We start from the raw sequence: 57,671 nt of genomic DNA, 5'->3' as shown, positions 1-57,671 counted from the left end.
GTCACGATCGACGGTGTCCGCCCGATGCACCCGGACCGGAAGGTCGTCGGGACCGCCCGCACGCTGCGCTTTGTCCCCCACCGGGAGGACCTGTTCGCCTCCCACGGAGGCGGCTACAACGCACAGAAGCGCGCCTTCGACGCGGTGGGCGAAGGTGAGGTCATCGTCATCGAGGCACGCGGGGAGACCCGCTCCGGAACGCTCGGGGACATCCTCGCCATCCGTGCCCACGCCCGCGGGGCAGCCGCCATCGTGACCGACGGCGGAGTGCGCGACTACGAGGCCGTCGCCGCGGTCGGCATCCCGGTCTACACCAGCGGCGCGCATCCCGCCGTCCTCGGCCGACGTCATGTGCCGTGGGACGTCGACGTCACGATCGGCTGTGGCGGCACGACCGTCCAGCCCGGCGACGTCGTCGTGGGTGACGCCGACGGGGTGATCGTCATCCCGCCCACGCTCGTCGAGGAGGTCGTCGACGCGGCCCTCGCCCAGGAGGACGAAGACGCCTGGGTTGCCGCCCGGGTCGCGGAGGGACACCCGGTGGACGGGCTGTTTCCCATGAACGCCCACTGGCGCGCCCGCTACGACGAGGCCCTCCAGCAGGTTCACACACCGACGCCATGAGGCCGTCCAGCGGCCCGAACAGGTCGCACGCAGACCCCGGTCGGTGACGCCCCGCAGTTCCATGCCGCACGAACACCCCGATGAGGCCTGCAGCCTCTTCACCCATATCCGGGAGACCCCATGACCAACATCGCCACGCTCGGCGCGGAACGCCACGTCCCCGCCGACCTGCCCACCCGCATCCAGCACTACATCGACGGCGAGTTCGTCGACTCGGCGGACGGCGACACGTTCGACGTGCTGGACCCTGTCTCGAACCAGGTGTACTTGCAGGCCGCCGCCGGCAAGAAAGCCGACATCGACAGGGCTGTCGCCGCCGCCCGCCGAGCCTTCGCCGAGGGACCGTGGCCCCGGATGCTCCCCCGCGACCGCTCGCGAGTCCTGCACCGCGTCGCCGACATCGTCGAGTCCCGCGACGCCCGGCTCGCGGAGCTCGAGTCGTTCGACTCCGGCCTCCCGATCACCCAGGCGCTCGGGCAGGCACGCCGGGCGGCCGAGAACTTCCGGTTCTTCGCCGACCTGATCGTGGCCCAGGCGGACGACACCTTCAAGGTGCCCGGCCGCCAGATCAACTACGTCAACCGCAAGCCGATCGGCGTCGCGGGGCTGATCACGCCGTGGAACACGCCGTTCATGCTCTCGTCGTGGAAGCTCGGTCCGGCGCTCGCGACCGGCAACACCGTCGTGCTGAAGCCCGCCGAGTTCACGCCGCTGTCCGCGTCGCTGTGGGCGGGGATCTTCGAGGAGGCCGGGGTACCGAAGGGCGTCTTCAACCTCGTGAACGGCCTCGGCGAGGACGCCGGCGACGCGCTGGTGAAGCACCCCGACGTGCCGCTGATCTCCTTCACCGGCGAGAGCCGCACCGGGCAGATCATCTTCGGCAACGCCGCGCCGTTCCTCAAGGGCCTGTCGATGGAGCTCGGCGGCAAGTCGCCGGCGGTCGTCTTCGCCGACGCCGACCTGGACGCCGCGATCGACGCGACCATCTTCGGCGTCTTCTCGCTCAACGGTGAGCGCTGCACCGCCGGCAGCCGGATCATCGTGCAGCGGGACGTGTACGACGAGTTCGTCGAGCGCTACGCCGCGCAGGCCAAGCGGGTCAAGGTCGGCTACCCGCACGACCCGGACACCGAGGTCGGCGCCCTCGTGCACCCCGAGCACTACGACAAGGTGATGAGCTACGTCGAGATCGGCAAGACCGAGGCTCGCCTCGTCGCCGGCGGTGGGCGTCCAGAGGGTTTCGACGCGGGCAACTTCGTGGCCCCGACGGTGTTCGCCGACGTCGCCCCGGACGCCCGCATCTTCCAGGAGGAGATCTTCGGCCCGGTCGTCGCGATCACGCCGTTCGACACCGACGAGGAGGCGCTCGCCCTGGCGAACAACACCAGGTACGGCCTCGCCGCCTACATCTGGACGAACGACCTCAAGCGCGCGCACAACTTCGCCCAGTCCGTCGAGGCCGGCATGGTGTGGCTCAACTCGAACAACGTGCGCGACCTGCGCACCCCGTTCGGTGGCGTCAAGGCCTCGGGGCTCGGTCACGAAGGCGGCTACCGCTCGATCGACTTCTACACCGACCAGCAGGCGGTGCACATCACGCTCGGCAAGGTGCACAACCCGACCTTCGGCAAGCAAGAGCACCCCGAGCCGTCGCTGGACGACCCGGAACTCCGCTGAGCTGAACCCGGACCTCCGAACCCCCTACTCGAGCAAGGACGCCGACATGACCCGCGCCAACGACCGCACCCTCACGTCCTCGGGCTTCTACGTCTCGCAGGAAGCGCCCATCCACAGCGACAACCCCATCGCCACGCCGCAGGCGGCGCCGCCGGACGTCCTGCGCTGTGCCTACATGGAGCTCGTGGTGACCGACCTGGCGGCCTCGCGTCAGTTCTACGTCGACGTGCTCGACCTGGTGGTCACCGAGGAGGACGAGGACAGCGTCTACCTCCGCTCGATGGAGGAGTTCATCCACCACAACCTCGTGCTGCGCAAGGGTCCGGTGGCCGCGGTCGCCGCGTTCTCCTACCGCGTGCGCACGCCCGAGGACCTGGACAAGGCCGTCGCGTTCTACACCGAGCTCGGTTGCCGGGTCGAACGTCGCGCCGAGGGCTGGACCAAGGGCATCGGCGACTCGGTGCGCGTCGAGGACCCGCTCGGGTTCCCGTACGAGTTCTTCCACGACGTGGAGCACGTCGAGCGGCTCGCGTGGCGCTACGACCTGTACACGCCGGGCGCGCTCGTCCGCCTCGACCACTTCAACCAGGTGACCCCCGACGTGCCGCGTGCCGTGGCCTACATGCAGACCCTCGGGTTCCGCGTGACCGAGGACATCCAGGACGACGAGGGCACCGTGTACGCGGCGTGGATGCGGCGCAAGCCCACCGTGCACGACACCGCCATGACCGGCGGCGATGGACCGCGCATGCACCACGTCGCGTTCTCCACGCACGAGAAGCACAACATCCTCGCGATCTGCGACAAGCTCGGCGCACTGCGGCGCTCTGACGCCATCGAGCGGGGCCCTGGCCGTCACGGCGTCTCCAACGCGTTCTACCTCTACCTCCGCGACCCCGACGGTCACCGCGTCGAGATCTACACGCAGGACTACTACACCGGCGACCCCGACAACCCGGTGGTCACCTGGGACGTCCACGACAACCAGCGCCGCGACTGGTGGGGCAACCCGGTCGTGCCCTCCTGGTACACCGAGGCGTCGCTCGTGCTCGACCTCGACGGCAATCCCCAGCCTGTCGTCGCCCGCACCGAGAACTCGGAGATGGCGGTGACGATCGGCGCCGACGGGTTCTCCTACACGCGTCCGAGCGAGGGTGAGGAGTCGATGCCGACCTGGAAGCAGGGCGAGTACAAGCTGGGCAACCAGCTCTGACCCGTTCCACCAGGAGGAGTCGACGCATGCTCGAAGCCGAGGTGATCGCCGCGATCGCCGAAGAATTGGCCGACGCGGATCGTGAGCGCCGCGTCATCCCGCGGATCACGGCGAGGTACCCCGACGCCACCGTCGAGGACTCGTATGCCATCCAGGGGGTCTGGCGCGACAAGAGCCTGGCGGCCGGCCGCCGGCTGGTGGGACGCAAGATCGGTCTCACCTCCCGTGCGATGCAGCAGGCGACGGGCATCACGGAGCCGGACTACGGCGTCATGTTCGACGACACGGTGTGGGAGAGCGGCGCACAGATCCCGTTCGACGCGTACTCGAACGTGCGCATCGAGGTCGAGCTCGCGTTCGTGCTGAGCGAGCCGCTCGAGGGGCCGCACTGCACCCTGTTCGACGTGCTGCGGGCAACGGAGTACGTCACGCCCGCGCTCGAGGTGCTGAACTCGCACATCGAGCTCGAGGGTCGCACCATCGTCGACACCATCAGCGACAACGCCGCCTACGGCGGGATGGTGCTGGGGGGCACGCCCAAACGCCCCGACGACGTCGACCTGCGGTGGATCTCCGCGCTGCTCTACCGCAACGAGACCATCGAGGAGACCGGTGTCGCGGCCGGCGTCCTCGGCCACCCCGGCGTCGGTGTGGCCTGGCTGGCGAACAAGCTCGCACAGCACGGGGCCGGCCTCGGTGCGGGGGAGATCGTCCTCGCCGGGTCGTTCACCCGACCGATGTGGGTCTCCCGCGGCGACAGCGTCGTGTGCGACTACGGGACGATGGGGTCGATCGCATGCCGCTTCGTCTGAGTCCGACGTTCCGTGATCGACTCGGCCGGTCGGACCGGCCGCTCGCGGGCATGTGGGTGAGCTCGGGTTCACCGCTCGTCGCGGAGATCTGCGCCGGTGCCGGCCTCGACTGGGTCCTCATCGACATGGAGCACTCCCCCAACGGGCTCGAGGCGGTGCTGGCGCAGCTGCAGGCGGTGGCGGCCTATCCGGTCACGCCGGTGGTGCGCGTGCCGATCGGCGACGTGGTCACGATCAAGCAGGTGCTGGATCTCGGCGCGCAGAACATCCTCGTGCCGATGATCTCCTCGGCTGCCGAAGCCCAGGCGGTCGTCGACGCCGTGCGCTACCCACCCCGCGGCCGCCGCGGCGTGGGGTCGGCGCTCGCCCGCTCGGCCCGGTGGAACCGCGTGGACGGCTATCTCGCCGACGCTGACGCCTACGTCTCGGTGTTCGTCCAGGTGGAGACCGCGGGCGGCGTCGACAACGCGGCGGCGATCGCGGCGGTCGACGGCATCGACGGCGTGTTCGTCGGGCCCTCCGACCTGGCCGCATCGATGGGCCTGCTCGGTCAGCAGACGCATCCGGACGTCACCGCCGCCGTGCTACGGGCGTTGGAGGCGATCCGCTCCACGAGCACCCCCGCCGGTGTGAACGCCTTCGACCCGACCTTCGCTCAGTCCTACCTGGACGCAGGAGCGTCGTTCGTCCTCGTCGGCGCCGACGTCGCGCTCCTGGCGCGCGGCTCGGAAGCCCTGGCCGCACGCTGGGTGCCCGCGGCAGACGGGATCGAGCGCGCCTCGTACTGAGCCGGGTGTGCTGACCGGACGGACAGGTGGACGAGCGGCTGGTGCGGGGGCCCCGCCGGCCTCCGGTCGCACATCGTGCGCGCGAAGCGGACTCCTGACGACCCGGCCGGGGTCAGCGAGTTCCCCCACCTGATCGTCAACCAGGCGCGCGTGCAGGACTACTTCGCCGAGTTCATGGCCAACTCCCCGGCCCGGCTGAGGCCCGACTTCGGCCTGGAGTTCGTCGGCGTGGAGGTCGCCGACGGCGGCGAGCACCCCGTCACGGTCACCCTGCGCCACAGCAGCGGCCCGCGGGAGGGACAGACGCGCACCGTGCGCGCGAAGTACGTGGTCGGCTGCGACGGCGCGCGCAGCGCCGTGCGCCAGGCGATCGGGGGCACGCTCGCCGGTGACTAGGCGCTGCACGCGTGGGGCGTGATGGACGTCCTCACCGTCACCGACTTCCCCGACATCCGCACCAAGTGCGCCATCCAGTCCCGAGGACGGCGGCAGCATCCTGCTGATCCCGCGCGAGGGCGGTCACCTCGACCGCTTCTACGTCGACCTGGGCGAGGTGTCCCCGGACGACAACGGCGCGGTCCGCAGGACGACGATCGAGCAGATCATCGCCAGGGCGAACCAGATCCTGCACCCTTACACGGTGGACGTGAAGCACGTCGCCTGGCACAGCGTCTACGAGGTCGGCCACCGCCTCGCCGACAGGTTCGACGACCCACCGCTGGGCGACACCCTCTCCCGCGCGCCGCGTGTGTTCATCACCGGCGATGCCTGCCACACGCACAGCGCCAAGGCCGGGCAGGGGATGAACGTGTCCATGCAGGACGGCTTCAACCTGGCCTGGAAGCTCGGCCACGTGCTCGACGGCCGCAGCCCCGCATCGCTGCTGAGCACCTACGCCGCGGAGCGCCGGGTGGTCGCCAAGGACCTCATCGACTTCGACAAGCAGTGGTCGACGCTGATGGCGACGAAGCCCGAAGCGCTCGCCGACCCCTCCGAGCTCGAGGACTTCTACGTGAAGACCTTCGAGTTCCCGGCGGGCTTCATGACCCAGTACGAGCCCTCGGTCATCGTCGCCGACCCGGAGCACCAGGCCCGCGCCACCGGGTTCACGCTCGGCAAGCGCTTCCGGTCGGCGCCGGTCGTCCGGGTCTGCGACGCCAACCCCGCGCAGCTCGGCCACCACGCCCGCGCCGACGGGCGGTGGCGCATCTACGCGTTCGCGGACGCGGCCGCGCCCGGACAGCCATCAGCGCTGACCGACTTCGCGGAGTGGCTCGCGCACTCCCCCGAGTCGCCCGTCGTCATGCACACCCCGGACGGCGCGGACGTCGATGCCTGGTTCCACGTCAAGGTGGTCTACCAGCAGCCCTTCGAGGACGTGGACATGCGCTCGGTGCCCGAGGCGTTCCTCCCGCGCGTCGGCCCGTTCGGCCTCCGCGACTACGAGAAGGTCTACGCCGTCGACCCCCAGCAGGACATCTTCGAGCTCCGGGGCGTCGACCGGGATGGCGCCGTGGTGGTCGTCCGGCCGGACCAGTACGTCGCTGACGTGCTGCCGTTGCCGGCGACGGACCGGCTGGGCGCGTTCTTCGAGTCCGTCTTCCTGGCGCGGAGCACCGCGAGCTGACGTGCGGATCGTTCGTGGTGCGAGGTGACCGGCTCGCCGTCGTCACACCCGCGCCACGGACGAGCTGCTCGAGGACGTGGACGCCGTCGCACTCGGAGCGGGCCCAGCCGGCCAACCGGTCGAGAGGGCGGACCACCGTCGACCGGCCCCGCCCGCGGGCCGGCTCGGCTGCTCAGCCCTGCGGCGGGAAGACCTTGCCTGGGTTCAGGATCCCGGCGGGGTCGAAGGCGGCCTTGATCTGCCGCTGGATCGCCATCTGGGCGTCACCGAGCTCGTCCTTCAGCCACTGGCGCTTGAGCAGGCCTATCCCGTGCTCCCCGGACAGGGTCCCGCCGAGCTCCAACGCGTACTCGAACAGCGCCTCCGCTGCCTTCCAGACCACCTCCGGTACCTCGTCGCCGGGGAAGGCGAAGGCAGGGTGCAAGTTGCCGTCCCCCGCGTGGCAGGCCGTCGGGATGATCACGTCGTAGCGGTCCTCGAGCTCCCGGATCCGCCTGAACATGGCGCTCATCCGGTCCATCGGGACGGCGACGTCCTCCACCAGCAGCGTGCCCAGGCTCTCGATGGCGGGGAACGCCTCGCGGCGCACGGCCATCAGCCGTGCGGATTCCTCAGGGTCCGTCGTGACCTCCGCCACCGCTCCGGCGGCCATTACGAGCGCGTGCACCGCCTCCGCCTCCGCGACCGCTCCCGTGCCGTCGGTCTGCACCAGGAGCAGGGAGTCGCCGCGCGCCAGGAGGTCGAGGCCGTTGTAGCGGCTCACGCACTCCAGCGTCCGACGATCCAGCAGCTCCATCACCGCCGGGGTCAGGCCCGCCGCGACGACCGCAGCGGCGGCCCGTGCAGCCTGCTCGACCGAGGAGAAGTAGGCGCTGATGGTCGCCACCGGGCCGCGGACGAGGGGCCGCAACTTCAGCGTGCACTCCGCGATCACCCCCAGCGTCCCCTCGGACCCGATCATGAGCGCACACAGGTCCAGCCCGGTGACGCCCTTGACGGTGTCGTGACCGACGCTGATCAGCCGCCCGTCGGCCAGGACGACCTTGAGCGAGAGGACGGATTCGCGGGTCACGCCGTACTTGGCGCAGAGCAGGCCGCCGGCGTTGGTGGCGACGTTTCCGCCGACGGTGGAGATCCCCCGGCTGGCCGGATCGGGGGCCCACCACAGCCCTCGCTCCGCCAGCTGCCTGTTGAGCTCGGCGTTGATGACCCCCGGCTCGACGACGGCGAGACGGTTCTCCACGGAGATCCGCAGGACGCGGTCCATGGCCCGGGTGGACAACACGATCTCGCCGACCCCGGCGATCCCACCGCCGACCAGGCCGGTGCCTGCCCCTCGTGTCACGACCGGGACGCCGTGTGCGCTGGCGATCCGGCAGGTCTCCTGGATGTCCTCCACCGATCTGGCGGTCACCACGCAGAGGGGAAGGCCCGGGCTGACCTGACCCGACCGGTCCCGCCGGTACTGCTCCAACACGCCCGGAGATGTCTCCACCCGGCCGGGGAGCTTCCCGAGCAGGGCAGCGACGACAGGGCCGGCGCCGTGGCTCTCGCTGGGCACAGTCACCTGACGGGTCACCGCCGGTCAGGCACGCGCCGTGTCAGCGTGGCGCAGACCGTAGATCGGATTCTGGGCCTGCTCCTCCTCGTTCTCCGGCCCGAGCGCGATCCCGCGGCGGTCGCGGATGAGCGCCGTGGCACACATGGCCACCAGCGTGATCCCGATGAGGTACCACCCGACGGAGTAGACCGTGCCGGTGCGCTGGACGAGAGCGGTGCCGATGAGCGGCGCGAAGGCACCGCCCAGGATAGACCCCAGGGCGTAGGAGATGGACACACCCGAGTAGCGGATGGACGCGGGGAACAACTCCGAGAAGAACGCCGCCTGCGGCCCGTAGCTGAGACCGGTCCCGATGCTGAAGAGCGCCAGGCCGAGCGCGAGGAGCCCGACGCGCCCCGTGTTGACGAGCGCGAACAGCGGAAAGACCGCGAGGAGCTGGCAGGAGAACCCGAGAAGGTAGGTGTTCCGCCGGCCGATCCGGTCGGAGATGAGACCACCCGCCCACGTGGTGCCGAGCCACACGACAGCCGAGAAGGCCACGGCGACGAGGACCGGGGTCCGTTCGAGCCCGACCGGTCCTGTGGGGTCGGTGGCGTAGTTCTGGATGAACCCCCCGGTGGTCATGTACCCGGCCGCGTTGTTCCCCGCGAACGTGAGCGCGGCGAGGATGACCAGCGGGAAGTGGCGGCGGAAGAGCCGCACGGCCGGAACGCGGGTCGTCGCACCCCTCGCGGCGATCTCCTTGAACACCGGACTCTCGTCGACCTTGCGGCGGATCATCACGCCGACGAACAGCAGGACGATGCTCAGCAGGAACGGCACCCGCCAACCCCAGTCGAGGAACGCCTGACCCGGAGCGATCACCCCGCTCATCAGGGCGAGCATGCCGGAGGCGAGCAGCATGCCGATGGGCACACCGATCTGCGGGAACGCGCCGTACATGCCCCGCTTCTTGGCTGGTGCGTTCTCGACCGCCATGAGCACGGCTCCACCCCACTCCCCGCCCGCCGAGATCCCCTGGACGATGCGCAGGAGGAGCAACAGGACGGGGGCGGCAACGCCGATCTGGGCGTAGGTCGGCACCAGCCCGATCAGGGTCGTCGACCCGCCCATGAGGAGGAGCGTGAGCACCAGCATGCGCTTGCGCCCGATCTTGTCCCCGAAGTGCCCGGCGAGGGCCGCGCCGAGCGGCCGGAAGAGGAAGCTCAGGCCCACGGTCGCGAACGACAGCAGAATGGCCGTCGACTCCCCGGCGGGCGCGAAGTAGGTCTGCGCGAACACCAGACCGGCGGCATTCGCGTAGATGAAGAAGTCGTACCACTCGATCGTCGTACCGACGACGGTCGCGGTGGCCACCCGCCTGCGTTCAGCAGCTGTCGTGGGGTTGAGCGTGGTCACTGCGGAGTCGGACACTGATGACCTCTTCGTCGTAGTCGTGACATCGTCGTCATGTCGGGGCAGCGCCCACGGCGCTGGACGGCACTCGCGTCCCGGCACGCTGGGCCCTCTGGCTCGCGCCCAGGTTGCGTCCCCCGGCGTTCACTCCGGCACCTCGCGGTTGCCGTCTTGTTGCTGCACCGGCCGGTGCGCGTCCCCGCGGACAGCGGGGACGTCGTGGTGGTGACCATCGCGGACCACGGCCTAGCGCGACTGCTGATCGAGCTGCTGCCCGGGGGGACGGTCGTCTCCAGCGACGGCTGGAGAGAGGAGGCCGACCTCGGCGCCGATCGTGGTGTCGTCGCCGTGGCCGGTCTTGACCACGGTGGCGCCGTCCAGGGTGAACAGCCGGGTCCGGATGGAGCTGAGGATGGTCGGCTCGTCGCTGTAGGAACGGCCGGTCGCCCCCGGCCCGCCGCAGAAGAGCGTGTCGCCGGTGAAGACGGTGCCCAGGTCGGCCGCGTGCAGGCAGGTGCTGCCCGGCGAGTGGCCCGGGGTGTGCAGTGCGTCCAGGTGGATGCCGCCGACGGTGAGCCGGGTGCGGTCGACCAGGTCGCGGTCCGGTGCGGTGTCGGGGTAGACGACGTCCCACAGCATCCGGTCGTCCGGGTGCAGCCAGATCGGTGCCCCGGTGGCCTCGCGCAGCCGGACGGCTGCGGTGATGTGGTCGTTGTGGCCGTGGGTGAGCACGATCCCGGTCACCGTCCGGCCGGCCACCGCCGCGAAGATCGGCGCGGCATCGTGCGGGGCGTCGACGACGATCACCTCGTCGTCGTCCCCGACCAGCCAGACGTTGTTGTCGACGTCGAAGTCCTGCCCGTCGAGGCTGAACACCCCGGAGACGACGGCCTTGTCGATGCGCGGGACGGTCATCGGGACACCATCACCGAGCGCAGCGCCTCGCCGTCGTGCAGGTTCTCGAAGCCCGACTCGACCGCGGCCAGGCTGACCGAAGTGCGGTCGCCCTGCCAGGAGGACGTCGGCGCCCCACCCCGGCCGACCAGTTCGATCATCGGCGAGGTGATCGACATCGGCGGATCCGGGACGCCGACCGGCGCCACGGAGCGGGCCAGGAACCGGAAGGCGTCGTCACGCGGGTCGGGGACGGTCACCCAACCAGCGGGAGGGACCGGCCGGACTTCGCTGGCTCGCACGGTCATGTTGGGCAGCCCCCTCGTCGACGTCTGCACACCTCGGACCACTGTGGCGGCGATCACCTGTCCAGGTAAAGCTCATAAGTGTTGCCTAACAGACAACCTCTTTTGGGGAATGCAGCCGGCCAAGGCCGCGCGCAGGCACCCGTGAGGGCATCGACGCCACTCGTCGGCGTGCTTCGCGCGTGAGTCGCACCGGACCACCCGGCCAGCGGCGACCGAAGCCACCACTGACCGCACACGAAACGAGGGGAACCTCGCCGCCCTGACGAGAGAATCGCATTCGTCATCGCTGTGACGACGATCCATCAGCCGTCGGCTCAGGGGCTCGGTCGTCGGGGATGACCCGACGACGGGCTTCCGCCCTGGGGACGTGGACCAGGTGGCGATCGCCGCCGCCGTGGGCGCTGCGACGTTCACCGTCACCGCCGGCGCGCCCTTCGCCATCACGACGCGTGCTGTCGCGCACGCTCTCGAGCAGCGGACCGCCGTCGTCCTCGCGAACCCGTACGACCTGGCCACGGCGGAGGCGGGCGACGGCGAGGAGACCGGGTCCGCCCCGTCCACGGCGATGACGCCTACGAAACCGTCAGCCGACCCGGCCGTGGTCGAGCAGGTGGTCCGGCGACTGGCCGCCGCCCGTCGGCCACTGGTCCTGGCCGGTCGCGACGCCTGGCTCTCCGGTGCCGGCAGCACCCCTGGCCGAGCTGGCCGACGAGCTCGGCGCCCTGGTCGCCACGACGGCGCAGGGGGTCAACGTCGTCCCCGATCACCCCTTCAGCCTGGGCATCGCAGGAGGGTTCGCGCACGAGCGGGCCGCGGAGCTGATTCACCAGGCCGATGTCGTCCTGGTCGTCGGCGCCCGGCTGAACCAGTTCACCATGCGGTTCGGGGACTCCTTCGGCGCCGACGCCGACGTCGTGCAGATCGACGTCGCCGACGCCGCCACCCACCCGCGGGTGGACCTGTACCTGCGTGGCGATGCCGCCACGGCGAGCGCCGACATCCTGAGTGGGCTCCGCCTCGCCAGGGGCGACGGCGCCGTTGCCCGCACATGGCGCGCGGGCCTGCCGGACCTCCCCGGGTTCGATCCCCGTGATCGGGACCCGGGCACGGGCCTGGCCGCCGACGGCCGCCTCGACCCACGGTCCGTGGTGCCGCCCTGGACCGACTGCTGCCGGCCAACCGCCTCGTCGTCGAGGACGGCGGCCACTTCCTCGGCTGGGCGCCCACCTACCTGGCGCTCCCCGCACCGAACCACTTCCTGATGACGGGCACGGCGTTCCAGGTCATCGGCCTCGGCCTACCCGCTGCCGTGGGCGCCGCCCGCGCCCGCCCCGACGCGACGGTCGTGCTGTGCACCGGCGACGGCGGGATGCTGATGGCCCTGGCCGATCTCGACACCCGGCGCGCGGGTCCAGTCCCCCGCGGACCTGGACTCCCTGCAGCAGTGGCAGCAGGACGGCTCCCCCGGCGTGCTGCTGGAGGAGATCATCGCCGCCACCGCCCGGGCACGCGCCCAGCGGTCGTGAGGCGCACGCGCGCCGCCTCCTGCCGGGCGAAGACGGCAGCGCCGGGTGCGGGCTGCCCGACCGCTCCGGCGGAGTGGAGCGACCGGTGCGTCCGCACCGACGGCGAGATCTGATCTCGGCACGTCCCCCCACCCGGGTCCGCCCATCACGTGCCTCCGGCCGACCGGTTGCGGTCGACACCGGCCCGTGAAAGATGAGGGCGTGGACATCGACGTGCAGTGGAGCCCGAACGAGCTGGAGATGCTGCGTGCGCGAGCCGAAGCGGAGCACCGCTCCGTGGAGCAGGTGGTGCACAACGCGGTGTCCGAGTACCTCAGCCGACACAACACGCACGACCTCTTCGCACACGCGCACAACCGTGATCTGGGGGATCTCTCAGGTCTGGACAACGGCTGAGTCCTCCACGCCGGACGGGCCGAGCGGACGACGGCGGCCACGTGCAGCCGCCGATGGTGGCCCCACGACAGCCCATGGCCGGCCGGTCCGCACGGCGGCGGGCCGTTCAGCGCTGACTGTTGCCCGATGGTGGAGCGCCCGCGGGGTGGGGGCCGCACCCGGTCGACGCGGCATCAGCCAGAGCGTGCCGGGCGGCCTGGCGCGGCAGGGTGGGTGGTCGGCGCAGGCCCAGCGCCGACCACCCCCGTGCCGGCGAGGGGTCAGACAGCCCGCGCCGGCAGCCGAACGAGGTCCCCGTCGAGGTCCGCGAGGCGGGGAGCCCCGAGCAGCCTCATGGTGCGCTCGAGTTCTGTCGACAGGATCCCGGCTGCCCGGTCGACCCCGGCCTCTCCCGCGGCCATGAGCCCGTAAAGGTACGCCCGGCCGATCAGCACGAAGCTCGCTCCCGAGGCGAGCGCGGCGGCGATGTCGGCCCCCGACATGACCCCGGAGTCGATGCCGAGCACGACGCGATCACCGACGGCCTCGCGGACCTCGGACAGCATCATGAGCGGGGTCACGGCGCGGTCCAGCTGCCTCCCCCCGTGGTTGGACAGCACGATGCCGTCGACGCCGACCTCGGCCAGCTTGCGCGCGTCGGCCACGGACTGCACGCCCTTGACGATGAGCGGTCCGTCCCATTCCCGTCGGATCCAGGCGAGGTCGTCGATCGTCATCTTCGGGTCGAAGAGGCGGGACATGTGGCCCGCGAGGTCCCCGGCGGTCCCGCCCATGGAGGCGAACCCGAGCGGGGGTGTCGTCAGGAAGTTGTAGCTCCACGCCGGGTGTCGCAGGCCGTCGGCGTAGCTGCGCAGTGCCAGGCGCGGAGGGAACGAGAAGCCGTGACGGGCGTCGCGCAGTCGCGAGCCTCCCGTCGGGACGTCGACGGTCAGCATGAGTGCCGAGTAGCCGGCCTCGCGTGCCCGGTGCATCAGGGACGTGCTCAGCTCGCGGTCCCGCGAGACGTACAACTGGAACCAGCGGGTCGCGTCCGGAGCCGCGGCCGCGACGTCCTCGATCGCCGTGGTGCCCATCGTCGAGAGCGTGTAGGCGATCCGGCGGCGTTCGGCGACGCGCACCACGGCGGGCTCGCCCGCGTGGTGCATCATGCGGGTGAACCCCGTCGGGGCGAACACGAACGGCTGGTCCAACGTCGTACCGAACAGCGTGCACGACGTGTCGACGCTCGAGACGTCCTGCAGCACGCGGGGCATGAACTCCACGGCGTCGAAGGCGGCACGCGCCCGCCGGTAGCTGATCTCCTGGTCCGCAGCGCCGTCGGTGTAGTCGAAGACGGCGCGCGGGACCCGGCGGCGGGCCTCGCTGCGCAGGTCCTCGATGGTGAGCGCGCGGGTGAGCCGCCTTCGCGTCGCCTGGAGCGGCGGCACGCGCGGCAGGAGGAAGTGCCGGAGCTCCCATGGGTCGGGGAGCACCCTGCGCACCGCTCCGGCACCGGTCGATCGGGTTCTCGCCGACATGCTCACAGTGCTCCGGTCCGGTCGGCCGCGAGCTCGGCCAGCACGCTGTCCGTGTGAGCCCCCAGCATCGGGCCGGCCTGTCCCCGGACGGTCGGGGTCCGGCTGAAGCGCATGGGGGAACCGATCTGCCGCACCTCGCCCATGCGGGGGTGCGGTGCGTCCCAGAAGAACCTCCGTTGCTGGAGGTGGTCGTCGGTGAAGACCTGGTCGTACTCGAGGATCGGCGCCGCCGGGACCCCGGCGCCGGACACCCGCGAGACGACGTCCTCGACGGTCAGGGTCGACGTCCTCTGCTCGATCTGCTCGATGAGGGCTTCCCGGTTGCGCACCCGCTCGGGGCCTGAGGAGAACCGCGGGTCCTCGGGCAGGTGACCCAGGTCGAGTGCGGTGGCGAGGTTCCGCCACAACTTCTCGGTGATCGCCCCGACCGTGGCCCAACCGTCCGAGCATCGCACTGCCTGGTAGGGGGCCTGGTGAGCGTGGGCCGACCCGAGGCGGCGAGTGACCGTGCCGTCGCCGAAGTACGCGCCGGCTTCCCACACGGCGAACGAGACCCCCGACTCCAGGAGCGAGACGTCGATGTGCTGGCCCAGGCCCGACCGATCGCGCTCGTGGAGGGCGGCGGTCACCGCGAGGGCGAGGTACAGCCCGTTCGTGAGGTCGCAGATGGGCACGCCCACCTTGACCGGTGGCATCCCGGGGTAGCCGGTGACGCTCATGATCCCGCTGCGCGCCTGGGCCATGATGTCCAGGCCCGGCAGGTCGGCGAGCGGGCCGTCCTGCCCCCAGCCGGAGCCGGATGCGTACACGAGCTCGGGGAAGCGCTCATGGACGGTCTCGTAGCCGAAGCCCAGGCGTGAGAGCGCCTTGGGCCGGAGGTTCTGGATCAGCACATCGGCGGATCCGAGGAGCGACCACAGAGCGCTGCGCCCCTCCTCCGACTTGAGGTCGAGAGCGACCGACTCCTTGTTGCGGTTGAGTCGCGCGAAGGAGGCGCTCTCCCCCTCCACGAACGGGCCGGCTGCGCGCACCGGGTCACCGTCGACCGGGTTCTCGATCTTGATCACTCTGGCACCCAGATCGGCCAGCTGCATCGTGGCGAACGGTCCTGCCATGAAGACGCCGATCTCGACGACGGTGATGCCGGTCAGGGGTGCGTGTACGGGGGTGGACATGTCAGTTCCTCCGGTCGGAGACGTCGCTCAGGGCGCCCGTCGGGGCGGTGGCTGCGGGCTGGCGAGGCGGGCTGTCCTGCCGGGAGTCCGCCTGCTCGTGTGCCGGGGGCGGCGCGACGGCGGTGCCGGACGCAGACGCGGTCGCCTCGCCGTCCGGCGCGGGGCTCGCGGACACCGAAGCGCGAGGAGCCGTCACGGGCCCCCGCCGGCGCCGGCGGAGCAGCCCCGTGGCGCTGGGGGCGACGAACAGCACGGCGGCGAGCACGAAGATGCCCAGGGCGATGGGCTTCTGGAAGACGATCGCGAAGCTGCCCTCGCCGAGCGACATGGTCTGGGCGAGCGACTTCTCCAGCAGCGGGCCGAGCACCAGTCCCATGACGAGGGGCGCGAGGGGCACGTCCAGTGTCTTCAGCAGGTACCCGATGATCCCGAAGACCACGACGACCCACACGCTGAACATCGTGTTGGTCATCGAGTAGGCGCCGACGAAACACGTCAGGAGGATCGTCGGGTACATGTAGCCGTACGGGACCCGCAGCAGCTGGGCGAAGACGGGAGCCAGCGGCAGGTTCAGCACCAGCAGCATGACGTTCCCGACGAAGAAAGAAGCGAGCAGACCCCAGGTGAGCACCGGCTGCTGCTCGAACAGCAGCGGACCGGGCTGGATGCCGTAGAGCGTGAAGGCGCCCAGCAGGATGGCCGTCGTCGCGCCGCCCGGGATGCCCAGCGTCAGCGTCGGGATGAAGTTGGCGTTCGCGGCAGCGTTGTTCGCGCTCTCCGGAGCGGCAACTCCCTCGATGGCGCCCCGGCCGAACTCGTCGCGGTTCTTCGACACCTTCTTCTCGGCCGCGTACGCCATGAACGACGCGAGTGTCGTCCCCGCTCCCGGCAGGGTGCCGAAGACGAACCCGAGGAAGCTGCCGCGGAGGATCGGCGCACTCGATCGCCTCAGGTCGTCCCGGGTGAGCATGAGGTCGCGGAACCGCGCCCGGATCGGCCGGGCGGCACCGTTGCGGATCTGGTAGAGGACCTCCCCCACCGCGAACAGACCGATCATCATCTCGACGAGCGGCACCCCACTGAGGAGGTTCACGCTGCCGAACGTGTACCGGGCGGCGCCGGAGGTGCTGGACAGCCCGACGGTGGCCAGCGCGATGCCCAGCGCTGCCATGGTGACCCCGAGCATCTTCTGCGTGCCCGAGAAGGCGACGATCGTCAGCAGCCCCAGCAGCACGACGGCGAGCATCTCGACCGGACCAAACTGCACCGCGATGCGCGCCAGGGGCGGGGCGAGCGTCATCAGGAGTGCCAGGCTGATGATCGCGGCGATGAACGAACCGATCGCCGCGATCGCCAGTGCGGCACCCGCTCGGCCCTTCTGGGCCATCGGATAGCCGTCGAAGGTGGTGGTGATGCTCGCCGCCTCACCCGGCGTGGAGATGAGGACGGAGGTGATCGTGCCGCCGTACTGCGCGCCGTAGTAGATGCCGGCGAGCATGATCAGCGCGGTGACCGGCTCCATGGCGAGGGTGAGCGGCAGCAGCAGCGCGACACCCGTCGTCGAGCCCAGTCCGGGCAGGAGCCCGATGACCGTGCCGAGGAGCACGCCGAGGAAGCAGAAGAGGAGGTTCTCCGGCGTCAGCGCCGTCTCGAACCCCACCAGCAGGTTGTCGAGCACATCAGCCTCCGAAGACGGCGTCGCCGAGCAGGCCGCCCGGCAGCGGGAGGGCCAGCAGGACGTCGAAGATCAGGTAGACCAGGCCCACGCTGGCGGCGGAGACCAGCAACGACGCCCACCACCCGCGCCGTTCCACCGCCGCGGAGATGAAGAGCGAGAGCAGCAGCAGGGACAGCAGCAGGCCGAGGAGTGGCACGAGCGCGACGCTCACGACGATCGCGAGGACCACCGTGCCCAGCTGGCCCATCCGCTGCGCCGTCGTGCGGCCGAAGATGTCGCGTTCTGCGGCCTCGCTCCGGCGCCGCGCCTCGGCCACCTCGAGCGCCTGGCTGTCGCGGGCCAGACGACGAACCCGCATCGCAGCTGCGACGAACTGGGTGCCGCCGAGCAGCGCCAGCACGACGCCGGCCGCCAGCGGCAGGAAGCCGCCGCCGAGCTCCCCGTCGTCGGAGATCACGGTGTACTGACCCGCCGTCGCGATCAGGAAGACGCCGACACCGGTGACCACCGCGAACAGGATGGCCTGGCCGAACGTCTCCTCCTTCGCGATCGGAGGGATGCGCAGCTGCGTCACTTCACCACCTCGTTGATGACGGCGTCCTGCTCGGTCACGTAGTCGGAGAAGGCGTCTCCGCTGACCAGCGTGGGGACCATGAGGTTGGTGGCCAGGAACTCCTGGACCCCGTCCGTCTCGTACGCGCGCTCGAGCACGTCGATCCAGTACTGGGTCTGCTGGTCGGTGATGCCGGGAGGGGCGATCGCCGCCCGGATCTGCGCCATCGACACGTTCAGGCCGTTCTCCTCGGCAGTCGGGAGGTCCTCGAAGCCGGCGTAGGGCAGGCGCTCGGAGCCGAGGTGGCAGAGCGCCTTGAGGTCCCCGGACTCGAGCTGCCCGGCGACCTCGCCGGGGTTGAGGAACCCGACGTCGATCTGGTCGCCGAGGAGGGCGGCGATGATCTCGCCGCCGGAGTCGAAGGCGACCTTGTCGAAGTCGCCGCCCGACTGGTCGGCCATGAGCTGCTGGGCGACGCCGTCGATCGTGAGGTCGCCGGACGTCCCGCCCACGATGCGCTCGGACGTCGTGGCTTCGATCATCTGCGCGCAGTCGTCGTAGGGGGCATCCGCCCGGGCCACGACGAAGTTCACGTCCTCCGCGAAGATGGACAGCGGCGTGAACTGGTTGAGGGAGAAGTCCTCGAACGCGCTGCCGGGAACGGCGATGTAGTTCGAGGCGGCGAGCAGCATCTGCGCATCGCCCTCGCGGGACCGGAAGTACTCCACGCCGACCGCGCCGGAGCCGCCCTCCCGGTTCTCCACGGTGACGACCAGGTCGGGCTCGACCTCCTCGATCGCGGAGGCCATCACGCGACCGAACGCGTCGCTGCCGCCGCCGGCGGCGAACGGCACCACCATCGTGACGTCGCGCTCCGGCTCCCAGCTGGCGTCGGACGCCGAGGACGTGCTGTCGCCGGAGCACCCGGCGAGGGCGACCGCCGCCAGGGCTGCCACGGGCAGCATGGCGGTGCGATGAGTGAGGTTCACCTGTGAACTCCTTGGGACGGCGGACACCGCGAGTGCTACTCTGTTCCAGATAAGGAACAGCAGTCCTGATGTGGAATACCGTAACGGCACTGAGGGGTAGGTCACAAGACATGGCGCGCAACTCGGTCCTCGTCCTGCAGATCATCGAGACGCTGGGGCGCGGGACGTCGATGGGACTGAGCGAACTCAGCCAGGCCCTCCACTCCCCCAAGACGTCGGTGCACCGAGCGGTGGCAGACCTGATCGACGAAGGGTGGCTGCGCTCGACCGGGCAGTCCCCGCCCCGCTACTTCCTGAGCGGGAAGGTGCTCCGTGCGGCGCAGGGGGTCAACGGCATGGCGGAGCTGTCCGTCGTCGCCGAGCCGCTGATCGACGAGCTGCACGAGAGCACCGGCGAGAACGTGCAGCTCTCGACGCTCGAGGACGGGTACATCCTCGTCTCCGCGCGCCGGGAGAGTTCGCACGCCCTACGCGTGCACCTCCCGATCGGCGAGCGTGTGCCCTGGCATGCGACCGCCGCGGGGCGCGCCATCGCCGGCCACCTGCCCCCCGAGCGACTGGAGCACCTGCTGGCCGGGGACCTGCCCGCGATGACGCCGGACACCATCACCGACCGGGAAGCCCTCCGCCGGGACATCGAGCGCGGAGTCGACCAGGGCTACGTGGTCAACCGGAACGGCTGGCGTGCCGGCGTGGTGTCCATCGGCGCCGCCATCCTCGACGCCCGGGGGTTCGGCGTCGCGGGCCTGTCGGTGAACGGCGTCGACTCACGCATGACGCCGGACGTCGTCGCTACCGTGGCGTCGAGCGTCCGCGACGCGGCGCAGCGGATCACCTCGGAGCTGACCGGGAGATAGGCCCGCGCGCAGCCCTACGCACCTCGACTCCTCCTCGTCCGGGATCCCGATCCGGGCTCCGGCATGGGAGCGAGCTACGAGGGCATGCGCGAGGCGGGGCCCCGACGCCGGCGCGCGACCCGTCCTCGCGCTCCAGCCCTACGGGGCGCCAGGGCAGACGACGGGCGTCGAGGTGAGAGGGCCGCTCATCCTCCCTCGAGAACCGGCCCCCGGGCGCGGTCGGCCGGGTCATCCCAGCCGCGGTAGACGGGGGGGCGCTTCTCGGCGAAAGCGCGGCGCGACTCGACCAGATCGGACGCCGCTCCGTGCTGGTGCAAGGCGTCGGCGAAGGCTGCGAGCCGACCGTCGAGGCGTGGGCGCATCGCCCGGAGCATGCGCGTGGTGTTCACCCGGGCAGCAGGCGGAAGCGACAGCAGGTGGTCGGCCATCGCGCGGGCCGTGCCCATGAGGTCGCCGACGGTGGGGACCAAGCGGTTGATGAAGCCGAGCTGGTGCAGGCGTTCGGCATCGAAGCGGAGGCCGAAGGCCATCTCCGCCGTCACCGCCATCGGCAGACCCGCTGAGTGGCCGTGGCTGACCCCTCCCAGCAGCCATCGCTTGGCCTCGGAGACCTCGAAGACCGCGTCCGAGACACTCACCCGCAGGTCGGAGTTGGCGACGAGCATGAATCCGCCTCCCATCGCGAACCCGTTCACGGCGGCGATGAAGGGCTTCTCTATCTCGAGCATCCCGTAGAGGTCCCCGGCGTGGACGGCGTCGACGGCATCCCCGGCCGGCACCCCACGAACGGCGGTCTCCTTCAGGTCCTCGCCTGCACAGAACCCGCGGCCCGTGCCGGTGAGGATCGCGACCTCGGCGCTGTTGGTCGCGAAGTCCTGCAACGCGGCGCGTAGCTGCTGGTCCATCTCGACGCCGAGCGCGTTGAGGCGCTCCGGCCGGTTGAGGCGGATGACGAAGACCTCGCCGCTCTGCTCGGTCTCGATGAAGGCCATCCTGACGTCCTTTGCTCGATAGCCGACGGAAGGATCCCCACCGTACCGTATGTAGACCATCGTTCTGTATAAGGAACATCAGGTGGTGTGGATCTCCCACGAGCGCCCGGCATCCGAGCAGACCTCGATCGACCGCGGGCGCGGCAGGAGGTGCGCGCCGAGTAGGCGCAAACCGCATGGTGGCAGCGCCGGCTGGACGAGCCGAAGCGGATCGAGGACCAGGAGCACTTCGTGAGCATCGCCGGGGTGGTCCCGGGCAGGTCCGTTCGTGATACCCGCCGCTGTTCCTGGGCCGGGACGCCGCTCGTCGGGGGCCATGGCCTCGTCCCAGTCGGTGGTGCGCCGGGCTGAGAGCCGCTCACTCCTCGAGGCGCTGGGCGATGTCGGCAGCAGCGGCGAGGACGTGCTTGCCGAAGGTCTGTCCTGGCGACCTGGTCATGCGCAGCAGCGGGGCGACGACGCACACCGCCGCGACCGGCTCGCCACCCAGCACGACGGGGGCGCTGACCGATGCAAGTCCTGGCGTCCGGCTCCCATGGGACTCCGCCCATCCTTCCGGCCGGACGTCGCCCGTGAGCGCCAAGGCCGCGGAGCCCCCGTCGGCGAGCGGCAGCCGGGCCCCGGGGGCCATGACCACGCGCAGTTCGGCGTCAGTGACGACGCTCGCAATGCACAGGCGGTCCTCGCCGCGGAGCACCCACAGCTGACTGCTCTCCCGGGTGTCCTGGGTCAGCCGCTCGAGGACCGGTTGGGCGATGTCGCCGACCCGCGAGGAGAGGAACCGGTGACCGAGGCGGTAGACACCCGAGGGGTCGCGCTGCAGCAGGCCGTGGGCGGTCAGGGCCGCAGCGAGGCGGTGCGCCGTCGACACGGTCAGGTCCAGTTCGCGTGCGATCTCGCTGGCGGAGGCCGGTTGGCGCTCACACAGGTCGACGATTGCCATGCTCTTGTCGAGCACCCCGACGCCGGTGCTGCGGACAGAGCTCATGGGACGAACTTATCGGCCCGTCGGCAGCGGGCCGCACGTGGACCGACGCGACGGACCCCGGCCGCTGCGCCCGTGGGGGGCGAGGCGACCGGGGTCCGAGTTGAAGCGTTCGTCACAGGCTGGTCGGCAGGATCAGGATGAGCCAGGCCAGCACGGGTGCAACCAGGACGATGTAGCCGCAGTACGTCAGCATCTGCTTCTGGAACCGCTGCCGGTCGTCCACCTGGGCCGTGGCCAGCACGATGACGCCGTTGGTGGAGAAGGGGCTGACATCGACGACGGTGGCACAGAAGGCCAGGGCCATGATGAACGCCGCGATGGAGAAGTGGCCGGCCTCCAGCAGCGGCATCGCCAACGGCAGGGCGATCAGGATGATGCCGAAGGACGACCCGACGGCGGAGATGATGCCGACCGCCAGGAGCAACACGAACGCGGTGAGGAGGGGCCAGGGCAGCTCGGTGGCCTTCTCGCCGAGGTAGTCGATCGTGCCGTTGGCGTTGAGAACACCCATGTAGGTCACGACGCCGCAGACGAGGACCACCGCAGACCAGGCGATGGACTTCATGGTGGCCTCGACGCGGCCCGGGAAGGCGAGCAGCAGGACGGCACCGATGCAGGTGGCGGCAACGCCGACGTCGATGCCGAACAGGGCGGCTGCGAGCAGGGCGGCGATCGCGGCGAAGGTTATCCACTGCTCGAAGGTGACCCTGATGGAGGGCGCGAGGTGCAGGGCGTTCGGGTCGACCGCACCGGGGCCGACACCGATCGGGCGGTCGGGCCCGTCGGCGCTCCCACCGCCGACGGCGCTGCCGCCACCGACGGCGCCGCCGCCCGCGGCCGTGCCCGTGGTGCTGCCGGCTCCCACCGCCACGAGGTCCTCCTCGACCACGACCTGCTCGCGGAAGAGGTCGCGGCCGAGAGCCACGAAGGCGATCGCAGCGAAGAGCAGGTTGAGCAGGAAGGGCACGACGAAGAGGGCGACCGGCGAGACGGAGAAGCTCGCCTCGTCGAGCAGCTGCTGGATGCCCACCGAGTAGACGGTGATGGGCGAGAACGCCGCGCCCAGCGCACCGTGACTGAGCATCATGCCCATGAGCAGCGGGTTGATCCTGTAGCGCTTGGCGATCGGCATCGCGATGGGAGCGAGCATCGCCACGGCCAGGACCGAGCCGAGCGCCATGAGGACGGCGGCGAGAAGGAACATCATCCAGACGATCGCCCAGCGCTTGCCCCGGACCAGCTTCAGCGATCGCTGCATGACCACGTCGAGGGTGCCGTTGGCCCGGGCCAGCCCGAACAGCAGCGTGATGCCGAACGCCACGAAGAACATGTCGCCCGGGAAGAAGGACTGCACGTCTTCCACCGAGATCCCGGAAACGAGGCCCCCGACGGCAAAGGCCGCCAGGAACGCGAGTACGCCCATGTTGATGGGCCGCACGGTCGCGATGGCGAAGACCGCCACCAGCGCCGCGACGGAGATCAGATAAACCACGCCAGGTCCTCCTCCGAGATGTGGCCGACGCTTGGGGATCACTCGCTGGAGGAGCGCGTCGTCGGATCCATGATTCCCACTATTTGGCAACTATTGACCATACTGTGGGATGTGAGGAGGACCATAGCGGGCGTCAGCGGCTTCGACAAGGGTTGTTCCAGGCGCATGCCGTCGACGGGCGACCGACGGCATCCGCGCGCCGTTGCACGAGCGTGGTCCGGAGGGCCGGGTTCGGACCGTGCCACGGATGCGGGCGACTCGGGGTCCCACCAGGCCCGCGCAGCGCTCGGTGAGGATCTCGCTGTTCCCCGGGGGGACAGTCGACCGGGTCCGGCACTCCCCGGTGTCACAGGCCTGCGGGCCGACCCTTGACCGGGAACGACTGTGTCCGTCGCCGGTCTGCCGCCCCAGGGGTCGCTGGTCGCTCGAGGACCGGGGCAGCGCGGGGTGCGTGGCCGGTGAGCTCGGGATCTCCGCGCCACGTGCCGCCCCCTTGTCGGTGGCGTGCTACACCGACCCGAGGCGCAGCCTGGTACCGCCGACGAGGCGCGAAGCCGGCACGATCGCCGATGGCGATGACATCGTGAGATGCCTGCGCAGGTGGGCATCCACGACGATCCCGTCGTCGACCACCAGCGGCCACGGCCCGCTCGGCAGGAACTGGTCCCGACACCGATCAGCCCGATGTCGGGCGGTCGGTGGCTTCGGGGAGGTGACCGCGAGCCCGCGCGGCCACGGAGAATCCCGCCCCGATGCCCCTGACACCCAGCGCCGCAAACGGACCCGCAGCCGCCGGTTCGCAGGGACTCGTTGCGACCCGGACCCCGGCGTCTGACTCGGGATCGGCGGACCGCGCGGTCAGGGTCGGCTGCGCCCTCGCGCACGCCCAGTCGCGTCCTCCGGGACGCGCATGCCGTCGAGGACCGTCTCCTGTGTGGCCGCACGCGGGTACATGCCGGCGGGCGTCGCCCACCGGATCGACTCCCCGAACGCATCCGCCCGTCGTGAGTCGGCGAGCACCTGGTTCAGCCCGGACGCGCAGCTCGGTCCGCCGTGCCGAGCACCGCCTCCACCTGGTGGGCTTCGACGGCGTCGAGCTGCACAGCTCGACGCCGGTCGACGCGATGCTGCCGATCCCTGGCGCTCGGTCCGCAGCACGGGTGCTGCTCGCAGTGGAGGCCGCTGGGCTCCCACGACCTGAACGGGCGGTGGATCGACAGCCGATCACAGCGCACGGCGGCCTCAGTTGTCGCCGACACGCCACCGCGTGCGGCGCAACGCGTCATGGTCCGGCGACGGCGAGCCGGTCACACGCGGGCCTCGGGTCACCTCTTGGATGCCGCGGCGATGATCTCCTCTTGGTAGGGCGCGACGACCGTCGGGCTGATCCGGCAGTCGACGACGAAGACGCCGTCGCGCTCGGCGCGGACCCAGTCGGACAGGGAGTCCAGGTCCTCCAGCGTCCGCACGACGGCCGCCTCGGCGCCCAGGGCCCGGCCGAGGCCGGCGAAGTCGACCTCCGGGATGAGCATCGGCGCCACCTGCAGGCCCCGCCGCCCGTACAGGCTCACCTCGGCGTTGTACGCGGCGTCGTTCCAGACGACGACCACGCCGCGCCGGACCTCCCGGACGACGCTCTCCAGGTCGGCCAGGGCCATCAGGCCACCGCCGTCCCCGGTGGACAGGACGATGGTCGACTCCGGGCAGGAGCGGGCTGCACCGACGGCGCTCGGCAGCCCCAGACCGATCGTCTGGTACTCCGTACCGACCATCTGCATCCGGTGCGGCGCCGTCACCGGCCAGTAGGAGTTCGCCCAGCCGATGAAGTGCCCGCCGTCGGAGACCACGACCCGGTCCTCGGGCAGGATGTCGGCGAGCCGTGTGGCCACGCTGCGAGGGTCCAGCCGGCCGTCCGGCGCCGTCCCGTCGCCCGGGTGGCGGCGATGCAACCCGCGCCGTGTCAGCTCTGCCACCGCCTCGCGCCAGCCAGGGTCGCTGGCCCCCCCGGTGGGCAGGGCGTCCAGCACCGCCTGCGCGGCTTCTGCGACATCGCCCCGCACGTAGCGCGTCACCGCCGGGTGCGTCGGGTCCTTCTTCTCGTCGATCTGGATCACACGCGCAGCCGAACCGAAGAGGTCGCCGAAGCGCGTCGTGAACTGGTTGAGGCCCGCTCCGACGACGAGGACCACATCCGCCTGCCCCACCAGCGCCATGGCCTCCTCGTGGCCGAAGCCCCCCGTGACGCCCACGTCGTGGCGAGCGTCCGGGAAGACGCCGCGCGCCGTGGCCGTGGAGCCCGTGACGGCGCCCACGGCCTCGGCGAGCTCACCGAGGACGCGGCCGGCACCGGTGAGGACGGCACCCCGCCCGGCGAGGATGAAGGGCCGCCGGGCGGATGCCAGCTCCGCCGCGGCGAGCCGGACTGCGTCGGCGTCGATCGCGGGACGACGATCTGGGAGCTCGAGAGCCGGCCGCTCCCCCGGGTCCCCCACCTCCTGCGCTGCCACGTCGTAGGGGATGGCGACGATCACCGCGGTGCGCTCCGCCAGCGCATGCCGCACCGCCGCCGTGGTCACGGCGACGGCGTCGTGGCGGCCCACGGTGAAGGTGTCGACGCCGACGGCCGCAGCGATCATCCCCTGGTCGACGTCCCACGGACGCGGCCCCGTGGTCGGCTGGTCCCCCACCACCAGCACGAGAGGGACCCGCGCCCGGGCCGCCTCGGCCAGCGCCGTGATGGTGTTGGTGAACCCCGCGCCGTAGGTGGTCGTGGCGGCGGCGACGCGACCGCTCGTGCGGAAGTACGCATCAGCTGCGGCGACGGTTCCGGCCTCGTGGCGAACGGCGGTGAATGCCACGCCCTCGGCGACGAGCGCGTCGATGAGGTACGCGTTCCCGTTCCCCATCAGGCCGAAGACGTCGGTGACGTGCGGGGCCAGGGCGTGGGCCACGTGCGCGGACACCGTGGACATAGGAGCTCCTCTTCAGTCGCGTTGTCGATGTGGTGAGAGCGACACGGGGGTCACCAGCCGGGACGGCGGGTGACCAGCAACCGATCAGGCCTTGGCGTGCCGCCGTGCGAGCTCCACGTACGACTCCGCGTTGGCCCGGACGTGTGCGAACTCCTCATCAGTCAGGTCCCGGCGCACCTTGCCCGGCACGCCGGCGACCAGGCTCCCGGGAGGGACGTCCGCGTTCTCCGTGACGAGCGCGCCGGCTGCGATCAGGGAGCCAGCCCCGATCCGAGCGCCGTTCAGCACGGTCGCGTTCATACCGACCAGCACGTCGTCCCCGACGGTGCAGCCGTGCAGCACGGCACCGTGGCCGACCGACACGCCGTCACCGACCGTGACGGGGAAGCCGGGGTCCGTGTGGACGACCGCGTTGTCCTGGATGTTGCTGCGCGCCCCGATGCGGATGGCGTCGCCGTCACCACGGAGGACGGCGCCGTACCAGACGCTGGACTCGGCGCCCAGAGCGACGTCTCCGATCGCGAAGGAGCCGGCTGCCATCCAGGCATCGGGGGCTGCGGTGGGGACGTCGTCGCCCAAGGGGACGTGCATGAGGTTCTCCTCAGCTCAGAGGGGGTGGGTGGACGGCGAGGACCGCGCGGTCCACACCGGATGCGCTCGTCGCCCCGGTGGGACGTGCGACGGGGCGTGGTCAGGCGGTGCGCGCAGGCGTCCGGGGAAGCTGCTGTCCACCGGGTGCCTCGTAGACCTGCCACGAGGGTCCGGACCGGGGAAGCGAGCTCTCCAGCGGGTGGTCGACGACCGGAGCGACCAGGTCGCGGGCGATGCCGATCATCGCGTCCAGGTCGACGCCGGTCTCCACACCGAGCAGGGCGAGCATGTGGAGGAGGTCCTCGGTGGCTACGTTGCCGCTGGCGCCCGGCGCGAAGGGGCAGCCGCCGAGTCCGCCGACCGAGGAGTCGAAGTTCGTGATGCCGGCGGCGAGACCGGCCAGCACGTTGGCCAGAGCCAGGCCGCGCGTGTCGTGGAGGTGGAGGGCGAGGGTCACGTCGGGGAACTCCCGGGTCAACCGGGAGCACACCTCGTACACCCAGCCCGGGTCGGCCACGCCGACCGTGTCGCAGATGACGGCGCGGCGGACGCCCATCTCACGCAGGCTGCCCACGACCCAGGCGATCCGGTCGTAGCCGACCCGCCCCTCGAAGGGACACCCCAACGCCGTACCCAGGCCGGCAGCGAGCTCGATGCCGTGCTCGCCGGCCAGGTCGACCACCTCACGCAGCGAGGCCAGCGTCTCCGCCGTCGTCCGGTTGGCGTTGGCCAGGCTGTGCGCGTCGGTCGTGGACAGCATCAGGTCCCAGCAGTCGGCCCCGTGCCGGAGGGCGCGCTGCGCGCCACGGAGGTTGGGGATGAGGACCGTGTACCCGACACCCGGAGCGCGGGTGATCGACTCCATGACCTCGTCGGCGTCCGTCAGCTGCGGCACCGCGTCCGGGCGGACGAACGACGTGACCTGCATGCGGCGGATCCCGGTGCGGGCGAGGGCGTCGATGATGGCGACCTTGTCCGGGGTCGCGATGGTCTTCTTCTCCAGCTGGAAGCCGTCGCGCGGTCCGACCTCGTTGATCTCGACACGCGGCGGGAGGGCGAAGGGCAGCGACCCGGTCTGGCTGAGGTAGGCGGCCTTGTGGTCGGTCGTGAGTGCCATGTCAGATGACTCCTTCGGTGGCCAGGCGGTCGAGGTCGGTGGCGTCGAGTCCGAGTTCCCCGTAGACCTCGGCGTTGTGGTCCCCCATGGACGGACCCGTGGTCCGGACCTCGCCCGGGGTGGCGGAGAGCTTGGGGACGATCCCCGGCAGGCGCAGCGACCCCAGTTTCGGGTGCTGCACCTCGACCAGCATGTCCCGCGCCTGGACGTGCGGATCCGCGAAGACGTCGGCCATGTTGTTCACCCGGGAGACGGGCACGCCCTTGTCGTCGCAGACCCGCAGGATCTCCTCGGCGGTGTGCGTGGCGAACCACTCGGTGACGACCGCGTCGACCTCGGCACGGTTCTCCACGCGGAGCCGGTTGGTGCGGTACCGCGGGTCCGTGCTCATGTCCGTGCGCCCCATGACCTCGGCGAACCGGTCGAAGGTCCGGTCGGTGCTGGTGGACAGCACCAGCCACACCCCGTCGGCGGACTCGAACAGCCCCAGCGGAGCGGTGGCCGGCACCTCGTTGCCAGTCCGCTCGCGGATCTGCCCGAGGCGGTCGTACTCGGTGACCATGCCCTCGAGGAAACGGAGCATCGACTCGTACAGGGCGACGTCGACCTCCTGGCCCGAGCCGCCCTTCGCGTCGCGGTGGTACAGCGCCGCCACGGTGCCGAACGCGGCGAACGTCCCCGCCATGTAATCGACCAGGTTCATCGGCGGCAGCACCGGCGGGCGGTCCGGGAAGCCCGTGCTGTAGAGGTACCCACTGAAGGCCGTCGCGGGCGTCCCGAAACCAGCCATGCCCGCGTAGGGGCCGGTCTGGCCGTACCCACTGATCCGGGCCACGACGAGGTCGGGGTTGGCCTCTCGCAGTCGGTCCGCGGTCAGCCCCCACCGGTCCAGGGTCCCGGGGCGGAAGTTCTCCACCAGCACGTCGGTGGTCGCCAGCAGTCGGAGGAAGATCTGCTGCCCCTCGGGGTGGCGCAGATCGAGGGTGATGGCTCGCTTGTTGCGGGCCAGCGCGGCCCACAGCAGCCCTTCCTCACCGTCGGAGGGCGCCATGCCACGGGCGGGGTCGCCGGATCCCGGGAGTTCGACCTTGACGACGTCGGCGCCCATGTCGCCCAGCAGCGCTGCGGCGAAGGGCGCGGCGAACACGTTGCCGATGTCCAGGACGCGCACGCCGGCGAGCGGACCGAACGCCGTAGCCGGGGGCGCGGGATGAGTGGGGTCGGTCATGAGCCGGCCTTTCGGGGGACGGGCTGACGGACGGATGGAGCGAGAGAGTCGTTCATTATTTGGGAACTGACTCCCAAATGATGAGCACGCTCAGAACCCTAACTGCTGTCGGGCGCCCCAACAAGTGCCCCGTCGAAGTCGTCGTGACGAGGTCGACCCCGGCAACCGCCACGCCTCGCTCGGCAGGCGCCGCCGTCGCACACGGCCGTTCGCTGCCTGCACCCTCCGGCGGTCGTCGCACTGGTGGCAGAGTGTCATCGAGCGGGTGGGCTCGACTCGCACCACGGCGAGGGCGTGCTGTGGTCGGCCCGGCGGGCAGGGCTGACGTTGCGGTGCCGGTAGTCGGTGAAGCGCGCCCGCTCCGCAGCGAAGGTCACCAGCGCCTGCGCCCGATCGGTGAGCCGGACGCCCCTGGGCCACACCATGCGGACACCCACGCCTGGAACGGCTGGATCGATGTCGAGCGCCGCAAGGGGCAGACCCTCGTAGGAGCAATCGACGGCCGGGCGCTGCACGATGACGGAGTAGCCGAGGCCGCGGGCGACGAGGGACCGGGTGAGTTCGAAGTCGGTGGTGCGCTGCACGACGCGCGGCGCCACTCCGGCCTGCTCGAACACCCGGAGCGTGTGCATGGCAGCCGGGGGCAGGTCGAGCAGGATCAGCGGCTCGTCCGCCAACTCCGCGAGGCACACCGACGCCGCGTCGGCCAGCCGGTGGTCGGCAGGGAGCACGATGTAGGGCCGGACCGTGTACAGCAGCACCGACTCCAAGCCGTCCGGCAGGCCCATGTCATAGACGATCGCGAGGTCGAGACCCCCCGCCAGCAGCAACTCCGTGATCTCCGCCTGACTGCGGGCGACGACGTCCAGTTCCACCTTCGGGTGGTGCTCCGCCGTCCAACGCACCAGGAGCGGCAGGATCGTGGGCGAGATGGTCACGTAGCACCCGAGCGTCAGCGGGCCGGACAACTCGGTGCCGGCACTCGCCGTTGCCAGTCGCAGCTCCTCCGCGTCCCGCAGGAGGATGGCTGCCCGCTTCCTCAGGAAGACACCCGTGGGCGTCAGGCTGACGCCGTGGGCCTTGCGTCGCACGAGGAGCTGCGTGCGCAGGGCGCGCTCGAGCTCGGTGAGTGCCGAGGCGACCGCAGTCGGCGTGACCCGCAGCTTCGCGGCCGCGCCCGAGATGGATCCCGCCTCCGCCACGGCCACGAAGTAGTCCAGCTGGCGCAGCGTGTAGTCAGCCATCCCTATCCCACCCTTGGTTCGGTTACAGGCAAGAGTTATGAACTTTACCTGGGCTGGTGATCGCCGCCACAGTGGTCCCGCCGCGCAGGAACCGACGAAGGGGCTCCCGAGGATGACCGTGCAGGCCAGCGAAGTCCGGCCCGTCCCCACCGCTGACTGGGTGACCATCCCGGACCTGTACGACGACCCGTACCCGCTCTTCCAGCGACTACGGGCGGAGGCCCCGGTGCACTGGGTACCAGCGGTCAACCGCTACCTGGTGGTGGGCTACGAGGCCTGCCACGAGATCGAACTGGACGCGGAGCGCTTCACCGCGGACGAGTCCGGCTCGCTGATGAAGCGGGCGATGGGCCACAGCATGCTCCGCAAGGACGACCCGGAGCACGCGGCCGAACGCCAGTCCTACGGCGGCGTCCTGCGTCCTCGAGCGATCAAGGACCACTGGAACGCCGTCTTCGAGAAGAACGCCCGGATCTACCTGGACCAGTTCAAGGCGGCGGGGCCCGGCGCAGACGTGGTCTCCCAGTTCGCGGCTCCGTACGCGGCGGAGAACCTGCGGCTGATCCTCGGGTACTACAACGCCACCCAGGAGGACCTGCAGCGCTGGTCCCAGACCCTCATCGACGGCACGGGGAACTACGCCGACGACCCCGACGTCTGGGCGGCGGCGGAACGCTCCTCCGCCGAGGTCGACGCCGCGACCGACGAGATGCTCGCCCACCTCCGGGACAAGCCGGACCACACGCTGCTGTCCGGCTTGTCCCACATGCCCATGTCACTCGAGGCCCTGCGCGCCAACCTCAAGATGACCATCGGCGGTGGGCTGAACGAGCCACGCGACGCCGTGGCCACCACCCTGTGGGCGCTGCTGTCGCACCGGGACCAGCTCGACCAGGTGCTCGCCGACTCACGGTGGGCTGACGCGTTCGAGGAGTCGATCCGGTGGGTGGCGCCCATCGGCATGTACCCGCGCGAGGCCACGCAGGACACGGTCCTCGACGGCATGGCCATCCCGAAGGGGGCGCGGCTGGGCGTGCACGTGGGCGCAGCCAACCGCGACCCGGCGCTGTTCACCGATCCCGAGAGCTACGACATCAACCGGCCGAAGGTGCCGCACCTCGCGTTCGGCGGCGGCAGCCACTTCTGCGCCGGCGCGTGGGTCGCCCGCGCCTCGGTCGTGGGTGTCGCGCTGCCCAAGCTCATCGCGGAACTCCCGGACCTGCGCCTCGACCCGGCCAACCCGGCGTCCATCCAGGGCTGGGTCTTCCGCGGCGTGACCCACCTCCCGGTCCTGTGGACCTGAACCCCCTGAGGAGACAGACATGCCCAAGGTGACCTTCCACCACGACGGCGGGAACGCCGACGTCCTCGACGTCGAGCCGGGCACCAGCCTCATGCGTGCTGCTGTCCGCAACGGCGTCCGCGGCATCGTCGGCGAGTGCGGCGGCCAGGCCATGTGCGCCACCTGCCACGTGTACGTCCGCGACCGCTACCTGGACGCGCTGCCGGACATCAGCGAGGACGAGGAGGAGATGCTGGACTGCACCACCGCCCCGCGGGACGCGGACCGCAGCCGGCTCGGGTGTCAGGTCGTCGTCGGGGCGGATCTCGACGCGATCGAGGTCGACGTCCCGCCCAGCCAGGTCTGAGGCGCCCCCGTGGAGAGCGTCGTCATCATCGGAGCGGGACATGCCGGGGTCCAGGTCGCCGAGTCGCTGCGGACCGGCGGCTTCGAGGGGGCGGTGACCCTCGTGGGGGATGAGGACGCTCTCCCGTACCAGCGCCCGCCGCTGTCCAAGGACTACCTGGCCCCCGGCCGCACCGCGGAGCCGCTGCCGCTACGCGGCGAGAAGTTCTACGCGGAGAACCGGATCGAGCTGCGTACCGGCCTGACGGCAACCGTCCTGGACCGTGCCCGCCGGACCGTCTTCCTCGATGACGGCGAGAGCCTGACCTACACCACGCTGGTGCTGGCCACCGGCGCGACCAACCGGACCCTCCCCGTCCCCGGCAGCGATCTTGCCGGCGTGCACGACCTCCGGACGCTGGCCGACGCCGAGAGGCTGCGCGCCGACATGGGGAAGGCCCGTTCCGTCGCGGTGGTGGGTGCGGGGTTCATCGGGTTGGAGTTCGCCGCGGCAGCGCGGGCACACGGGCTCGCGGTCACCGTCCTGGAGGCCACCGACCGCCCGATGGGCCGCGCCCTGACCCCTCCGATGTCGGCGCACTTCGCCGACGCGCACCGGGAGATGGGCAGCGATCTCCGACTCGGGGAGGGACTGGCCGAGATCCACGGCCAGGACGGCCGCGTCACCGGCGTGAGCAGCGGTCCCGGAGCGGAGTACCCCGCCGACATCGTGCTGATCGGGGTCGGGGTCCGTCCCCGCGACGAGCTCGCCGTGGCCGCCGGTCTGGCGGTCAACAACGGGATCGTCGTGGACGGGCACCTGCGCACGTCCGATCCCGACGTCTACGCCATCGGCGACTGTGCCAGCTTCCCCGCCACGGAGGCGGGCGCCAGGCTGCGTCTGGAGTCGGTGCAGAACGCCACCGACCAGGGGCGGCACGTGGCACGCCAGATCCTGGGCTCGCCGTCGGCCGCGTACTGCGAGCTGCCGTGGTTCTGGAGCAACCAGGGGCCCCTTCGCCTGCAGATCGCCGGCTTGGCGCAGCCAGGGGACACCACCGTGGTCTCCGGGGACCGACCGGGTGGTCGCTTCTCCGTCCTGGCCTTCCGCGACGGCGCGCTGGTCGCCGTCGAGTCGCTGAACAAGCCCGCTGACCACATCGCCGCCCGGCGCGTGCTGTCCGCGGCTGTGACCCCGACGCCCGATCAGGTGGCCGACCCGTCGTTCACCCTCAAGGACTTCGCCAAGCAGCTGGTCCCGACACCGTGACCCAGTCAGGAGAGACCATGTCCGCAGCAACCGAGTCGCCGGCCGACGCCCCGACCGCCGACTGGGTCGACCCCGCCGTGATGATGCGGGACCCGTACGGCACCTACGCCCGGCTGCGTGAGCTGGGCCCCGTGGTGTGGGTACCGGTGATGGGCAGGTACCTCGTCACCTCGTTCGAGGGGTGCCGCGACGTCGAGGCGGACCAGGAGATCTACTCGGCGTCGGTCACCGGGGGGAGCGCGACCCTGGCCCGAGCGCTGGGCGGGCGACCCATGCTCCGCAAGGACGACCCGGAGCACGCGGTCGAGCGTCAGGCCGTCAACCCGACGATGCGTCCGAAGAACGTCCGCCAGACCTGGGCACCGGTCTTCGAGCGCAACGCCCGAAAGTACCTGGAGGTCCTGCGCGATGTCGGCCCGGACGAGGCCGACCTCAACCGGGACTACGCCGCACCGCTCGCCTCGCAGAACCTCGTCGACCTACTCGGGCTCCGGGGCACCAGCGTCGCCGACATGCAGCGGTGGTCGCACGCCTTCATCGCCGGGACGGGCAACCTGCACGACGACGAGGACATCTGGCGACGCTGCGACGTCGCACGGGAGGAGGTCGACGCGCTGCTCGAGGAGCTCGTCCCCTACTACCGCCAGCACCCGGACGGCTCCATGACCTCGGCGTTCGTCAACAGCGGCCTGCCGCACGAGGCCGTCGCGGCGAACGTGAAGCTGACGATCTCCGGCGGCATGAACGAGCCCCAGCACATGGTCACCGCTATCGTGTGGGCGCTGAGCCGCCACCAGGACCAGCGTGAGCGGGTCCTCGCCGACCCGGCATTGTGGCCGACCGTCTTCGACGAGGCGGTGCGGTGGGTCTCGCCCATCGGGATGTACCCCCGGGAGACCACGCGGGCCACCGTGCTGGCCGGTACCCAGTTGCCCGAGGGGGCGCCCATCGGCGTGGTCGTCGCCGCGGCGAACCGGGATCCGCAGGCCTTCCCGCGCCCCGACGCCTTCGACATCGCGCGTCCCAAGCAACCGCACCTGGGCTTCGGCAGCGGCGTCCACCTGTGCGCCGGCCACTGGGCGGCCCGCATCTCCATCGGCGAGATCGCCGTCCCCCTCGCTTACCAGGGCTTCCCCGGTCTCCGGGCTGATCCGCGGCGCGAGGAGCAGTGGGACGGCTGGGTGTTCCGGGGGCTCACCTCCTTGCCGGTCACCTGGGGCCCGGCGTGACACGGCGGTCCTGAGACACCATCGGACGAGAGGGCCGGCGCGGTACGTCACCGGGACACACTCCGCCGGCCCGTCGCACGCCTGCCGCGGCCGCCGTCTCGGCCGTGCGGCTCCTCCGCGCCACCGGGCGTTCTTCGGCACTGCTGTGGGCGGAGCTCCGGTTCGCCACTCCACCCATCTGCCGTCAGGGAGACCCCCGTGTACCTGTCGAAGACCGAGGCCGCCGTCCTGCCCACCGCCCTGGCCGGAGGGGCCGTCCGGCCGCCTCCCGCGGCTGGACGGCGGCGGGTCTGGCCTCTGCTGGGGCCGGCGTTCGTCGCCGCGGTCGCGTACGTCGACCCCGGCAACTTCGCCACCAACTTCTCCGGCGGCGCCTCCTTCGGTTACACGCTGCTGTGGGTGATCGTCGCGGCCAACCTCATGGCGATGCTCATCCAGAGCCTGACCGCCAAGCTCGGCCTGGCCACCGGCCGGGACCTGGCCACGCTGTGCCGCGAGAACCTGCCCCGGCCGGTCACCCGCGGGCTGTGGCTGCAGGCCGAGGCCGTCGCCATCGCCACCGACCTGGCCGAGATCGTCGGCGGGGCGGTGGCGCTGAACCTGTTGTTCGGTGTCCCGCTGCCGGTCGGCGGGGTGATGACCGCCGTCGTTGCCTTCCTCCTGCTGGGCGCGCAGTCCCGCGGGCACCGGCCCTTCGAGCGGGTCATCGCCGGGCTGCTGCTGGTCATCGGGCTGGGTTTCGGCTACACGCTGTTCAACTCCGGCGTGGACGTCGGCGGGCTGGCCAGCGGCATGGTCCCCTCCTTCTCCGGCTCGGAGAGCCTGCTCCTGGCCACCGGCATCCTCGGCGCGACCGTCATGCCGCACGTGATCTACGTGCACTCGGCGCTCACGCAAGGCCGTTACGGTGACGTGGTCACCGCCGGGCGCACCGCCGCCGGCCGCGGCCGGCTGCTGCGGGCCCAGCGGCTCGACGTCCTGGTGGCCATGGCCCTGGCCGGACTGGTCAACGCCGCGATGCTGGTGATCGCCGCCCAGCTGTTCACCGCCGACGACGGCATCGAGTCCCTGGAGAGCGTCCACGCCGGGCTCGGCGACCAACTGGGCACCGGGGCGGCGCTGGCCTTCGCCGTCGCCCTGCTCGCGTCGGGGTTCGCCTCGTCGTCGGTCGGTACCCACGCCGGTCAGGTGGTGATGGCCGGCTTCCTGCGCCGGCACATCCCGGTGCTGGCCCGTCGGCTGATCACCCTGGCGCCGGCGCTCGCGGTGCTCGTGCTGGGCGGCGACCCCACGACGGCCCTGGTCTGGTCGCAGGTGGTGCTGTCCTTCGGCATCCCCTTCGCCCTGGTGCCGCTGCTGTGGTTGACCTCCCGCCGGCAGGTCATGGGCGCCTGGGTCAACCGACCGCTCACCACGGCCATCGGCGCGGCGGTCGCGGCCCTGATCATCGTCCTCAACTGCTACCTGGTCGTGACGTCGCTGAGCTCCTGACCAGCGCGGACAGGCAACTGCCGGAGTGCCGCTGAGGCGTGCGCCGAGGCCCCCGAGACCCACATGAAGCAATCCCATGACCATGACTGAAGAGGAGTAGTTCGTGGCCTACGAGGTGAAGGGCGTCATCGCCCGCAGCAAAGGTGCTCCGGTCACCGTCGAGACGATCATCGTTCCCGACCCCGGCCCGGGGGAGGCGGTCGTGGACGTGCAGGCGTGCGGGGTCTGCCACACCGACCTGCACTACCGGGACGGCGGGATCAACGACGAGTTCCCGTTCCTGCTCGGCCACGAGGCCGCCGGGACCGTCTCCGCGGTCGGTGAGGGGGTCACCAACGTCGAGGTCGGCGACTACGTCATCCTGAACTGGCGGGCGGTGTGCGGTCAGTGCCGCGCCTGCGCCAAGGGCAAGCCCTGGTACTGCTTCGCCACGCACAACGCCGCGCAGAAGATGACGCTGGCTGACGGCACGGAGCTGTCCCCGGCGCTGGGCATCGGTGCGTTCACCGAGAAGACGCTGGTGCACTCGGGCCAGTGCACCAAGGTCGACCCGGCCGCTCCGGCCACGGCGGCGGGCCTGCTGGGCTGCGGCGTGATGGCCGGAGTGGGCGCCGCCATCAACACCGGTGGCGTCGGCCGTGGCGACAGCGTCGCCGTCTTCGGCTGCGGAGGCGTGGGTGACGCGGCGATCGCCGGGTCGAAGCTGGCCGGCGCCTCGACGATCATCGCCGTCGACATCGACGACACCAAACTCGAGTGGGCCAAGGGCATGGGCGCCACCCACACGGTGAACTCCAAGGAGACCGACGCCGTCGCCACGATTAAGGAGCTGACCGGCGGGTTCGGCGTGGACGTGGCCATCGACGCGGTGGGCCACCCGGCCGTCTACGAGCAGGCGTTCAACGCCCGGGACCTGGCCGGCACCGTCGTCCTCGTCGGCGTGCCCAACCCGACGATGCAGATCACGCTGCCGATGATCGAGGTCTTCGGCCGAGGCGGGGCCCTCAAGTCCTCCTGGTACGGCGACTGCCTGCCCAGCCGCGACTTCCCCATGCTGATCGCCCTGTACCTGCAGGGCCGGTTCGACCTGGACGCCTTCGTGTCCGAGACGATCGGCATCGGCGACGTCGAGGCCGCGTTCGAGAAGATGCACCACGGCGAGGTGCTGCGCTCGGTGGTCGTCTTCCCCTGATCGGGCACCACTCCTGGGCGTCGCAGCCAGCGCCGACGTCCTGCAGCTCGTGAAGTCCGGGCACGTCACTGATCACGCGCCCGGCGGGCACGTGATCAGTGACGTGCCCGCCGGGCCGCTCGGTGCCGCCGACCTCGAGAACGAGATCCACCGCGAGGCCGGGACGACGTCCCCGACGACGTCCGCACTCACCTGCGCGAGGCCGTGCAGAACCCGCACGAACCGGACACCTCGCGGCCCTCGCCCGGGCGAGGGCCGAGTGCTCCCCGCGCCAGGCCGCCGTCCCGGTCACCGCAGCTCAGTGCGTCAGCTGCCACTTCAGCAGGGCCACCGCAGCGCCGACGACCGCCAGGACGAACCCCGCCAGGAACACCCGGGTCGAACTCCGCTCCCCCGACACCCACGCCACCACCGAGCCGAGCAGCGCCAGCCGGAGGTCGACCAGCGCAAGCGCCAGCACGAGCACCACGTCGGCGTCCAGCAGATCCGTCCACGCCAGCAGCAGCAGCGCAGCGGGCGCGCCGGCCGCCGTCGCGATGGGCAGGGCATCCCGGATCTCGTGCCGGACAGCGGCCCTGTCCAGCGATCGGTCCTCGCGGACCCGTAGTCCGACCGCCTCCCCCACCGTGTGCGCGACATAGGTCGAGACACCCACACCCAAGACGTAGAGCACGCCTGTGGGTCCCCGGAGCTCGTCGGGGTGCAGTGCGATCAACGCCGCCATCACCAGGACGTTGCCGTACACGTAGGCGGACACGCGGCTCGCGACGTCCTCGCGGGGCAGTTCCCCAGGGCCGCGACGCCGACGGGCGAGCCGGGGCAACCGGAGCCCGCTCACCGAGCCGGCTCGATGACTGATCGACGAGCCCACATGTCCGACGTCCCCCCGTCCCGGCAGCCACTCCCCCGACCTCCGCCAGGATCGCTGGTCATCGCCCCACCTGCATGCCCGCCCAGGCCAGCCGGGTCGACACACGACGCTCACCGTGCCCGGTCGGGTCAGGTCGCACCCGGCCGGTCCCGCTCCGGCGCACGACCAGCCCCTTGCCGGGGACCGGGGGGCTGACGCCCACCGCGGCTGCGGTGGGCTCTCGTTGATCCCCGGAGACGCGGCCGCCCAGAGCGCGGAGGTGGCGTGCGGGGTGGTCGCGGGGGCCGAACCGGTCAGGCGTCGCGGCGCGTCAGGGCGACGGCGGCCCCGGCCAGGGCCACGACGATCCAGGCGGCGAACACCAGCCCTCCGGTGCCGGCGCTGAGCAGCGACGGCTCGACACCCACTGAGTCGAAGCGTTCGACGGGGCGCGACGGACGGATTCCGACAGGGCTGTCGCCGCTTCAGCGCAGGGCAGGGACCGCCACGAGGTGGCGCGTCCCCGTCCGGCGCCTGTCCGCACCGTGGTCAGCGAACACCCACCGCAGAATGGTGAAGCGGACCAGTCCGACCATCCCCGTGACGACCGCGACCACGACGAGCTGCGCCGCCGCACCGCTGTCCGGTGCGAGTGCATCGAACCGAGCCAGGGCTGCTGAAGTTGCAACCATCCCGGCGAGCGCCAACCCACCGCCCTCCCACTGCGCCCGCAGCCAGGACACCCGTCCGCCGGCGTGGAAGGTGAGCCGGCGGTGTAGCTCGTTGGCCAGCGCGGACGAGGCGATCGAGCCGGCGAGGTTGGCGGGCTGGCTGCCGACGTCGGCCAGCAGGACGAACAGCAGCCCGTAGAGGATGTTGGCCGCCCCGCCGACGCCGACGAAGCGGACGAACTGCGCCCAGCCGTCGTCCCGGCGCAGGCGGTCCCACAGCCGGGCGGTCGCCGCTGTTGCACGTCCGTCTCCCGCTCGTGTGCGGCGGCTGACTGTGTTCACGGCATTACCTCATCTACTTGCTGGTGCCCACGAACGTAGGCGGCTTTTACTTGCTCCGTCAAGTGAACGCCGTCTAGGTGAGGGTGGTCACACGGTCCTGGGCCCCTCGGCAGATCTGAACTGCTCGGGTCGGCCATGACAGGCATGTCGAGGGGCCAGGAGGGTGTCGTCTGCACCCGTCGATCCTCGGGCGGATGTCCGGCGCGGCGCGTCGTCCCCACGCACCCATTGCGTCTCCTGCAGATGCAGTAGACCCGCGAGCTACTGCGGGGTGATGCCGGCGCGGACGGCGAACGCGACCAGCTGTGCCCGGTCCCGCGCCCCCACCTTGGCCATCGCGCGGTTGGCGTGGGTCTTGACGGTGAACGGGGAGAGGAAGAACTGCTCGGCGATCGAGGCGTTGTCGAAGCCGGACACGATGGCGGCGACCACCTCCCGCTCACGTGACGTCAGCTCGGCGAAACGGGCCACAAGCCCCGGGTCGGCAGTGACGGCCCGCTGCTGCACGACGTGGTCCACGACGGCGCTCACCGCCCCGGGCGACAGGGCACGCCTCCCGGAGGCGACCTCGAGGATGGCGCCGGTCAGTTCTGCAGGGCCGGCACCCTTGCTCAGGAAGCCGTCTGCGCCCGCGCGCAGCGCCTGCAGGACGTTCTCGTCCTGGTCGAACGTCGTCAGCACCAGGATCCGCAGTTCCTCCGAGGACCGCGTCAGCCGGATCCGGCGCGTGGCCTCCACGCCGTCGACACCCGGCATCCGGATGTCCATGAGGATGACGTCGACCTGCAGGCTTTCCAGGTCCCGCACCACCGCCAGGCCGTCGGCGGCCTCCGCCACCACCTCGAGGTCGGGGTGCGAGCCGACGATCGCGCGTAGCCCGGCCCGGATCATCTCCTGGTCGTCCACGAGCATCACCCGGATCACCGCAGGGCTCCCTCAGTCACGGGCAGCTCGGCACGGAGCCGGAAGTGGCCGTGGTCGCTGCTCACCTCCAGGCGGCCGCCGGCGGCCGCCGCGCGCTCCCGCATCCCGATGAGGCCCTGCCCCGTCCGGTCCAGGTCCGCGGCAGTCGGGTCGGCGTCGTTCGCCGTCTCGACAGTGACGGTCGGGCCGGAGACCTCGACGGTCAACGACACCTGTCCGCGGCTGTACCGCTGGGCGTTGGTGAGCGCCTCCTGCGTGATCCGGTAGGCAGCCGCGCTCACCTGCGGCGGCAGCTCGCGGGACAGGTCACCGACCACGGCGTCGACCTCCAGACCAGTAGCACGGACCTTGTCGACCAGGTCCGGGATGTCGCGGTGGCTCGCGACCGGACCGGTCGTCTCCCCGTCCCGGTCGGTGCGCAGCACCTGCAAGATCTCCTGCGTCTCGGCCAGCATCGACCTCACACTGCCCCGCGCCGCCTCCAGGTGGCCCCGGGCGGCGCCGGCGCCGTCGGGGAGCTGCACCTCCGCAGCACCCAGGTGCATTCCCACGACGGCGATCTCGTGGCCGAGCGTGTCGTGCAGGTCCCGGGCGATGCGCAGCCGCTCCTCGACGACGCTGCGCTGCACGGCCGCGTCCCGTCCGGCGATCGCCTCGTGCGTGCGCTCCTGGAGCGCCGACCAGTACTGCACCTGACCCCGGATGGCGCTCCCCGTCGCTGCGGCGGTGACGGCGGTGGCAGCGGCGACGTAGGCGATCGGGTTGTCGAGCCCAAAGCCCGCGCCGGCGAGCCCCAGGGCCAGGAAGTCCGCCACGCCCACGACCACGCCGGTGAGCAGACCGGACAGTCCGCGCAGGGCCAGCAGGAACGCCCCGAACATCGACACCTGCCACTGCACGATCGGATCCGCGCCGACGGCGTCCGCAGCGAGTGGGGCCGCGGCCAGCAGTGCCAGTCCGGCCAGGGGAACGCGGTAGCCCAGGCCGACACCGGCCGCGCTGACCAGCAGCGCGACGAGGCCACCGCCGGGGTGCTCGGTGAACGGCAGCGTGCCGGCCCCGGCGGCGAGCGCACCGCCGATCACGACGGGCGTGCTGATCTCCAGCAACCGGGGCCGTCGCATCCAGAACGGAGGCCGCGGCATCTCCGGCAGCTGGGCGGGTGACCCGGTCACGTCGCGATCCTCGCATCCGGCCGTCCGCGCCCTGATGAGGTGACCGCTCCAGCCGCCGACGGGTGGTCACTCTCGGCCGGCGTCCGGCCGAGGGGCAGCCGGACGGCGGCCACGAGGCCGCCCGCGGACGGTGCCGTCACACGCAGCGTCCCTGCCAGGGCCGCCACGAGCGGACGGGTACGGGAGAAGAGGTACGTGGGAACGGCGGCGGGTCCCGGGGGCTGTCCCGGCCCGAGGCCACTCACGACCAGCACGTCCAGGTGGTCGGGCGACCAGGTGAGCGACAACGACAGGTCCGCACCGGGCAGGTGCGCGGCCACCGTTTCCGACATCTCGCACGCGAGCTCCCGCAGCGCCGACCCCACGGCTGGGTCCAACGGCTGTTCGGGACCGGCGACGGAGATCCGCAGCGTGCCCCCTCCGGCCCGGAAGCCGGTCAGCAATTCGGGCAGCTCGGCGCCCTCCGTGTGCGTGGCCTCCTGCGGCCGTGTGCCGGTGAGGGCGTCCAGCGCGGCGCGGGTGTGGCGGGTGAGGTCGCGCAGCGCCCGACCGGCGGCGGACGGGTCGCGGGTGAGCAGGTACCCGGCGGCCCGGGCGCTGGCGTGTGCCATGGCCAAGTCGCGGGCCAGGCCATCGGCGGGGAGCAGGCGGGCACTCGTTGACCCCCGTCCACCGTCCTGGGCGGTCGGCTCTGCGGACATGGCACTCCGATCCGGTACGTCGTCGGCGAGTGGGCGGGCCGCCGGCCCGGTCGCGGGTGCGACCGGGCCGGCGGGTTCGAGAGCTGTACGCGTCAGCGCCGGGCGGCCAGCTCGAGGTCGCCGATCGCGGGCTCCAGGACGGCGGGGGCCGGCTCGCCCTCGATCGACACTCGCGGGGTGATCCGCTCGGCCCAGCGCGGGTACCACCAGTTGCGGGCGCCGAGGCGGTGCATGACCGCGGGCACCAGCACCATCCGGACCAGGAAGGCGTCGACGAGGACGGCGGCACCCATGGCCACGCCGAGCTCAGCGATGATCCGCTCGCCGGTGAACCCGAAGGCGGCGAAGACGCAGGCCATGATGGCCGCGGCGGTGGCGATGACCCGGCCCGTCTCGGACATGCCGACCCGCACGGCGCGGCGGTTGTCGCGGGTGTGGGTCCACTCCTCGTGCATCCGGCTGACCAGGAACACCTGGTAGTCCATCGACAGGCCGAAGACGATGCCGACGATGATGACTGCGACGAAGCCCTCGATCGGTGCGCCCGAGCCCACGCCGAACAGCTCCGAGGCCCAGCCGAACTGGAAGATCGCGGTGATCACGCCCAGGCCGGCGGCGATGGAAAGCAGGTTGGTGATGGCGCCGACCAGCGGGACGAGCACGCTGCGGAAGGCGATGGCCAGCAGCACGAAGCCCAGGATGGCGATGATTCCCAGGTAGATCGGCAGCTTGGAGGTCAGCGCCTCGGAGAAGTCGAGGCCGCTGGCGGTGCTGCCGCCGACGTAGACCTGCAGGTCGGTGCCCGATTCCGCGGCGGGCACGATGTCCTCGCGCAGGCTGTTGACCAGATCGGCGGTCTCCTCGGCCTGGGCGGTCGAGGACGGGGTCACGGTGATGACGCCGATGTCCTGGCCGGCGGCCAGCGGCGCGGCGCTGACCGCGGTGACGTCCTCGACCGAGGACAGCTCCCCGGCCAGATCGGTGAACGCGGCGCGGGAGGCGTCGTCGGGGGTCTCGGCGACCAGCAGCAGCTGGGCGGCGTAGCCCTCCCCGAAGCCGTCGGCCATGACCTGGTGGTACTGGTAGGTCACCGAATCGGTGGGGTCGCTGCTGTCATCGGCCGAACCCAATCGCATGTTGGCCACCGGCGCGGCCAGCAGGATGACCAGGCCGGCCGCGATGGCCCCGAGGACGACGGGACGGCGCTGCACGGCGATCGCCCAGCGGCTCCACAGCCCGCCGGTCGACTCGGCGACCACCTGCCCAGCGGCCACCGCGCGGCGGTGGCGGCGGGACAGCACCTTGGTGCCCAGCATGGCCAGCAGTGCGGGCAGCAGGGTGAGAGCGGCGGCGACGGTGAGCAGCACGGTGACCGCGGCACCCAGCGCCATGCCGGTGAGGATGCCGATGTTGAGGATGGTCAGTCCCAGCAGGGCGATCACGACAGTGGCGCCGGCGAACAGGACGGCCCGCCCGGAGGTGTTGACCGCCTGGGCGATGGACTCCCGCAGTGGCACGCCGGACAGCAGCGCCTTGCGGTGCCGGTTGACGATGAACAGCGCGTAGTCGATGCCCACGCCCAGACCGATCAGGGCCCCCATGGTCAGGGTGTTGGCGGGCAGGTCGACCACGTTGGAGCCCACCAGCACCACCAGCGCGGAGACGCCGACGCCGACGATGCCGGTGATGATCGGGAGCAGCGCTGCCCACAGCGACCGGAACACCAGCAGCAGGATTACCAATGCGGCCAGCACACCGGCGCCCTCGGCCGCGCCGCCGGCGCTGATCACCGGCTCGAACGCGGCACCGCCGGTCAGCGCCTCCAGCGACGCACTGTCCAGGGAGTCGACCAGACCGGTGATCGCCTCGACGTCGGCGTCCTTGGTCAGCGTCAGCGACGCGTAGGCGATGTCCCCGCCGCTGCTGATCTGGGCGGCGCCGGCCGCGTCGTAGGGGCTGACCACCGACTCCACACCCGGCACGTCTGCGATCTGGGCGAGGACGTCCTGCACCTGCGCGGCCACGGCCGGGTCGGTGACATCGCCGCCGTCGGTCTGCCAGACCACGTTCCCTGCAGTCGCGTCGTCCTTATCGGGGTTCGCACCGACCTGGGCCAGCAGGCCGTAGGCGGTGCTCGACTCACTGCTGGGCACGTTCGTCGACTCGGTGAACGCCGTACCGAGACCACCCACCGCCCCGCCCAGGCCGACCAGCGCCAGCAACCACAGGGCGAGGACGACGAACCGCCGTCGCGCACACCATCGAGCAAGAGCAGACATGACAGGTCCTCCAGGACTCCGAGATCGGCAACTGCGGCAAGCCTGCGATCCCAGGCCACTCAGGTCGTCGTCCTGCCGAACCCATTGCGCGTACTGCGCTCGCAGTACGTCCCGTCGGCCTGCCCGCGGCACGCCTCCCCAGGCGGCCACCGCGCACGTGCAGCGCGCGGCCCCGACCGCCGGCGAGACCGGGTCGCCGGCCACCAGGTCGGCACGTTCGGCGACGGTGCGGTAGAGCACCTCGACGCGCTCGTCGGCGCGTACGTCGTGTGGAACGCCCTCCGCCAGGAGCCACACCCACGCGCTCGCGGCAGCTGTCGGATCGGCAGGCCGGGTCAGAGGCTCGACGCGCGTGGTCCTCGCACGATCCCGGTGACGGGTTGTGACTGCGCGTGCCGGTGCTCCACACGATGGTTGATCCAGTCGCGATCGAGCTCCGACCACTCACGGTCAAGACGTACTGCGGTCGCAGCACAGGGAGTCGGTCCCCAGGGACGAGTCGTCCGCCCATCGATCCGACCACGATCGGTGCGTCTAACGGCGATACACGCCGGAACCTGGAGGAGCGACGTGCCCGTGACCACTCCCGACAGCCGGCAGGAACCGACGCAGGACACGGAGGCCCCAGTCCTCGCGAATCTGGCGGCCCTCGACCTGCTCGGCTCGGCACGGGGGAGCTCAGGCGTTTCCTCCTGGAGTACCGGCGTACCGGGTCTCCTAGCCCCGGGGCTGCGCGTCCGGGCTGGGCTTCCGGCCCGGTTGAAAGAACACGTCGTCGAAGACCACGTCGACGGCCCCGTCGTCCTCGTCCTGTTCGTCCTCTTCAACACACAGACGGTCGAGGTCGACCTGGTCTTCGCCGTCATCGACGCCCCGCTGGTACTCGCGCTGGTCACTGCAGCAGTGCTGGGCGGCCTCGTCGTCGGGCTGGCTGAGCTCGCATTTCGCGCCCGCCGCAAACGCCGTTGACTCGAGCGCAACACCTCGCCTGGAACGCCCCCCTCACCGTCGGCGTGGCCATCTACGTCGACGTGGGCCACTTCAGTCCGGAGGGCATTGTTCGTGCCGTAGCCTGCGGCACGACTGCGGGAACGACGAACCGTAGACGCGCCGGCGTCGCTCCAAAGGTCGACCCGACCTTTCGTATGGTCGCCGTCGCACAGGACGTACCCAGCCAGGGCTCACCCCTCGGGTCCGAGTGGTCCCGCCATCGCCGCCTGGCCCGAGAAGCCCCGGACGTCCACTCTGCAGCGTGATCCCTGAGGGAAGGGGCCCTCCCTCAGCCGGTTCTTGAACCCCCTGCAGAATCCAAGATCACGAGCCATCACACCTCTTGCTTTCCGGAACGGTGTCGGCTCTTAACTGGAGAGACCGAGACCGTGGCAGCCGGGTCACAGGTCGCGGAGGCGAGAGAGGTTGTCTTCCGGCTCCTCCAGTCCGTCGCGCATGCGGACCTCGTAGCCGAGCTTCTCGAGCACGGCGATGGCCTCGCCTGGGGCGTCTCGGACGACCGCGCGGATCTGCATGCGGCGCCACCGCTCCCGGCCCGTGGCCAGAGCATCGCGCCAGCCGGGCTCGTGGTCCACGCCGAGCTCCCTGACGAGCATGTCAAGGACGTCCTCAAGGCTGGGGCGGAACCGGCTGCCACCGACCGGGAAGTGAAGATCCGACATCCGCGGCACGCCGGTTCCTTGGGCGGCACGCCCCGCGCGCCTCTGCCCGCGGCGCGTTGCCGTGCCCGACCGCGTCATCACATACGTCAACGCGTCCCGGTGCCCGTGGATCTGGATGTGAGCGCCGGGAACGTCCCCGCCGGGCGACCGGGTGTATTCGTAGCGGAACAGCGGCTCGGAGTCGGCCTTCGCGCCGGCGTAGACCTTGACCGCGGACGTCTCGACGGCCAGGAACAGTTGCTGGCTGTCCCAGACACAGCGGTACTCAGCGGTGAGGTTCAGCAACGGGACACCGCCGACGGCGGTGACGTCCCCGCTGGTGGTGTAAGTCCAGGTCACCGTCCACGTGGGTGATCACGTGAAGGGGCCATCGTGTGATGGTCAGCGAGACCACGCCAATGGTTCTCGCGGAAGGACACAGCACACGATGGCCCTGGACCAGTCTGCCCTGCTCGAGGTGCTCCAGGCACTGAAGGCCGCCGAAGTCGACGACCGGATTCGGTCGGCGGCCACCACCATCTACCAGGCCCTGATCGAGGCCGAGCTCACCGCGGTGATCGGCGCCGCCCCGCACGAGCGCACCGACGCCCGCACCGCCCAGCGCAACGGCTCCCGCCCGCGGGTGCTCAGCACCACGGCCGGGGATCTGGAGCTGCGCATCCCCAAGCTGCGCGCCGGCTCGTTCTTCCCCTCGCTGCTGGAGCGCCGGCGGCGGATCGACCAGGCCCTGTTCGCGGTGGTGATGGAGGCCTATCTGCACGGCGTCTCCACCCGCAAGGTCGACGATCTGGTGAAGGCGCTGGGCGCCGATTCGGGCATCTCCAAGTCCGAGGTCAGCCGGATCTGCGGCGATCTGGACGAGGAGGTCGCTGCCTTTCGCGACCGCTCACTGGCCGAGCAGGCGTTCCCCTACGTGTTCCTGGACGCGACCTACTGCAAGGCCCGGGTCCACCGCAGAGTCGTCTCGCAGGCCGTCGTCATCGCCACCGGGGTGGCCGCCGACGGGCACCGCGAGGTGCTCGGCTTCGCCGTCGGCGACTCCGAGGACGGGGCGTTCTGGACCGCGTTCCTGCGCTCGCTGAAGGCCCGCGGCCTGGCCGGCACCCAGCTGGTCATCTCCGACGCCCACACCGGGCTCAAGGCCGCCATCAGTGCAGTCCTGCTGGGTGCGGCGTGGCAGAGGTGCCGGGTGCACTTCATGCGCAACGTGCTGGCCCAGGTGCCCCGCGGCAACAGCGAGATGGTCGCCGCCGCCATCCGCACCATCTTCGCCCAGCCCGACGCCGAGCACGTGCACTCCCAGCTCGACGTCATCGCCGGCATGCTCGGCCGCCAGTCCCCTCAGGTCGAGGCGATGCTCCGCGACGCCGGTGAAGACCTGCTGGCCTTCACCGGCTTCCCGGTCGGGCACTGGAAGCAGATCTGGTCGACCAATCCGCTGGAGCGGCTGAACAAGGAGATCAAGCGGCGCACCGACGTCGTCGGCGTCTTCCCGAACCCCGAGGCCCTGCTGCGGCTGGCCGGCGCGGTGCTGGTCGAAGCGCACGACGAGTGGCAGGTCTCCGACCGCCGCTACCTCTCCGAAGGCTCGATGGCCGCCATCCGCCCGACCACCAACACCGACCCAGCCCTGGCAGCACCGGCAGCTCTCACGGCATAGTCACCTCACCGCTGACCAACACGGTGAGGACTACATCCACCACTCAGCGGGACGTCACCCCGACGGCCAGCGGGACGCCGGTGCGCGGCTCCTGGTGAACGCTGACCCGGTCGGTTTGCGGATGGTGCAGCGTCCGGGCCCGGAACGCCTCGACATGCGCGCCGACCACTCCTCGGACCGTGTCGGTCAGCTCCGCGGCGAACCGTTGCGCCTCCGCCTCCAGCGAGCTCCCGCTGGTCACTCCGAGAGCAGGTAGTCGAGTTCGTCTAGCTCGGTGAGGGCGGCGAGTTCCTCGGCGTTGAGCATGTAGCGAGCGGCCCGGTCGCGCAGGTCGCACTCGTCCCCACCGACGGAGGCGAGAATCTCGACGCGGCGACGCCTCGCCTCTTCCACGGACAGCGTCTCGACGACCGGCACGCCACTCTCCTCCCTCGCTCACCGTCCACTCAGGTGGACGCCTCCACTATGCCCATCGGCACCGACAGTTTCGAGATCAAGCGCAGCCCATGGTCTGCACCCCCAGCGGGAGGGCTACCGGAGAAGAACTGGAGACCTCCCCGGGAGCGTGAACGGACCCGGTCGCAAGTCGTCATGCACAGGCCAGGTGCGCCGTCCCCAGATGCGGAGCTCCTCCCCCGCTGGGTCGATCGGCCGTCCAGCCTTGCCGCAGTGGGCACCGAGCCTCCGCCGCGGAACGGGATGAGGAGCTGCCATGGGAAGGCCGCCCTTGCCGGTGGGGACCTTCGGGCAGATCCACTTCCTGAGGCTGGACAAGCACCGGGTGGCAGCCCGCACCTACTTCCGTGATCTCGACGGTCGCCGCCGCTTGGTCACCCGCTACGGCCAGACCCGTGCCCAGGCCGAGCGGCGGCTGCGGGAGGCCCTGCGTGACCGCAGCACCGGCGCCACTCCCCCGGTGCCGGCCGACAGCCGGCTCAGCGACGTGGCCGCCCTGTGGCTGGCCGACGTCGACGGCAGCGACCGGGCCTCCGGCACCAAGCGGCTGTACCGCTTCGTCACCGACGCCTACGTCCTTCCAGCGCTCGGTGAGCTGCGCCTACGGGAGGTCACCGTCCCAGCCCTCGACCGTCTGCTCACCTCGGTGCACAGCGCCCACGGCCCCGCGGCGGCCAAGTCCACCCGCAGCGTCGTCTCCGGCATCCTCGGCCTCGCCGTTCGGCACGGGCTGCTGGTCGCCAACCCGGTGCGCGAGACCCCGGCCCGCCGAGCGACGAGTGGCTCCCGCCGTCCTCGAGCGCTCACCCTCGCGGAGGCGCACCAGCTGCGGGCCCGACTGGCCGTCGACCCGACCGCGCTCCGCCAGGACCTGCCCGACCTGGTCGACTTCCTGCTCGGCACCGGGCTGCGCATCGGCGAGGCCTGCGCCGTCCGCCCAACCGACCTCGACCTCGATGCGGGCACGCTCACCGTCGCCGGCACGGTGACCCGCGACCCACTCCTCGGCCTGCTCATCCAGGAGCGGCCCAAGACCGACGCCGGCCGGCGCACCATCGCGCTGCCGCCGCAGACGCTCGACCTCCTACGCCGTCGCCTGGCCCGCCTGCCCGCCGCAGCCGACCCGCCGGTGCTGTTCCCCAGCCCGAAGGGTCTCTTGCGCGATCCGAACAACACCAGCGGAGACCTGCGCCAGGCACTCGACCGCGCCGGCTTCCTCTGGGCCACGTCGCACACCTTCCGCCGGACCGTGGCCACCCGCCTCGACGACGCCGGCCTGTCCGCCCGGCAGATCGCCGACCACCTCGGGCACAGCCGGCCCAGCCTCACCCAGGACGTCTACCTCGGCCGTGGCACCGTCAGCCCACTGACCGCAGCAGCCCTCCAGCGAAGCCTCTGATCTTCCTGGCCCTGCGCTGCCCGCAACCTCATGCGGGCCTGCGGCCCTTCGGCCTTGCCGCCTCGCCCACCGTCCGCCGAACCCGCTGACCTCGGCGGACGCCGCTCAGCAAGCTCGTCGGCACCACGCCGCACGGTCGTAGATGATGGGTTTGTGATGCGTCCTCGCGACAATTAATCGCCGCTGGGCAGCTCAACAGGCCGGTGACCTGGAGCTTTGCTCCCCCGATTGGACTCGAACCAATAACCCTGCGATTAACAGTCGCATGCTCTGCCAATTGAGCTACGGGGGATCGGCGGGCGTGCCCGCGCGCAGGGACGAGGTTACCCCACGCCGTCCCGGAACCTGCGCGGGGCCCTCCGCGTCGCGCGTCACACCGGAACGCGGCTACCGTGATCGTCCGGTCCCCGCGTCCTACCTGGAGGTTCTCCATGGCGAAGCTGTCCTTCCTCGTCGGCTTCGGTGCCGGATACGTGCTCGGCGCGAAGGCCGGCACGGAACGCTACGAGCAGATCCGCCGGGCGTGGGAGCACGCCAAGGACAACCCGCAGCTGCAGGGCCTGGCCGGCATGGCGCAGGCCCGCGCCGACGGCGTGCTGAACTCGGCCCGGGCGAGGGTCGGCCTCGGCGGCTCCAGCGACCGCTCGACGGGGGCCCGCTCGGGCTCGGTGCCGCGGGCCCGCACGGCCCCCGGCACCACCCCGGCGTCGGACACGCCGCTGCCGCCGCCGGACACCAGCGGCGGGCTCTGACCCCCGGGCGGTCGCAGCAGGACCACTGCAGGGGCCCGCCGCGGCCCAGTCCCGGGTCCCGCTGGCCCCTGCAGAGTCCTGCCGCGAGCTCGCGAGTGGCGGGGAGCAGGGGGTCCTTCCACGGTGGGCGCAGGGGGCCTTCGTCAGCCCGGCTGGTCGGCCGCGACCGCCTCGGCCAACTTCTGCCGGGCGACCTCCCGCGCGGTGGGGTCGCTGCGGTCGGCGTCGTCGTCGAAGACGACGGTCCACTCCCGCTCCGCCTGGCCGGGCAGCCGCCGGGCCACGAGCACCACCCCTCCCCCGCCGGGCAGCGGGGCGCGCCGGCTGGCGACGACGGTCTGGTCGACTCGCCGGCGGACGACGGGCGGCAGGCCCCCCGCGTCGCGCAGCGCGTGCCGCTCCACCGGCAGCCGCACCTGCACCCCGGGCTCGACCTCGGTCAGCGGGGTCACCTCGAACCGGCCGCCGCCGTCGCCGGTCGCCGTCCACCGTGCGGTGCCGACCTCGTGCCAGGGCAGGACGCCCACCTCGCCGGCCTGCGGCAGCGCCAGGTCGGCCGGCACCCGGCGCAGCCCGCGGGACGTCGCGACCAGCCAACCCTCGTCGCGCACGAGCGTTCCCCAGGCCAGCACCCGCTCGTCGGGGTCGGGCGAGGCGAGCACCACCGCGCGGACGAGCTCCGGCGGCCGGGTGAACCGCTGCAGCAGGCGGTCGAGCACGGTCATGCGTTCAGCCCGCCCATCGCCCGCTTGCGCAGCGAGATCGCCTGCTGCTCCAGCGCCATCAACTGGCCGAACGCCTTCATGTACTCGTCGCCGGCCTCGACCGGGTTCATCCGCTGCAGCCGGCCCTTGAGCGCGGCCACCTGACGGACGGTGTGCATCTCCTCCAGCCGGGCCAGCACCGCGTTGACGTAGCCGGCGTCGGCCTCGCCGACCGAGCGCATCGGCTCGACGGCCAGCGCGGTGAGCAGCGCGGTCGCGCTCTCCCGCGTGCAGTGGGCGGCGATCTCGTCCAGCCAGGCTGGGCCGGTGACGCGGGTGGCGGCCGCTCCGCCGGCGGCGGCGACCGCGGCGGCGACGGCCGCGTAGTCGGGGTCGGTGTAGGCCTCGACCGGGATCGCGTCGAACGACGGCCCGGCCAGCTCCGGGCTCTGCAGGACGGCCTTGAGCGCCTCCCGCTCGACCTCGACGGCGACGTCGTCCGGGCTCTTCTGCGGCGTCCGCGCCCGGACGCGCGCCGGCGGGCCCCCGGTGTCGCCCGTGAGCCGGCGGACCCGCTCGAGGACCTCGGTCTCGTCGGTGTTGCCGATCATCCCGGCCAGCTGGCGGGCGTAGGCTGGACGCAGCGCGTGGTCCTTGATCTGGGCGACCAGCGGCGCGGTCTTCTCCAGCGCGGCCACCCGGCCCTCGACGGTGTCGAGGTCGTAGCCGGCCAGCGTGGTCTTGAGGACGAACGCGATCAGCGGCGTCCGGCGCCCCACCAGGTCACGGACGGCGGCGTCGCCGTGCGCCTGCCGCAGCTCGCAGGGGTCGCGGCCGTCGGGCTCCACGGCGACGAAGGTCTGACCCACGAAGCGCTGGTCCTCGGCGAAGGTCTTCATCGCCGCGGCCTGCCCCGCGGCATCGCCGTCGAAGGTGTAGATGACCTCGCCGCGGAACTCGTCCTGGTCCATGAGCAGCCGGCGCAGCACGCTGATGTGCTCCGCGCCGAACGCGGTGCCGCACGAGGCGACGGCGGTGGTGACGCCGGCGAGGTGGCAGGCCATGACGTCGGTGTAGCCCTCGACGACGACGGCCTGGTGACGGCGGGCGATGTCCCGCTTGGCCCGGTCGATGCCGTAGAGCACGCTGCTCTTCTTGTACAGCGGCGTCTCCGGGGTGTTCAGGTACTTGGGGCCCTGGTCGTCGTCCATCAGCTTGCGGGCGCCGAAGCCGATGACGTCGCCGGTGATGTCCTTGATCGGCCAGACCAGCCGGCGGTGGAAGCGGTCGATGAGCGTGCCGCGGCTGGACTCCTTGGCCAGCCCCGCCGTCACCAGCTCCTGCTGCGTGAAGCCCTGCCCGCGCAGGTGACGGGTCAGCGTGTCCCAGCCGCCGGGCGCGAACCCGCACCCGAAGTCCACCGCCACCTGCCGGTCGAAGCCGCGGTCGGCGAGGAACTGCCGGGCCGGTGCGGCCTCCGGGCTGCCGAGCTGCTCGGCGTAGAAGACCGCCGCCGCGGTGTTGGCCGCGACCAGCCGGGCGCGTTGCCCGGCCTGCGAGCGGTCGGGGGCGCCGGTGGGGCGGCCGCCGTCGTCCTCGTAGTGCAGCTCGACGTTGGCCCGCCCGGCCAGCAGCTCGACGGCCTCGGTGAACGACAGGTGGTCGATCTCCTGCACGAAGCGGATGACGTCGCCCCCCACGCCGCAGCCGAAGCAGTGGTAGAGCCCGCGGCCGGGCGTGACGTGGAACGACGGCGACTTCTCGTCGTGGAACGGGCAGAGCCCCTTGAGGCTGCCCCCGCCCGCACGCTTGAGCTGCAGGTGCTCGCCGACGACCTCGTCGATCCGCGACCGCTCACGGACCAGCGCGATGTCCGCCGCTCGGATGCGTCCCCGCCCGGCCATCAGCTGCCCCCTGCCGCGGCGGCGCCGCCGGCGATCGCCGCCGTGGAGGCGGCCTGGTCGCGGCGGCTCATCACGAGCGCGAGCCACAGCAGGAAGACCTGGTGCTCCAGCGGCAGCGACTCGTCGGGGGTCAGCGTCGGGCGCGGTGACCAGCCGCCCGTCGTCCCGGTCTGGGCCACCACCCGGTCGCCGGCGAGGTACCGGTATCCACCCTTCCAGCGGGAGACGACCTCCGACCGGAGCGTCGCCCCCTCCAGGTCGGCCTCCCAGGTGCCCTTCCAGAACGACGTCTGCCGCGCCCGCAGCCGGGCGGCGTCCTCCGGCTCGCCCGCCCAGCGGCCGGTGAGCGTCCCCCTGCGCTTGGCGAGCACCCACTCGCGGTCGCCGACGACGGCCGTGGCCGCCTCCTTCCAGGTCGACGCCCGCAGCGTGGCGACGACGACGCCGTCGCGCAGCACGGGCAGGACGCCCTTCTCCGTGCCGGCCGAGCCGGCCTTGCCCAGTTCGAGCACGACTCCTCCTCGCTCAGCCGATCCCCGGCGCGCCGGCGACGCTCTCGCCGGTCGCGCGGTAGAGCAGGTAGGCCGCCGTCTCCCGGAGGATGTACCGGAACTGCGTGGCGCGGGTCTGCACCGCCGGGCCCTGCCGGGTCGGCGAGCTGTCGGCGGTGATGCCGGCGTCCTCGGCCATCCGCTCCGCGCGCATCGCGTGCCACGGGTCGGTCACCAGCACCGCGGAGTCCCAGCCGCGCTCGTCGAACGCGGTGCCCACGGCCCGCATGCTCTCCAGCGTGTCGACGCCCTCCTCGACCGCCAGCAGCGCGTTCTCCGGCACACCGGCCTCGGCCAGGTAGGCACGCCCGGACTCCGCCTCGGTGAACTGGTCACCGTCCGCCTTGCCGCCGACGGTCACGACCACCGGCGCGACACCGTCCTGGTACAGCTGCAGCGCGTGCTCCAGCCGCGCCTCGAAGATGGAGGACGGGACGCCGTTGTACTGCGCCGACCCGAGCACCACGATCGCGTCTGAGTGGGGCTGCGAGTCCTGTCGCGCCGTCCACCAGATCGCCGTCGCGGTGGAGACGACGAGCAGGACGACGGCGAGCACGACGGCGCCCACCACCCGGCCGACCAGGCTCCCCGCGCGCACGCCCACCCGTCATGGGTACCACGCGGGGCCGTCGGTTCGGAGTCGGTGCGGCGGGTGTGCCGGACCACCCCTGCGAGCCGGCCCCGGTGCAGGGGCCCGCGCCGAGCCTGCGAGGCGTGGGGGGCACCGGGGTCCTCTTTCAGGCGTCGGCGCGGTCCGCTCCCAGCGCCGCGCGGCCGGCCTCGAGCCGGGCCACCGGCACGCGGAACGGCGAGCAGGACACGTAGTCCAGCCCCACCTCGTGGAAGAAGTGCACCGAGTCCGGGTCGCCGCCGTGCTCGCCGCACACGCCGAGCTTGAGGTCCGGCCGCGCCGACCGGCCCTCCCGGGCGGCGACCTCCACCAGCCGGCCGACGCCCGGCCGGTCCAGCGACTCGAACGGCGAGACGCCGAAGATGCCCTTGTCCAGGTAGGCGTGGAAGAACGCGGCCTCGACGTCGTCCCGGGAGAAGCCCCAGGTCATCTGGGTGAGGTCGTTGGTGCCGAAGGAGAAGAACTCGGCCGACCGGGCGATCTCGTCGGCGGTCAGGGCGGCGCGCGGCACCTCGATCATCGTGCCGATGAGGACGTCGAGCTCGACGCCGCACTCCTCGAACACCGCGGCGAGCACCTTCTCCGCCTCGTCGCGGATCGCCTCGAGCTCCTGCACCGCCCCGACCAGCGGGATCATGATCTCCGGCCGCGGGTCGCCGCCGGCCGCCTTGCGCTCGCAGGCCGCCTCGGCGATGGCCCGCACCTGCATGGCGAACAGCCCCGGCTGGACGAGTCCGAGGCGCACGCCGCGCAGGCCGAGCATCGGGTTCTCCTCGTGCATCCGCCGCACGGCGGCCAGGAGCCGCAGGTTGGCCTCGTCCGGGTGCCCCTCGGCCTCGGCGACCGCGACCCGCACCGCGAGGTCGGTGAGGTCGGGCAGGAACTCGTGCAGCGGCGGGTCGAGCAGCCGCACGGTCACCGGCAGCCCGTCCATCGCCTCGAAGATCTCCAGGAAGTCCTGCTTCTGCAGCGGCGCCAGCGCGTCGAGGGCGGCCTGCTTGCTCTCGTCGTCCTCGGCGAGGATCAGCTTCTCCACCAGCTGCCGCCGGTCGCCGAGGAACATGTGCTCGGTCCGGCACAGGCCGATGCCGCGGGCGCCGAACCGGCGGGCGCGGGCGGAGTCCTCGGGGGTGTCGGCGTTGGTGCGCACGTCGAGCCGCCGCACCTCGTCGGCGTGGGTGAGGATCCGGTGCACGCTGCGCACCAGGTCGTCGGCGTCGTCGGAGTCCGGGTCGATCCCGCCCTCGAAGTAGCGGACGACGGACGACGGCTCGACCGGCACCTCGCCCAGCCACACCCGGCCGGTGGAGCCGTCGATCGAGATGACGTCGCCCTCCTCGACGGTGACGCCGCCGGGGGCGGTGAAGCGGCGGTTCTTCGTGTCGACCTGCAGCTCCTCCGCGCCGCAGACGCAGGTCTTGCCCATGCCGCGGGCGACGACGGCGGCGTGCGAGGTCTTGCCGCCGCGGCTGGTGAGCACGCCCTCGGCGGCGATCATCCCGGAGAGGTCGTCGGGGTTGGTCTCCCGCCGGACGAGGACCACCTTCTCGCCCCGGTCGGCCCACTGGACGGCGGTCTCCGAGGAGAACACCGCCTTGCCGACGGCGGCGCCGGGCGAGGCGTTCATGCCCTGGGTGAGCTGGGTGGCGTCCCCACCCGAGACGAACCGCGGGAACATCAGCTGGGCCAGCTGGTCGCCGGTGACCCGCCGGACGGCCTCGTCCATGTCGATGAGGCCCTCGTCGACCAGCTGGGTGGCGATCCGGAAGGCGGCTGCCGCCGTCCGCTTGCCGACGCGGGTCTGCAGCATCCAGAGCTTGTTGCGCTCGACGGTGAACTCGATGTCGCACAGGTCGCGGTAGTGCGACTCGAGGGTGCTCATGATCGACAGCAGCTCGCGGTAGGCGCTCTCGTCGATCCGCTCCAGCTCGGGCAGCGGCACGGTGTTGCGGATGCCGGCGACGACGTCCTCGCCCTGCGCGTTCTGCAGGTAGTCGCCGTAGACCCCCTGCTCGCCACTGCCCGGGTCGCGGGTGAAGGCGACGCCGGTGCCGGAGTCCATGCCGAGGTTGCCGAACACCATGGCGACGACGTTGACCGCGGTGCCGGCGTCGCTGGGGATGCGCTCGCGGCGGCGGTAGAGGACGGCCCGCTCGGCGTTCCACGAGTCGAAGACGGCGTTGATCGCCAGGTCCAGCTGCTCGCGCGGGTCCTGCGGGAAGTCGCGGCCGCACTGGTCGCGGACGATGGCCTTGAACCGGCCGACGACGTCCTCGAGGTGCTCGGCGTCGAGGTCCAGGTCGGACTCGGTGCCCTGCTCGCGCTTGGCCTCGTCGAGGGCGTGCTCGAACAGCTCGCCGTCGATGCCGAGGACGGTCTTGCCGAACATCTGGATCAGCCGGCGGTAGGAGTCCCAGGCGAAGCGCTCGCTGCCGGACTGGGCGGCCAGCCCGCGGACCGACTCGTCGTTGAGGCCGACGTTGAGGACGGTCTCCATCATCCCGGGCATCGAGGCCGCGGCGCCGGAGCGCACGGACACCAGCAGCGGGTCCGACGGGTCGCCGAGGGTCTTGCCCATCGCCTTCTCCAGCGCCGTCAGGTGCTCGGTCACCTGGTCGGCCAGCTCCGGCGGGGTGCTGCCGTGCTCCAGGTAGAAGCGGCAGGCGTCGGTGGTGATGGTGAACCCGGGCGGCACCGGCAGTCCGAGGTTCGTCATCTCGGCCAGGTTGGCGCCCTTGCCGCCCAGCAGGTCCTTCTGGTCCTTGTTGCCCTCGCTGAAGTCGTAGACCCAGGTGACCGTCCCGGTACCGCTGCCCACCGTGCACCTCCGCGCTCGTCCGCCGGCTGGTTCCTGCCTGCCGGGGGCGGCGGACCGGGGTCTCCCGTCGCCGCCCCGGCGGGCACGGTCCCCAGACGCAGACACGGGTAGACGTCTCATACGTCATCTCGGGACCAGACAGCGATCGTGGCCCACCGGCCCGGAACACGCCAGACCGACGGCAACCGGAGGCGCGGCCCCTGGTGACGTACTGGAACGGCCACCCTCCAGTGGAAGGACCACCCCGCCCCCCACCGCCCGCGAGCTCGCGGCGGGACCCTGCAGGGTGGCCGCGAGCAGGGTTCCGCTCTCAGCCGGTGGCGGTGCCGCAGACGCGCGCGCCCTGCTCGCTGACGACGGTGAGGGTGGAGGTGCTGCCGTCGCTCCAGGCCACCTCGACCCGCTGCACCGGTGCGCCGTCCGCCTCGTCGGCGATCGTCCCGGTGACCTCACCGGTGCCACCGGGGGCGTACTCGGCGGGCACCGCCTGCGGCGCCAGCCGCGCCCGCTCCTCCGCGCAGAGCAGCCCGTAGGCGGTCTCGAGGTCGTCCTGGGCGAGCGCGGCGAGGAAGACCCCGGAGACCTCGCGGGCCTGCTCCTCGGGGCTGCCCTTCACCAGCGGCAGGCCGACGGCCATGCCGATGGCGACGGCGACGGTCCCGCCGATCACCGCGAGGATCAGCGCCCGCGCCGGGCGCGGGGTGCCGGTGTGCAGCGGCGCCGGGTCGTCGTCGTAGAGATAGGGGCCGTCACTCATGGCTCGACTCCGGTCTGTGTGCCCGCTGCGCTCGTCGACGCTCATCCGCCGCTCACCAGCAGCTCGGCCCCCGCCGGCGGTCGGGGGTCGTCGCGGTCGGCCAGCCAGCCCTCGGGCAGCGCCACCGGGCGCGGCGGGCTGGTGCGCCCGCGCGGTCCACCGAGCACCGCCGTCGGGTACGGCTGGTCGGGGATCCCGGCCAGGAGCTCGGCCAGCTCGTCCAGCGAGCTGACCATCGCCAGCGCGCGGCGGACGTCGGAGCCGACCGAGAACCCCTTGAGGTACCAGGCGACGTGTTTGCGGAAGTCGGTGCAGCCGTGCAGCTCGCCCTGCTCCTCGGAGAGGAGCGTGGCGTGCCGGTGCATCACCGCGGCCACCTCGCGCAGCGTCGGCAGCGCGCG

Annotated in this window: 53 protein-coding genes, 1 tRNA gene and 1 pseudogene (2 of these 55 only partly in view); 21 read left to right on the top strand and 34 right to left on the bottom strand. The window is 71.6% G+C overall.

All coding sequences use genetic code 11. From position 1 onward, the window contains the following. The 7 genes and pseudogenes from ACU610_RS01465 to ACU610_RS01435 all read left to right on the top strand — a co-directional run. Positions 1-624 carry the 3' end of a fumarylacetoacetate hydrolase family protein gene (locus ACU610_RS01465; RefSeq protein ID WP_446765951.1) on the top strand. The gene continues 918 nt to the left of window position 1, outside the view, so only the last 624 of its 1,542 coding nucleotides appear in the window; its start codon lies beyond the left edge, outside the window; its stop codon occupies positions 622-624. Positions 625-744: 120 nt separating this feature from the next. Then, a complete protein-coding gene (hpaE, locus tag ACU610_RS01460; protein WP_446765950.1) occupies positions 745-2,301 on the top strand; it encodes a 5-carboxymethyl-2-hydroxymuconate semialdehyde dehydrogenase in 1,557 nt (518 codons plus the stop codon). A gap of 46 nt (positions 2,302-2,347) precedes the next feature. Then, complete coding sequence (gene hpaD / locus ACU610_RS01455) at positions 2,348-3,514, top strand: 3,4-dihydroxyphenylacetate 2,3-dioxygenase (RefSeq protein WP_446765949.1); 1,167 nt, start codon at positions 2,348-2,350, stop codon at positions 3,512-3,514. Between the two features lie 26 nt (positions 3,515-3,540). Next, positions 3,541-4,326, top strand: a complete 786-nt coding sequence (locus ACU610_RS01450) for a fumarylacetoacetate hydrolase family protein (RefSeq protein ID WP_446765948.1) — start codon at positions 3,541-3,543, stop codon at positions 4,324-4,326. Between the two features lie 56 nt (positions 4,327-4,382). Then, the gene (locus ACU610_RS01445; RefSeq protein ID WP_446765947.1) at positions 4,383-5,114 is read left to right on the top strand and encodes an HpcH/HpaI aldolase family protein; all 732 of its coding nucleotides are present in this window, start codon (positions 4,383-4,385) and stop codon (positions 5,112-5,114) included. 75 nt (positions 5,115-5,189) lie between these two features. Beyond that, positions 5,190-5,510, top strand: a complete 321-nt coding sequence (locus ACU610_RS01440; protein WP_446765946.1) for an FAD-dependent monooxygenase — start codon at positions 5,190-5,192, stop codon at positions 5,508-5,510. Between the two features lie 94 nt (positions 5,511-5,604). Further along, positions 5,605-6,741, top strand: a pseudogene (locus ACU610_RS01435) (FAD-dependent monooxygenase); the annotation flags it as partial. A 172-nt stretch (positions 6,742-6,913) separates the two neighbouring features. Here the strand turns inward: ACU610_RS01435 and ACU610_RS01430 are convergent. From ACU610_RS01430 to ACU610_RS01415, 4 genes are all read right to left on the bottom strand, one after another. Then, entirely contained in the window at positions 6,914-8,155 is a 1,242-nt protein-coding gene (locus ACU610_RS01430; RefSeq protein WP_446765945.1) for an FAD-binding oxidoreductase, read from the bottom strand. Between the two features lie 171 nt (positions 8,156-8,326). Continuing rightward, on the bottom strand, positions 8,327-9,715 hold the full coding sequence (locus ACU610_RS01425) for an MFS transporter (RefSeq protein WP_446765944.1): 1,389 nt from the start codon (positions 9,713-9,715) through the stop codon (positions 8,327-8,329). A gap of 228 nt (positions 9,716-9,943) precedes the next feature. Beyond that, complete coding sequence (locus tag ACU610_RS01420; protein WP_446765943.1) at positions 9,944-10,612, bottom strand: MBL fold metallo-hydrolase; 669 nt, start codon at positions 10,610-10,612, stop codon at positions 9,944-9,946. Further along, positions 10,609-10,851 (bottom strand): hypothetical protein, encoded by a 243-nt coding sequence (locus ACU610_RS01415; RefSeq protein WP_446765942.1) that lies wholly within the window; start codon positions 10,849-10,851, stop codon positions 10,609-10,611. The genes ACU610_RS01420 and ACU610_RS01415 overlap by 4 nt, the downstream gene beginning before the upstream one ends. 725 nt (positions 10,852-11,576) lie before the next feature. Here ACU610_RS01415 and ACU610_RS01410 point away from each other — a divergent pair. From ACU610_RS01410 to ACU610_RS01400, 3 genes are all read left to right on the top strand, one after another. Next, the gene (locus ACU610_RS01410; protein ID WP_446765941.1) at positions 11,577-12,161 is read left to right on the top strand and encodes a hypothetical protein; all 585 of its coding nucleotides are present in this window, start codon (positions 11,577-11,579) and stop codon (positions 12,159-12,161) included. Further along, positions 12,056-12,538, top strand: a complete 483-nt coding sequence (locus ACU610_RS01405; RefSeq protein WP_446770680.1) for a thiamine pyrophosphate-dependent enzyme — start codon at positions 12,056-12,058, stop codon at positions 12,536-12,538. The genes ACU610_RS01410 and ACU610_RS01405 overlap by 106 nt, the downstream gene beginning before the upstream one ends. 88 nt (positions 12,539-12,626) lie before the next feature. Beyond that, positions 12,627-12,821 carry a hypothetical protein gene (locus ACU610_RS01400; protein WP_446765940.1) on the top strand — a complete coding sequence of 65 codons (195 nt, stop codon included), beginning with the start codon at positions 12,627-12,629 and terminating at the stop codon, positions 12,819-12,821. Positions 12,822-13,081: 260 nt separating this feature from the next. On the opposite strand, the gene ACU610_RS01395 is transcribed toward ACU610_RS01400, so the two are convergent. Genes ACU610_RS01395 through ACU610_RS01375 form a run of 5 tightly spaced genes read right to left on the bottom strand, consistent with a single transcriptional unit; the run spans position 13,082 to position 18,733 of the window. Beyond that, a complete protein-coding gene (locus tag ACU610_RS01395) occupies positions 13,082-14,293 on the bottom strand; it encodes an alpha-hydroxy acid oxidase (RefSeq protein WP_446765939.1) in 1,212 nt (403 codons plus the stop codon). Positions 14,294-14,340: 47 nt separating this feature from the next. After that, the gene (locus ACU610_RS01390) at positions 14,341-15,513 is read right to left on the bottom strand and encodes a CaiB/BaiF CoA transferase family protein (RefSeq protein WP_446765938.1); all 1,173 of its coding nucleotides are present in this window, start codon (positions 15,511-15,513) and stop codon (positions 14,341-14,343) included. Position 15,514: 1 nt separating this feature from the next. Continuing rightward, positions 15,515-17,191 carry a tripartite tricarboxylate transporter permease gene (locus tag ACU610_RS01385; protein ID WP_446765937.1) on the bottom strand — a complete coding sequence of 559 codons (1,677 nt, stop codon included), beginning with the start codon at positions 17,189-17,191 and terminating at the stop codon, positions 15,515-15,517. A 1-nt stretch (position 17,192) separates the two neighbouring features. Then, positions 17,193-17,765, bottom strand: coding sequence for a tripartite tricarboxylate transporter TctB family protein (locus ACU610_RS01380; RefSeq protein WP_446765936.1), 573 nt, complete (start codon positions 17,763-17,765; stop codon positions 17,193-17,195). Then, entirely contained in the window at positions 17,762-18,733 is a 972-nt protein-coding gene (locus tag ACU610_RS01375) for a tripartite tricarboxylate transporter substrate binding protein (RefSeq protein WP_446765935.1), read from the bottom strand. Before ACU610_RS01375 ends, ACU610_RS01380 begins: the two co-directional genes overlap by 4 nt. Before the next feature lie 110 nt (positions 18,734-18,843). On the opposite strand from ACU610_RS01375, the gene ACU610_RS01370 reads away from it, so the two are divergent. After that, positions 18,844-19,590 carry an IclR family transcriptional regulator gene (locus ACU610_RS01370; RefSeq protein ID WP_446765934.1) on the top strand — a complete coding sequence of 249 codons (747 nt, stop codon included), beginning with the start codon at positions 18,844-18,846 and terminating at the stop codon, positions 19,588-19,590. A 185-nt stretch (positions 19,591-19,775) separates the two neighbouring features. Here ACU610_RS01370 and ACU610_RS01365 read toward each other — a convergent pair whose 3' ends face one another. The 8 genes from ACU610_RS01365 to ACU610_RS01330 all read right to left on the bottom strand — a co-directional run bounded on the left by ACU610_RS01365 (position 19,776) and on the right by ACU610_RS01330 (position 30,214). Further along, entirely contained in the window at positions 19,776-20,582 is an 807-nt protein-coding gene (locus tag ACU610_RS01365; RefSeq protein WP_446765933.1) for an enoyl-CoA hydratase/isomerase family protein, read from the bottom strand. A gap of 358 nt (positions 20,583-20,940) precedes the next feature. Continuing rightward, on the bottom strand, positions 20,941-21,570 hold the full coding sequence (locus ACU610_RS01360) for an IclR family transcriptional regulator (protein WP_446765932.1): 630 nt from the start codon (positions 21,568-21,570) through the stop codon (positions 20,941-20,943). A 112-nt stretch (positions 21,571-21,682) separates the two neighbouring features. Beyond that, positions 21,683-23,062, bottom strand: a complete 1,380-nt coding sequence (locus tag ACU610_RS01355; protein ID WP_446765931.1) for an SLC13 family permease — start codon at positions 23,060-23,062, stop codon at positions 21,683-21,685. Positions 23,063-24,387: 1,325 nt separating this feature from the next. Continuing rightward, positions 24,388-26,034, bottom strand: coding sequence for a thiamine pyrophosphate-binding protein (locus ACU610_RS01350; protein WP_446765930.1), 1,647 nt, complete (start codon positions 26,032-26,034; stop codon positions 24,388-24,390). An 84-nt stretch (positions 26,035-26,118) separates the two neighbouring features. Beyond that, complete coding sequence (locus ACU610_RS01345; RefSeq protein ID WP_446765929.1) at positions 26,119-26,625, bottom strand: gamma carbonic anhydrase family protein; 507 nt, start codon at positions 26,623-26,625, stop codon at positions 26,119-26,121. A gap of 100 nt (positions 26,626-26,725) precedes the next feature. Then, positions 26,726-27,742: a hydroxymethylglutaryl-CoA lyase gene (locus ACU610_RS01340; RefSeq protein WP_446765928.1), complete on the bottom strand. Its 1,017-nt coding sequence runs from the start codon at positions 27,740-27,742 to the stop codon at positions 26,726-26,728. Between the two features lies 1 nt (position 27,743). Next, positions 27,744-28,970 carry a CaiB/BaiF CoA transferase family protein gene (locus tag ACU610_RS01335; protein ID WP_446765927.1) on the bottom strand — a complete coding sequence of 409 codons (1,227 nt, stop codon included), beginning with the start codon at positions 28,968-28,970 and terminating at the stop codon, positions 27,744-27,746. 254 nt (positions 28,971-29,224) lie between these two features. Continuing rightward, the gene (locus ACU610_RS01330; protein WP_446765926.1) at positions 29,225-30,214 is read right to left on the bottom strand and encodes a LysR family transcriptional regulator; all 990 of its coding nucleotides are present in this window, start codon (positions 30,212-30,214) and stop codon (positions 29,225-29,227) included. Between the two features lie 118 nt (positions 30,215-30,332). Here ACU610_RS01330 and ACU610_RS01325 point away from each other — a divergent pair, with 118 nt between their 5' ends. From ACU610_RS01325 to ACU610_RS01300, 6 genes are all read left to right on the top strand, one after another. Further along, positions 30,333-31,517, top strand: a complete 1,185-nt coding sequence (locus ACU610_RS01325) for a cytochrome P450 (RefSeq protein ID WP_446765925.1) — start codon at positions 30,333-30,335, stop codon at positions 31,515-31,517. A gap of 19 nt (positions 31,518-31,536) precedes the next feature. After that, the gene (locus ACU610_RS01320; RefSeq protein ID WP_446765924.1) at positions 31,537-31,863 is read left to right on the top strand and encodes a 2Fe-2S iron-sulfur cluster-binding protein; all 327 of its coding nucleotides are present in this window, start codon (positions 31,537-31,539) and stop codon (positions 31,861-31,863) included. Between the two features lie 9 nt (positions 31,864-31,872). After that, on the top strand, positions 31,873-33,111 hold the full coding sequence (locus tag ACU610_RS01315; protein WP_446765923.1) for an NAD(P)/FAD-dependent oxidoreductase: 1,239 nt from the start codon (positions 31,873-31,875) through the stop codon (positions 33,109-33,111). Between the two features lie 17 nt (positions 33,112-33,128). After that, positions 33,129-34,340: a cytochrome P450 gene (locus ACU610_RS01310; RefSeq protein ID WP_446765922.1), complete on the top strand. Its 1,212-nt coding sequence runs from the start codon at positions 33,129-33,131 to the stop codon at positions 34,338-34,340. Between the two features lie 198 nt (positions 34,341-34,538). Next, on the top strand, positions 34,539-35,831 hold the full coding sequence (locus ACU610_RS01305; protein ID WP_446765921.1) for an Nramp family divalent metal transporter: 1,293 nt from the start codon (positions 34,539-34,541) through the stop codon (positions 35,829-35,831). A 103-nt stretch (positions 35,832-35,934) separates the two neighbouring features. Then, the gene (locus ACU610_RS01300; protein ID WP_446765920.1) at positions 35,935-37,023 is read left to right on the top strand and encodes an S-(hydroxymethyl)mycothiol dehydrogenase; all 1,089 of its coding nucleotides are present in this window, start codon (positions 35,935-35,937) and stop codon (positions 37,021-37,023) included. A 298-nt stretch (positions 37,024-37,321) separates the two neighbouring features. Here the strand turns inward: ACU610_RS01300 and ACU610_RS01295 are convergent, their stop codons facing one another. From ACU610_RS01295 to ACU610_RS01270, 6 genes are all read right to left on the bottom strand, one after another. After that, entirely contained in the window at positions 37,322-37,780 is a 459-nt protein-coding gene (locus ACU610_RS01295; protein WP_446765919.1) for a hypothetical protein, read from the bottom strand. Positions 37,781-38,358: 578 nt separating this feature from the next. Further along, positions 38,359-38,886, bottom strand: a complete 528-nt coding sequence (locus tag ACU610_RS01290; RefSeq protein ID WP_446765918.1) for a GtrA family protein — start codon at positions 38,884-38,886, stop codon at positions 38,359-38,361. A gap of 261 nt (positions 38,887-39,147) precedes the next feature. After that, a complete protein-coding gene (locus ACU610_RS01285) occupies positions 39,148-39,810 on the bottom strand; it encodes a response regulator (RefSeq protein WP_446765917.1) in 663 nt (220 codons plus the stop codon). Then, positions 39,807-40,985: a sensor histidine kinase gene (locus ACU610_RS01280; RefSeq protein ID WP_446765916.1), complete on the bottom strand. Its 1,179-nt coding sequence runs from the start codon at positions 40,983-40,985 to the stop codon at positions 39,807-39,809. The genes ACU610_RS01285 and ACU610_RS01280 overlap by 4 nt, the downstream gene beginning before the upstream one ends. Continuing rightward, entirely contained in the window at positions 40,982-41,596 is a 615-nt protein-coding gene (locus tag ACU610_RS01275) for a hypothetical protein (RefSeq protein WP_446765915.1), read from the bottom strand. Before ACU610_RS01275 ends, ACU610_RS01280 begins: the two co-directional genes overlap by 4 nt. Positions 41,597-41,778: 182 nt before the next feature. After that, positions 41,779-43,965 (bottom strand): MMPL family transporter, encoded by a 2,187-nt coding sequence (locus ACU610_RS01270; RefSeq protein ID WP_446765914.1) that lies wholly within the window; start codon positions 43,963-43,965, stop codon positions 41,779-41,781. A gap of 576 nt (positions 43,966-44,541) precedes the next feature. On the opposite strand from ACU610_RS01270, the gene ACU610_RS01265 reads away from it, so the two are divergent. Beyond that, the gene (locus ACU610_RS01265; protein WP_446765913.1) at positions 44,542-44,934 is read left to right on the top strand and encodes a lipopolysaccharide assembly protein LapA domain-containing protein; all 393 of its coding nucleotides are present in this window, start codon (positions 44,542-44,544) and stop codon (positions 44,932-44,934) included. 422 nt (positions 44,935-45,356) lie between these two features. Here ACU610_RS01265 and ACU610_RS01260 read toward each other — a convergent pair whose 3' ends face one another. Then, the gene (locus ACU610_RS01260; protein WP_446765912.1) at positions 45,357-45,977 is read right to left on the bottom strand and encodes a hypothetical protein; all 621 of its coding nucleotides are present in this window, start codon (positions 45,975-45,977) and stop codon (positions 45,357-45,359) included. Positions 45,978-46,065: 88 nt separating this feature from the next. Here ACU610_RS01260 and ACU610_RS01255 point away from each other — a divergent pair, with 88 nt between their 5' ends. Further along, positions 46,066-47,298: an IS256 family transposase gene (locus ACU610_RS01255; protein WP_446765911.1), complete on the top strand. Its 1,233-nt coding sequence runs from the start codon at positions 46,066-46,068 to the stop codon at positions 47,296-47,298. 43 nt (positions 47,299-47,341) lie between these two features. Here the strand turns inward: ACU610_RS01255 and ACU610_RS01250 are convergent, their stop codons facing one another. Together ACU610_RS01250 and ACU610_RS01245 are read right to left on the bottom strand one after the other, a co-directional pair. Continuing rightward, the gene (locus tag ACU610_RS01250; RefSeq protein ID WP_446765910.1) at positions 47,342-47,539 is read right to left on the bottom strand and encodes a hypothetical protein; all 198 of its coding nucleotides are present in this window, start codon (positions 47,537-47,539) and stop codon (positions 47,342-47,344) included. Further along, positions 47,536-47,715 carry a hypothetical protein gene (locus tag ACU610_RS01245; protein WP_446765909.1) on the bottom strand — a complete coding sequence of 60 codons (180 nt, stop codon included), beginning with the start codon at positions 47,713-47,715 and terminating at the stop codon, positions 47,536-47,538. The genes ACU610_RS01250 and ACU610_RS01245 overlap by 4 nt, the downstream gene beginning before the upstream one ends. 295 nt (positions 47,716-48,010) lie before the next feature. Here ACU610_RS01245 and ACU610_RS01240 point away from each other — a divergent pair, with 295 nt between their 5' ends. Continuing rightward, positions 48,011-49,153 carry a site-specific integrase gene (locus ACU610_RS01240; protein ID WP_446765908.1) on the top strand — a complete coding sequence of 381 codons (1,143 nt, stop codon included), beginning with the start codon at positions 48,011-48,013 and terminating at the stop codon, positions 49,151-49,153. A gap of 219 nt (positions 49,154-49,372) precedes the next feature. On the opposite strand, the gene ACU610_RS01235 is transcribed toward ACU610_RS01240, so the two are convergent. Then, a tRNA-Asn gene (locus ACU610_RS01235) sits at positions 49,373-49,445 on the bottom strand. Between the two features lie 139 nt (positions 49,446-49,584). Here ACU610_RS01235 and ACU610_RS01230 point away from each other — a divergent pair. Further along, positions 49,585-49,905, top strand: a complete 321-nt coding sequence (locus ACU610_RS01230; protein ID WP_446765907.1) for a hypothetical protein — start codon at positions 49,585-49,587, stop codon at positions 49,903-49,905. 143 nt (positions 49,906-50,048) lie between these two features. Here the strand turns inward: ACU610_RS01230 and ACU610_RS01225 are convergent, their stop codons facing one another. From ACU610_RS01225 to dusB, 7 genes are all read right to left on the bottom strand, one after another. After that, a complete protein-coding gene (locus tag ACU610_RS01225) occupies positions 50,049-50,630 on the bottom strand; it encodes a hypothetical protein (RefSeq protein ID WP_446765906.1) in 582 nt (193 codons plus the stop codon). Next, the gene (dnaG, locus tag ACU610_RS01220; RefSeq protein ID WP_446765905.1) at positions 50,627-52,513 is read right to left on the bottom strand and encodes a DNA primase; all 1,887 of its coding nucleotides are present in this window, start codon (positions 52,511-52,513) and stop codon (positions 50,627-50,629) included. The genes ACU610_RS01225 and dnaG overlap by 4 nt, the downstream gene beginning before the upstream one ends. Then, complete coding sequence (locus ACU610_RS01215) at positions 52,513-53,025, bottom strand: hypothetical protein (protein ID WP_446765904.1); 513 nt, start codon at positions 53,023-53,025, stop codon at positions 52,513-52,515. Before ACU610_RS01215 ends, dnaG begins: the two co-directional genes overlap by 1 nt. 13 nt (positions 53,026-53,038) lie before the next feature. Then, positions 53,039-53,668 carry a YdcF family protein gene (locus ACU610_RS01210; protein ID WP_446765903.1) on the bottom strand — a complete coding sequence of 210 codons (630 nt, stop codon included), beginning with the start codon at positions 53,666-53,668 and terminating at the stop codon, positions 53,039-53,041. 133 nt (positions 53,669-53,801) lie between these two features. Next, positions 53,802-56,513 (bottom strand): pyruvate, phosphate dikinase, encoded by a 2,712-nt coding sequence (gene ppdK / locus ACU610_RS01205; protein WP_446765902.1) that lies wholly within the window; start codon positions 56,511-56,513, stop codon positions 53,802-53,804. 310 nt (positions 56,514-56,823) lie between these two features. Beyond that, positions 56,824-57,270 carry a hypothetical protein gene (locus ACU610_RS01200; RefSeq protein WP_446765901.1) on the bottom strand — a complete coding sequence of 149 codons (447 nt, stop codon included), beginning with the start codon at positions 57,268-57,270 and terminating at the stop codon, positions 56,824-56,826. 41 nt (positions 57,271-57,311) lie between these two features. Further along, positions 57,312-57,671, bottom strand: the end of a protein-coding gene (gene dusB, locus ACU610_RS01195; RefSeq protein ID WP_446765900.1) for a tRNA dihydrouridine synthase DusB. It continues 813 nt past the right edge of the window; the window shows 360 of its 1,173 coding nt (coding positions 814-1,173); its start codon lies off the right edge, out of view; it ends in the stop codon at positions 57,312-57,314.

It is taken from the genome of Geodermatophilus sp. URMC 61 (genome assembly GCF_052931555.1).
The sequence above is the reverse complement of the archived record's forward strand: the minus strand, read 5'-3'. Positions and strand labels throughout refer to the sequence as shown.

Coding starts and splice junctions, on each gene's coding strand:
- dnaG (WP_446765905.1), bottom strand. CDS start 52,513: ATGGCCGGGCGGGGACGCATCCGAGCGGCGGACATCGCGCTGGTCCGT.
- ACU610_RS01275 (WP_446765915.1), bottom strand. CDS start 41,596: ATGGCACACGCCAGCGCCCGGGCCGCCGGGTACCTGCTCACCCGCGAC.
- hpaE (WP_446765950.1), top strand. CDS start 745: ATGACCAACATCGCCACGCTCGGCGCGGAACGCCACGTCCCCGCCGAC.
- ACU610_RS01330 (WP_446765926.1), bottom strand. CDS start 30,214: ATGGCTGACTACACGCTGCGCCAGCTGGACTACTTCGTGGCCGTGGCG.
- ACU610_RS01340 (WP_446765928.1), bottom strand. CDS start 27,742: ATGGCACTCACGACCGACCACAAGGCCGCCTACCTCAGCCAGACCGGG.
- ACU610_RS01310 (WP_446765922.1), top strand. CDS start 33,129: ATGTCCGCAGCAACCGAGTCGCCGGCCGACGCCCCGACCGCCGACTGG.
- hpaD (WP_446765949.1), top strand. CDS start 2,348: ATGACCCGCGCCAACGACCGCACCCTCACGTCCTCGGGCTTCTACGTC.
- ACU610_RS01270 (WP_446765914.1), bottom strand. CDS start 43,965: ATGTCTGCTCTTGCTCGATGGTGTGCGCGACGGCGGTTCGTCGTCCTC.
- ACU610_RS01390 (WP_446765938.1), bottom strand. CDS start 15,513: ATGTCCACCCCCGTACACGCACCCCTGACCGGCATCACCGTCGTCGAG.
- ACU610_RS01335 (WP_446765927.1), bottom strand. CDS start 28,970: ATGACCGACCCCACTCATCCCGCGCCCCCGGCTACGGCGTTCGGTCCG.
- ACU610_RS01255 (WP_446765911.1), top strand. CDS start 46,066: ATGGCCCTGGACCAGTCTGCCCTGCTCGAGGTGCTCCAGGCACTGAAG.
- ACU610_RS01360 (WP_446765932.1), bottom strand. CDS start 21,570: ATGAGCTCTGTCCGCAGCACCGGCGTCGGGGTGCTCGACAAGAGCATG.
- ACU610_RS01450 (WP_446765948.1), top strand. CDS start 3,541: ATGCTCGAAGCCGAGGTGATCGCCGCGATCGCCGAAGAATTGGCCGAC.
- ACU610_RS01320 (WP_446765924.1), top strand. CDS start 31,537: ATGCCCAAGGTGACCTTCCACCACGACGGCGGGAACGCCGACGTCCTC.
- ACU610_RS01230 (WP_446765907.1), top strand. CDS start 49,585: ATGGCGAAGCTGTCCTTCCTCGTCGGCTTCGGTGCCGGATACGTGCTC.
- ACU610_RS01420 (WP_446765943.1), bottom strand. CDS start 10,612: ATGACCGTCCCGCGCATCGACAAGGCCGTCGTCTCCGGGGTGTTCAGC.
- ACU610_RS01370 (WP_446765934.1), top strand. CDS start 18,844: ATGGCGCGCAACTCGGTCCTCGTCCTGCAGATCATCGAGACGCTGGGG.
- ACU610_RS01365 (WP_446765933.1), bottom strand. CDS start 20,582: ATGGCCTTCATCGAGACCGAGCAGAGCGGCGAGGTCTTCGTCATCCGC.
- ACU610_RS01200 (WP_446765901.1), bottom strand. CDS start 57,270: ATGAGTGACGGCCCCTATCTCTACGACGACGACCCGGCGCCGCTGCAC.
- ACU610_RS01225 (WP_446765906.1), bottom strand. CDS start 50,630: ATGACCGTGCTCGACCGCCTGCTGCAGCGGTTCACCCGGCCGCCGGAG.
- ACU610_RS01345 (WP_446765929.1), bottom strand. CDS start 26,625: ATGCACGTCCCCTTGGGCGACGACGTCCCCACCGCAGCCCCCGATGCC.
- ACU610_RS01350 (WP_446765930.1), bottom strand. CDS start 26,034: ATGTCCACGGTGTCCGCGCACGTGGCCCACGCCCTGGCCCCGCACGTC.
- ACU610_RS01240 (WP_446765908.1), top strand. CDS start 48,011: ATGGGAAGGCCGCCCTTGCCGGTGGGGACCTTCGGGCAGATCCACTTC.